Source organism: Thermoleptolyngbya sp. PKUAC-SCTB121 (assembly GCF_016919485.1).
GTDB classification, from domain to species: domain Bacteria; phylum Cyanobacteriota; class Cyanobacteriia; order Elainellales; family Elainellaceae; genus Thermoleptolyngbya; species Thermoleptolyngbya sichuanensis.
Genome location: NZ_CP070366.1, coordinates 2,780,858 through 2,838,528 on the forward strand (window position 1 = coordinate 2,780,858; position 57,671 = coordinate 2,838,528).

Here is a 57,671-nt window from a genome sequence, read left to right on the forward strand (position 1 = left end):
GGGCTATGGCGTTGGAGGGAGAGGGGGAGAGGCGGAAAGAACGAAAAACGAAGAACGAAAAACGGAACTTCTTCGTTCTTCGTTCTTCTCTCTTCCCTCACGCCAACACGCTAACATGCCTTGCGAAATCTTCCTCTTTGGCGGTAGCTCTACGCGGCTCCAGGTGGGCGAGGCGTTTGGAGCATCGCAGGGGTTCAACCATCGCCAGGTTGCAGATGTGCCTGGGCTAGTGAAGTCGCTGACAAACGGCTGGGGCGCGGATGTCGTCATCGAAGCGACGGGAGTACCCAGCGTGTGGGAACAGGCGATCGCCTGTGTGCGTCCGGGGGGAACCGTAAATCTGTTTGGCGGCTGCCCACGGGACACCACGATTACCCTCAGCACCGAGCAACTGCACTACAGCGAACTGACGCTGAAGGGAGTCTTTCACAGCACGCCGCGCCATGTCCGCGATGCGCTGGCGATGCTGGCGGCGGGCGATCGCCCCTTTGAAAAGCTGATCAGCGACGAGCGGCCGCTCAAGGACTTGCAACAGACTTTTTACGATATGCGCGATCGCACTGTGATCAAAGTCGCCATGCGCCCCTAACGCCTGGGAAATCGCGTGAAAATGCGGACGGATCTCTCCTTCACCCGGCATACCCTAATGCTTAGAGAGCGCAACCAGGAACCCCAGGGATGAGGAGCGGGAGGCGGCTCTATCGGTTCTCGATTTTGGATTTGCGATTTTGGGTTGCTCGTCAAGCGTCTGCAAGGCTTCCAGCAATCTCATTCGCAGCTCCGCTTAAGAGAATTGATGTTTCGCCACTTCAGCCTAATCCAGGCTAAATCCAAAATCCAAAGCCCAAAATTCCAAACCCCTCCGGAACATAGCCCTACAGGACTGAAGCATCAATCAGAACTAGCCTGTCTGACCTGCGAAACTTTACCCACTTGTACCAGGTATAAACCTCCCCCTCAGCGCTACACTTAGCAATGAGATTCACCAGAGCTAGCTTTCAATTCGCTTCACTCTGTCTAGGAACTTAACTGACCTCAACCGAGACGGCTTTATTCATCCCCCCGTCTCCAGGAGATAAGCCAATGAGCGATTTTGTCCTCGATGCACCCGCCGCAAACCGCAACACCTACTTTGTGGCATACTACGGCAGTCAATACCAAAAGCAGACTGCGGTTCTCCATGTTCAGCACAACTTTGATGACTCGATTCAAAAGCTGCACCTGCTGATTCGCACGCGAATTAATGAGGTTCTCGGAGAAGAGACCCCCGCTTGCTATCACATCCTGGCGCTGGCAGCTCCCGAAACGATTCCTGTTTAGTGCTTCTGTCTAATCCAGAAGGTTGATCCAGAAGGTTGATCCCGAAGCGGCTGACCATGAGCAGTGTGGAGTTCATCCATCATTGCCATTATTCATTGCCATCATTGTTGGATACAGATCGTAGATCTAAATCCAATGGATATAGATCTAAAAACAAAAAGACTAGGTTGGGGATTCCCTCGCCTAGTCTTTTTGAGTTTGGGACTTACGAAGCTGGACAGTTTCTCGCGGGCTGTGCCTGCGAGAAATTGTCCAAAATCCAGAAAGTCTATCGCAGGTGCGTAAGTCCTGGAGTTTTTAGCCTGGATTTTTAAGGAGCTAGGGCGTTGCCGCGCAGGAGACTGCCGATGGTTTTGGCAGTAATCTTAAGCTGCGTCAGTGGGTTGGCAGGCACGACTGTCTTGTACAGGTAGCTGTCGAAGGTGAGCTTTTGCACGTCGATATCGGCGCACATTTCCACAAACGCCTCGCGGGTCGCATCGGAGCGATAGAACACGCGCTGAAGCAGATCCAGCACCAAGTACGTTGCGCCGTAGGCTTTGTCCCAGCGCTTGATGTAGACCTTGAGGTCGTCTTCGGTGGGGATGCGTTGCCCTTTGTTGGACAGTTCCACAATCGTTTCGGCGCACATGCGACCCGACTTGGCGGCAAAGTAGATGCCTTCGCCAGAAGACTTGGTGACATAGCCAGCGGCATCGCCCACCAGCGCCACACGGCCCACCACCCGACGGGGGCGGGGATGTTCGGGAATGGGGTGCGCTTCGACTTTGATGATTTCGCCGCCTTCTAGCTTGGCTGCGGCGCGTTGGCGAATGCCCGCTTGCAAATCTTTGATGCGGGACTTGTTTACCTTCATCGTGCCCGTGCCAACGGCAACGTGGTCGTATTTCGGGAAGACCCAGGCGTAAAAGTCGGGCGACACGTCATCGCCGACATACATTTCAGCTAGCTCGTGGTAGTACGCCATTTTGTCTTGGGGCAGGCGAATGCGCTCTTGGAAGGCGATCGCATAGTTATAGTCCCCCGCATCAATGGCTTTGGCAACGCGAGAGTTTGCGCCGTCTGCACCAATCACCAGGTCAACTTGCAGGGTTTGGGCAGTGCCCTCCACGCTGCCGTTGGAGTGGTCGGCATAGTGGAGGGTGTAGGGGTCGCTGCTGGTTTTTGGCAGATCCAACCCATAGACCGTGCCATTGATCAGCTTTGCGCCCAGTTTGGCAGCGCGATCGCGCAAAAAGCCGTCCAGCACTTCGCGGCGACACATGCCGATATATTCGTCATCCTTGAGCGTGCTGCCGATGTTGACCTCGATATTGGAGGGTGAGATCATCTTCATCTTGCGGACGCGGCGATCGATAATTTCTGGCGGCAGGTCAAATTCGCCCACCATGCAGAGTGGAATCGCCCCACCGCAGGGTTTTGCGTTGTCTAACTTGCGTTCAATGAGATAAGTTTCGATACCTGCTTTTGCCAGGGTCTCGGCAGCGGAAGAACCTGCCGGCCCGGAACCAACGACAGCAACCCGTAGAGCCAAAGGTCGTCTCCCAAATTTTCATGTAAAGCGTACGAGTGGCATCGTAGCATGAGCGGGGAGCCTGATTCAGCAAGGGTTTTGGGGATATGGCGAAATTGAAACAGACTGTAACTTCTCGTAACGAGAATTGAGGCAGATCCTCTCTGTCTAGCATCCCATATCCCTTGTTTTGCAAGCGTTTCAGACCTTATGGGTGGGCCCACTGAAGATCGTCAATGGCAATCCCAGGCTTTCCTCAGGTTTCCTGAAGGCGAAAGTTTCCTGGAGGCGAAAGTTTTCTGGAGGCAAAAGTTTTCTAGAGGCGAGGGGACGGGCTAGCAGCCAGCCTGCATCCCTTGAGCCGAGCAATGAGCAATGGTCTGGGCCGAACCATCGTTGGCCTTGCTGCAAGACTGGCTAGCTGGGCGATCGCAGTTTTAGGTGCTTGGGCTTTAGGTTCTGTGGCGGGTTCTTTGGCGGGTTCTGTGGCGGGTTCTGTGGCGAGTCCTTGGGCAAGTCCTTAGGTAAGGGGTCTGCCTGGAGCAATTCTGACGGAACTTGCTTCGTCAACCACACTAGAAAGTTGCCCAGCGTTCCCTCTAGCAGTTCCTCCAAATCCCCTTCTAGAAACACCTCGAAGGTCTGCTGGACATCTTCATAGAAGGATAGTTCCCAGTCAAACCAGCACACCTGCGTCCAGTGCAAATCCGCTTCTAGGCGATCGCCCGGCAGCAGTTTCCCAAAGGGTAATCCCGAATATTGCTCCAACTGATGAGCCGCAAAGTTGACGACCGCTTCTGCGATACCCAGCGATTTGCCGTAGGTGTGAAACCATTCCTGGGGGCTAAGGCTCGTCCGCCGCTGGAGCGATCGCACCACCCGCCGCCGCATTGCCAGATCAGGACGCAGGGCCGTGTAGCTACGCAAGCTATAGAACCAGTTTCGGAGCCGATGCCACATAGACGCAGGAGATGGGTAAAAACCCAGAGGGCGCTTTCCCCAAAGTATTCCCATTTGACGGGGAATCTCTCAGAAGGGGCCTGCGCCCCAAGACAGAGATTCCCACACCAGCGTCCCCAGCCTAAACCTCACCTTGCATCGCTACTCTGTTGCGTTCAGGTCAAAAATCACGTCCTGTTCCAGGTCAAAAATGTGGTCGTAGTCAAAAATGAGTGAATTCGGGTGGCGCATCAGCGAAAAGCCAAAGTTTGAAACGACATCCGTAGTAAACGTCGCCATCACCAGTTCAATCAGCCGCTTTTCGGGAATTTCTGGCTCCTGCACAAAATAGTTTCGCCGCGCAAAAAACACGCCTTCATCCTTGGGCACGACAATGCTGTTGACCCGATGAGCATATTGGATCGGCTTAATATAGGTGGCAATAAAGTCATCCTGGTTGCGCTGTAGGCGGTACAGCTTTTCATGCTGATACCAACTCATGCGAAACATCATTTTCAGCAGCTCAAAGCCCAGCACATAGCTAAATACGTTGTTGCGCTCCTCCGTGCTGAACACCAGCCGCAGCGCCGATTCCAGGTATAAATCTGGCTGCCGTCGTGCATCCTGAGCAGAATGCACATAAAACTGGCGGATATAGCGTCGCAGCACGCCTGCGTCCAGCTCGGTGGCAATGCGAAATTCTTTGAGATAGTCTCGTACCCGCTGCTCGGTTTCTTTGTCCTCTAGCTTGCGCGACACCAGCCCATCGGCCGTGTAGTTGTCCAGAAACTCCGCCTGCACCTCTGGCGATGCTGCACACATCAGGTGACACAGCGACAGTACGTAACGCCGCTGGTGCCAGGGCAGGCTTTCTACCCAAATCTTTGCCTCTGGCGGCAGCTTGTTGAGAATGCTCCCAACTGTGTCGTCTCGATAAAAACCGTTGCGTCGGGGAGGTCGGGGTTTTGCCATAGAGGGGCAAACGGTCTAGCGCCAATAAAGAGCCGTCGAGGATTTATGAACTGCGATATTTCTATAATTTAACGTTTAACCATCTGATGCCTACCCAGTTTAATGGCTACCCAGTTGGCCTGCAATGACCCGGTTAAAAGGGCGATCGCCCTTCATCCAACTGTTTTATCCAACCCCCACTCGCGTTCCAATTAGCCCACCCGCTCCAGGTATTTACGGATATTCAACAAAAAACATGAACTTTTATCCCGATTCACCCGTCACTCCTGTAAAGCCACTTCATCTTTTCCATTTGTTTAGATAAGTAAAGAAATCTACATAAACCTTGTATAAAGCAACCGGGTCAGTTCTGTAAAAATACGATGAAATCGATACTCGCTCAGTAACTTCTACCAGTCCATCACGTCAGGATAAACACGGAGGCGTGAATAGCGCGACTCCAACTAGCCGTGTCTACCAAGCTCCACTTCGTGATGCATTTTTGCGATGCATCTCTTAGACCGTCTACCAGGGGTTTGTTCATACCCAGGCTGTCCCAGCCAGTAAAACGTTTGGGAAATAGGCCTGCCATTCTTGCTCTGTCCGGGGTGCGCTACCCAGGCTACCGGACGACATTACCGCCCTCCTCAAAGCTTTCCTGCCCCCTTGGTTCAAGGCAGCCCTTTGAAGAGTTATAAAGTAAAATCCCACGTCTTGCCGGGTCTTCTACCAGAAGACCGGTAGCCTACCGAAGTTTGCAAACACGGTTCACGTTCAACAAACGTGCATAAAGGTAGGTTTTAACTATGAACTTAAGAAATTTTGGATTGAAGGCAGTTGCCCTCGCCGCAGTCGTTGCGGCGGGTGCATTATCTGCTGCTCCCTCTACACAGGCTGCTGCTATTAGGCCTGGAGACACGATTGACATTTCCAATGAACCCGGCTTCGGGGTACTAGTTATTGGATCTGGATTCGACGGGCTTTCCCCAGTAGTGGACAAGCTGGATTTTGCAGCTAGTTCTGGTACAGGACAAATTAAAGTCACGGGTGGCACAGGGGGCTTTGTGCCCTACATAGGGAAGGTCGGAACCATCCAGGATTTGACATTCATGGGAGGCGTTTCTGTCCCTGTGAATGCCTTCTTAGACATCGCTCCAGATTTATTGTTTGACCTTTCGAGTGCCACAGTGTTGGTCGGCAGTAAGAATGGAAACTTTCGTCCAGTTGATGTTGAGCTGTTTGGTAACTTTAGGAATGCTGAAGGGAGCATCCTAGGTCAAGGTTTACTAACTGCTCAGTTGCGCTGGACTAATCCTGGGGAGCGGCGGTCATATTCTATTTCCGCAGAAGCTGTTCCCACTCCAGCGCTGTTGCCGGGGCTGATGGCGATGGGGGCGGCGGCGCTGCGGAAGCGGAGGGAAGCGGAAGAAGAAACCCTGGATGCTGAGGTTTGAGCCGCAATTGATGTCGGGTGACATCGCCGTTTTGTAAGTCGCTAGGCATGTTTTGACGAAGCCACAGCACGGGTGTGCTGTGGCTCTTTTTTGTAGGACTTACGCGATTGGACGATTTTTCGCGGGCGCAGCCCGCGAAAAATCGTCAAAACCTAGAAAACTTATTGCGATTGCGTAAGTCCTGTTTTGGTTTGGTTTGTAGTGAGAGGGGATTGGCGGGCCGCTCATGCACGTCTGCTCCGCTGCGTCTTGTCAACCGGATCTCAGGTAAAAACCCCTAACGTCTGTGCCTTACCTGAGAAAGCTAGGCAACCCGGCTGCTACAACGCTTTACCAAATTAGGACTTATGCAGTTGGACAATTTCTCACGGACGCATCCTACAGGAGATTGTCTAAAATTCGGAGGGCTTATCGCAAGTGCGTAAGTCCTGAAAATATAAGGTTCTACAAATCCACAGACTTGACCACAGGCAGCATCACCCGCGAAGGCGTGTCCGTCGTGCCAGAATACACCGACACCGTGATTACCCGTGCCTCCATCAGTTGGCTATCAGCAGGGAGCGTGCCGCCGCCTGCATTTACCGGATAGGCGGGCGAACTGGCTCCGCTGAGGCTGAGACGCAGGGCGCTGCCCTTGGGAAGCTGGATGCAGGTGGGCTGGAGGGCGATTGTGTAGCGCGGCGCGGGCTGGGCGGGGTAGTGTGTGCCAATTCGCAGATAGCCCTGGGTGAATTGCAGCACCGTGCCGTTGGGTTTCACTTCCGACAGCGCCGCGCCCAGGTCAAAGCTAAAGGTGTCTGCGTTGCAGCACACATCTACCAAAATTTCTCCAGCGATCAGCAGGTCATCGGCGAGCGGTTCGCTGGTGTAGGTAACGACATCCGTGCGGCTATCCAGCGCAGACCGATCGACCGGGCCCGGCGGCACAGTTGCATGTCCGCCCAGCGCGGGCACAGGCCGCCACGGGTCGTGGACAAAGCTGTCGGGGATTGCTGCGCCTCGATCCGTATCCGTCCCTGCTGCGCCTCCCTGAGGGGTTAGCGCACCGTGTTCGTCGCCCATGGCCGCCAGGCCGTTGCCTGCTAGCCAGAGCGGGGTCTTGGGCGGATTGGGAAACGCACCGAGCGATCGCCACTGGTGAGTTCCCAAATCAAACAAATGCACCGGCGACTCGTGCATTAGCTCGGAGTCGATGCCCTTCAAAAACTGGTCAAACCAGCGGATCTGCACCTGGTCGATGGGCGAACTGGCCGCCGGGCCGTAGTCTACGCTGCCCACGCGCCGCCCCCAAGGCAAGTGCGCCCAGGGCCCCACCCAGAGGTGCTGGAGATAGCTGCTGCGGGCCGCCATCGAGCGATAGAGCCGCAGCGTGCCCCGCAGGTGTGTGTCAAACCAGCCGCCAATATGCAGCATGGGCAAATCGACCTCGCCCCAATAGGTCTTGGGGGAAAGCCGTCGCCAATAGTCTGCCGTGGGGTCGGGGTTGCTCAGCCAGTCGTGATAAAAGGAGTCGGGCGCGAGGCGTTCCAGCAGTTCCGAGCGGGGACAGACCGGATCGACCTTAAACGGCGCATGGGCCACGGCATACAGCGCTTCGTAGGCTTCTGGGTCACCTTGGCGGCGGGCGGTTTCGCTGGCCAGTTGCAGCGCCCAACTGAGATTGTTCTGATAGCAAAAGGCTCCGCCTTCGTAGGCCCAATCGGCATAGAGGTCAAAGGCGACCATGCTGGGACAGATGGTGCGGAGGGCAGAGGGCTGGGCGATCGCCGCGTAGAGCTGGGTCATGCCCTGGTAAGAAAAGCCGTACATCCCCACCTGCCCATCGCTGCCGGGAAGCTGGGAGGCCCATTCCACCGTGTCGGCTCCGTCCTCGATTTCGTGGGCAAATAGGTGGAACTCGCCCTCCGATGTCCCGCGCCCGCGCACGTCCTGAATGACCACGATGTAGCCGTGGGCAGCATACCAGGCGGGATGAGCATAGACCACCGTAGAGGCGATCGCCCGTCCGTAGGGCTGCCGCATCAGCAGCACCGGAAACGGCCCCTCTGCATCGGGATAGTAGACATCCGCATCCAGGCGCACTCGGTCGCGGGTGTACATGGACGCAGTTTTCTTGGGCAATACAGGCAGCATAGCGGAATCGCAGGGAGAAGGGGGCACTATAAGCAGGGAGTGATCGGAAGGCGACATCAGGAACCCCTCAGTGACGTTGATTGGTGACGTTAACTTGGTGACGTTAACTTGGTAAGGCTGACTTGAAGACTTTAACTCGACTTCAAGCTAGCTTCATGGCTGGGTCAACTGGGGGAAAATACCGAGTTCCTTACAAAAAATTTCCAGAATTGTAAGGAAATTTCAGACCTGAATGTGAATCCTGTCACTATCATGGGCGCTGTTGAAACCACTCTGAGTGTCCACTCTCCCGCGAATCAAGACTATATAAATTACTACTGGCTAAATAAATCACCACTGGCTAAACCAATCACGACTGGCTAAGGCCGCGTTAGGTCGCGTTAGCGTAAGCACGTTTGAGTCACGATTTTGGTCAGGATCACCTTGCTCTTCTTCTGATCAAAGATTTCGAGACTGTATCCTGTCTATTCGCAATTCATTCGCATTCTCTCTCGGTTATTCCCAGATTATTCCCAGGTTAGCGATAAGGACGTTTCTATGAAAAGTCAACGGTTTCAATATAAGCGGCTGGGGCTGCTGCTGGCACTCTCCACCGGGCTAAGTTGCGTATCGCTGGGGCTACCCCTTCAGCGGGCCCTGGCCAACGGCTGGATTCTCTACCAGGAAGGAAACCTGCAACCTCTGGTGGGGACGCACACCTTCGCGGGGACAGCAGGGCAGACCGTGGCGATCGCCCTCCGCACGGACGGCTTTTCGGGTGCGGTGGTGCTGATTGCGCCCAACGGCGATGAAGTCGCCAGAAATGAATACTACGGCCGCACGAGTGGCCCAATGATCGTCACGACGCTACCGACCAGCGGCGCGTACAAAATCCTCGCACAGTCGCCCTACGGTCAGGCAGGAACCTACACCGTGAACGTGCGGATTGCGACAGCCTATGACTTGGCCTTTTCGCGCGGCGTTCAGTTGAACCAGGAGGGCGACTATGCTGGGGCGATCGCCGCCTTCAATGAAGCCATTCGTGCCGACCCGCAAAGCCCCGAAGCCTACGTGGAACTTGGCAATCTGCTCTATGACGATGCCAGACGGCTGAAGCCAGAAGAAGCTCGCAGCATCGTTTCTGCCTATGAGCGAGCCGCCGCCGCCTACGAACGGCAGGGCAACCAGGAGATGGCGCAGATGTTGCGCGACCTGATCGTCGTGGTTCAAGCGGAGGTCAGCCCTATTCCTTCTGGGGCTTTTCCTGGAGGAGGCGTTCGGTAATCGAACTAAACCCCTTGGAGGCTTGCCGTCTCCCCTAAACAAGCATTTTTCATCTACATTAGACCTCTTGCATAAATGCTTTTCTGAGAGCGTGAATCGTTGAGCGGCGGTGCTGCTCAACGATTCACACAAGAGGTTTATTCCAGCAGCGGCCGCCCCTAGGCGGTCTTTTTTGTGGTCATATCCTTTTCACACCCCACCTTCACCGCCCCCGGTTGGGGTGTATCCAGCAGAACTTACCGTTTCCGATACTTTCTGAGAGTATCTTTAGCAGCTTGGCACCGGGCTGGTGTCCAAGCGCAAAGGGCTTGCCTGTTCACAGGTTATTGCTTAAACGACTGCTTTAACTGCTTTAGCGAGGTGTGCAACTTTGCCGATCCCTCTCACCCGTCTCTGGTATGCCGAAGGCTCTAAGCCCAGAGCAGGAGAGGGATTCAAGCCACTCTGGCTCTCCTACTCGCCATGTAGGCTGTTGTGTACACACCAGTCTTCTAGGCTTGAGCGGCGATGCTTTGATCCCCCCTAGCCCCCCTTAGCAAGGGGGGAACTGATCCCCCCTAGCCCCCCTTAAGCAAGGGGGAAATGATCCCCTCTAGCCCCCCTTAAACGGAGAGATGATCCCCCCTAGCCCCCCTTAGCAAGAGGGGAAATGATCCCTTCTAACCCCCCTTAAATATGAGGGGAACTGGATCGGAAGTCCCCCTTAGTAAGGGGGATTTAAGGGGGATCTTTCAAAGCCTGATGCAAACAATCGAGATGGGTGTACCCAGTGACACCCTGTCGGGGAAGGGTTGGGGAATGAGGGAAGGCGGAAAGTTGCAAGTTGCATATTGTGTCTGCTTTAATAACTCGCTTTTAAGGAGCCTAAGGAGCCTGCTTTTCAGAGCGTCTATTTTCTGTATTTAGAAAGGCAGCTTAGTGTTTGTCCGTAGTGCCAATCCTATCGGTGACCTTCGATGATGCGACCCCAGCGATTTTTCCCAACGTTTTGCCTTGCGCTCTGCTCCACAGCGGCATCAGTTCTGCTGTTTGGCCCGGCGGCGATTTCCGCAGAGATCGCTCCGCGAATCGCCCAAACTGCTCCGTTCCAGCCTGTCCCACTGTTCGCTGAAGTTGCGCTGAGTCCGGCGGCCCCCAACACGGTGGCGGACGTTTTGGCAGAGGATCTGAATGTGCGGATCGACGGTTCGCCCACGATGCTGCCTATCAACCGGGCACTCAAGAAATATTACGAGCAGGAAGTCGCAGGCAGCGAAGTCACCATCGACGCAAGCGGCACCGAGGCAGCAATTGAGAAACTGCTGGAGGGCGACATTGACCTAGCGGCGATCGCCCGTCCCCTCACCCGCACCGAAAAGCTCAAGGGCCTGAAGGAAATTCCCATCAGCCTGGAAAAAATTGCCATTATCGTTGGCAAAAACAATCCCTTTGACGGCGTGCTGACCGTTGAGCAGTTTGCCCAAATCTTCCGGGGCGAAATCACCGACTGGTCAGAGGTTGGCGGCGAACCGGGGCCGATCCGCTTCATCGATCGCCCGCTGGACAGCGACACCCGCCTGGCCTTGGGCAAATACGGCATTTTGCAGAATACCGAGGTGGCGCTGGGCGACAACGTGGTGCGCCTAGACAAAGACGACACCGCCGAAGTGATTCGCCTGCTGGGGAAAGATGGCATTAGCTATGCGATCGCCAGCCAGCTCACCAACCAGACCAAAGCCCGCCCCGTAAAAATCGGCGTGCTGCAAGAAACCCTGCCCGAAGACACGATTTATCCCTACACCGTGCCCCGTGGCTATGCCTATCGCGACGGCAGCACGGCGATCGCCTCGTTTCTGGGACTGGCTCAGGGCGAGACGGGTCAGTCGGCGATCGCCGCCGCCAAGCTAGAAGAGGCCAAGGCGATTGCCACCGGCCGCGGGGTCAAGAAAGTTGCGGAACCCGTGGTCGAAACCGTGGCCCAGACCGCCGATGATGCTGTAGTGGCAGAGCGACGTGGACTTCCCGGCTGGCTGTGGCTGCTGCTGCCTCTGGCGCTGCTGGCGCTGGCGGCCCGCTGGCTGGGTGGCTGGCTGGCCAAGCGCGGCCCGGCGGCCAAGGATGTACAGCAGTCGTCAATGGTTCCGCCACCTGCACCCAAAGCAGAAACCCAGGTGGAGCCTGTGGTTACGGAAATGGCGGAGCCTGTGGTTGCGGAAACGGTCACCGCAGAACCCGTCGTTGCGCCGCAGCCCGTGATGGAACCCGTCGTTCCTGCGGAGCCTGTGGTCGCTCCTCGCGTGGTGGACGTGCCTGCGCTGTTTATCCAGGCCTCCAAGCTGGTGGAAGGTGGCCGCTATGCCGAAGCGCTGCCCTACCTGGATGAAGTCGTCGAGGCAGAATCCAACGACGCGCTGATCTGGCTGAATCGGGGGCTGGCCCTGGCCGGGCTGGGCCGCCATGAACCTGCCATCGAAAGCTTTGACCGGGCGATCGCCCTCCAGCCCGACCTCACCGAAGCCTGGATTGGCAAAGGCGAAACCCTAGTGCTGCTGGGTCGCGAGGACGATGCCCGGGCCGCATTTAATAAAGTCGTGGAACTGCGCCCAACCTTTGTGCGCCCTGGCTATACCCCCGTTCCCATCGTCACGCCAGAGCCGGAGGTCATCGCGCCCGCGCCCGTAGAGCCGCCTGCGGTGACGGAACCCGAAATTGTAGAACTGATCAGCACGGAAGAGGTGATTGAGCTGACGCAGCAGCCCGTTCCCGAAGCGCCCGTGGCCGACTCCTTTGAAGCGCTGAAGGAATCGGTTGAAGAAGCCGTTGCGCCAATCGTGGAATCGGTAGCGGAACCTGTGGCGGAAACAGTCGAGGAGGTAATTGACACAGTAACGGAAACGGTCATCGAAACAGTGATCGAACCCGTGATGGAACCGATTATGGAACCCGTGATGGAATCCGTTGCAGAACCCGTCACGGAAACCATTAAGCCTGCGATCGCCCTCTCGAATGAACCAGTCACGGAACCCGCTGCGGAACCCATTGTGGAACCCGTTCCAGAAATGCTCGTAGAACCCACCGATGGAACGCTGAAGCAAGCCTTTTTGGACGCGCTGATGCATCGTTGCGGCAAGACGCTGGACACGGCAGAACCCTGGGACAAGTACATGGCGCTGTCCTACGTGGTGCGCGATCGCCTGTTTGCCCTGAGAACGCCAGAGACGGATTGGGCCACCCTGGGCGATCGCTTGGTGATTGAGCTTTCGGCAGAATATCTGCCCGGGCCCCACCTAGCCAATAATCTGTTCGCAATGGGTCTGTCGCCCGAAGCGCAGACTTCGCTAGCCGAACTGGGCATTACCCTGGAGAACCTGATCGCGCTGGAAGAAGAACCCGGTCTGGGCCGCGGCGGGCTGGGTCGGCTGATGATTTGCTACCTCGACTCGCTGGCGACGGCCACCATTCCGGCGATCGGCTACGGCATCCGCTACGAGTTCGGCATTTTCGACCAAGACTTCAGCGACGGCTGGCAGGTCGAAGTCGTGGACGAATGGCTGAAAAACGGCAACCCCTGGGAAATTGAGCGCCCGGAAGCAGCGGTGAACGTGCTGTTTGGCGGCCGCAGCGAAGCCTACATGGATGTCGATGGCCGCTACCGGATGCGCTGGGTTCCCGACGAAGCCATTCGCGCCATCCCCTACGACACCCTGATTCCAGGCTATCGCTCTGGCGCGGCCAGCCTGCTGCGCCTGTGGAAGGCAGAAACCGATGCCAACCTATCCAAGGTGCTGTATCCCAGCGACATGGAGGAATACGGCCGGGAAGTGCGCCTGCGGCAGCAGTTCTTCTTTGTGTCTGCCTCGCTGCAAGATGCAATTCGCCGACACCTAGAGGCAGGCGGCAGCATCCACACCCTGCCAGAACGAGTGACGATCCAAATCAACGACACTGACCCAATCATTGCCATTCCCGAACTGATGCGCCTGCTGATGGACGGGCACGGGCTGGAGTGGGATCAGGCCTGGGACATCACCTGCAAAACGTTTGCCTACACCAACCACAGCCTGCTGCCGGAGGCGTTGGACTCCAACCACTACTCGCTGCCGACGGTGCAAAAGCTGTTCCCGCGCCACTTCGAGATTCTGCTAGACCTCAACAGCCGATTTTTGGGCACAGTGCGCGAGCAGTATCCCGGCGACGAGGGCAAGGTGATTCGCCTGTCGCTGGTGGATGAAGCGGGCGAAAAGCACTTCCGTCTGGTGAATCTGGCGCTGCTCAGCAGCTACGCGGTCAACGGCGTGTCGGCCCAGCATACCGAGTTGCTGAAGCAAAAGTTCGCTGATTTTGCTGAACTGATGCCGCAGAAATTTAGCAACCAGACCAACGGCGTGTCGCCGCGCCGCTTCTTGGCGCTGAGCAATCCGCCCCTATCCAACCTGATCACCCAAAAGCTGAGCAGCGGCTGGGTGACGCACCTGGAAACGCTGAAGGATCTGGAGGCCTATGCCGAAGATGCGGAGTTTCGGGCGCAGTGGCGACAGGCCAAGCTGATGGCAAAGCAGTTGCTTGTGGAACTCATCCAGCAGCAGTGGGGACTTTCGGTGGATCCGATGAGCCTGTTTGACCTACAAGCGAATGAAATCCACGAGCATAAGCGCCAGCACCTCAACCTGCTGCATGTGGTGACGCTTTACAACCGGATTAAGGCAAATCCGGGGGCTGCCTTCACGCCGCGTACCGTGCTGTTTGCGGGCAAAGCCGCGCCAGACTATGCCACAGCCAAGCTGATGATCAAGCTGATCAATGCGGTGGCGGAAACGGTGAACGCAGATGGGTACGTGGGCGATCGCCTCAAAGTGGTCTTTATCAAAGACTTCACCATCAAAAATAGCCAGGTGATTTTCCCGGCGGCCGATGTGGCGGAATTCATCGCCACGGCAGGCACAGAAGCCTCTGCCACGGGCAACCTGATCGCCGCCCTCAACGGCGGCCTGCTATTGGGCACGCTGGACGGCTCTAACCTAGAACTGGCAGATGCCGTCGGCGCAGAAAACAGTTTCCTGTTTGGGCGGACGGCGGCAGAGTCCCTGCCGCTCTACGAAGGCGACCACAACCGCTATCACCTGTACGAATCGATGCCCGAACTGAAGCAGGCCATCGACCAGATCGCGTCGGGAGCGTTCTCCTATGGCGACGGCGGCCTGTTCCGCCCGCTGCTGGATCGGCTACTCTACGGCGACCCCTACGGCGTGCTGGCAGATTATGCCGCCTATGTAGCCGCTCAAGAGCGAGTCGCAACAGCCTACGGCGATGTCGAGGGCTGGACACGCAAATCCATCCTGACGGCGGCGCGGGCGGGCTACTTTTCGAGCGATCGCGCGATTTGTGGCTACAGCCAGTCCATCTGGAAAATTGCCACCAGCCCGCTGCAATCCTCGATGTCGCTTCCCGGCTAGTCTCCTGCTAGCAGGGGTTTAGGTTTGATTGTCGGGATGTGAAACAAATGCAAGAGACGCTGCGTGAGCTAGAAGATTTTTTCCCTACTTACGCAGCGTCTATGAACTTTACACTCAGTTCATAAACCCGTATAATCCACGCTTGAAAAAGAAAAGTTATCATCTCGATTTCATTACTTTTTGATGGCTTCAGGTAAAGTTGCCAGTTGACATTTTTGAATGAGTTCAAGCTGTTTTTGTTTTAGTACAAGAGGTTAGCAATGGTGGGTACTGTCGTCGCCGAACTGGATGTTCACAGTCAGCGGAACTGCTATTTTTTCACGCCTGAGCAAATGGAGAAGCTGCAAAAGGAAGTTGCGGTTTCCACCGTTTTAGAGCCAGGTGTTTACACGCTGAAAATCAAGAGTGGAACCTTTAGCTATCGCGGACTGAGTGGACACTCTGGTGAGCCTCTGGTGCTGCTGTGGATCTATGGCGGCCCATTCACTAATCGAGACACGGGGGTTTCCGTAGGCGCGACCTGGGTTTCGCTAAACGGCTACGAAGATGCAGTGACGCTGGAGGTCAAAGGGCAGACTACAGTGTCTGCTTTCTTTTTTGACACCTATCTAGAAGACAACACGGGTGAACTTTTTTTAACCGTCGCCAAGCACTAGTTTTCTGAGCTTTCTAAGTGTTGCTGAGTTCACTGAGCAGTGTTCTGAGCGTTGATTTCGGGTTGATTCGCTGAGCAGGATTGTAGCGAAAAGTGCGACCCGTAGCCCTCGTAGGATGACACGCAGTTTCAATGGCTGTTTTCTAAACGTTTCCTGATTTCCTACCTGCATCTCCTAATAGTTTCTCAACATTATAGTTTCTCAACATTTGCCCCACTTACTTCGGTTGATTAATCATGCGCTTAAACTCTTCTGTCCTTCGACTATCGGCTACGGTGCTAACGCTAGCCGCCGCTACAGATGCGATCGCCGCATCGCTGAATCGCCGCCCCACGCTGATTTCCCAAGTCATTGCCCAAGCGCCCCAGTTCACCCTGCCCGACTCCCTGCCCGCAGATACCGTCGTGCGGGTAGATGGCTCCAGCAGTATGCGCGTCCCCAATGAGGGGCTTAAGGGTCGCTTTGAGGGCAAATACAGCGGGTCTAGAGTAGAACTGGCCGAAAGCGGCAGTATCCCAGCGCTAGAGGCACTCGACGCGGGCAACATCGACATTGCGGCCATCGGTCGCCCCCTGACCGAAGCAGACCGGGCCAAGGGCTTCCGAGAAGAAAAGCTAGAGCGCGAAAAGATTGCCGTGATTGTCGGCCCCAACAGCGCCTTTGACGGCGACCTCACCTTTGAGCAATTCGCTCGGATGTTTAAGGGCGAAATCACCAACTGGTCAGAAGTGGGTGGCCCAAACCTGCCAATTAAGTTTGTCGATCGCCCAGACTCTAGCGACACCCGCTTTGCTCTAAGTGGCTACGATGTTTTTAAGGAGGTGTTTGCAGGTGGGCCGATTGCAGTCGGAGCGAACGGTGTGCAGGTTGCAGAAGACACCACCGAAGCCGTAACAGCGGAACTGGGCGAAAACGGCATCAGCTATACGATCGCCGATCAGGCCATTGGCAACAGCGCTGTCAAGATCGTGCCCATGCACAAAACCTTGCCGGACGACCCCCGCTATCCCTACTCCCAGCCCCGCGCCTATGTTTACAAGGATTTGAACCCCGGCAGCGAAGCCCTGCTTGGATTTGCCACCACCGCACCGGGTCAGGAAGTGTTTGCAGCAGCCAGCCCTGCGGCATCGCCTTCGCCCAGCCCGGTTGCTGAATCTCCCTCCCCCACACCGACCCCAACTCCCACGGAAACCGTTGCGGCTGCTCCAGCAGAAACTGCTCCAGCACGGGGCGGCTTTCCCTGGTGGCTGTTGCCGCTGCTAGCGGCCGCGGGCGGCTTGCTGTGGTGGCTGACTCGTCCCAAAGCCGCGCCTGCGCCCGTGGTGGCCGCGCCGCCCGTGCCCCTGCCGCCCCCGGTACGCCCCAGCAGCCGTGTGGTGCTAACGCCTTACAATTGTCGAGATGCCTACGCCTATTGGGAACTGACGGACGATCAGAAGGCTGACCTAAAGCGTCGGGGTGGTCGAGATCTAAAGCTGAAACTGCTGGACGTGACAGACATCGACCTGAATCGTCAGGAGCCGCACAGCGTCCAGATGTTTGACGTGGCAGAAACCGACCAGGATCGCCACCTGCCCATCGCCGTGGACGATCGCGATTATCTGGTGGAGGTGGGCTACACCACTGCCGACGGCACTTGGCTTCCGGCAGTGCGCTCTGAACATGTGCGCGTCCCCGCTTGTCCAGTGGAAGCGGCTGATATTGCGCCAGTGGTAGAAACGCCCGAAACTCGTGAGTTCGTCCAGGCGGCTCGTGTCCCCGGCGTGGCTGTGCTGGGAGGTGCGGCGGCCGCTGGGGCAGCGCTGGTGGGGCTGGCAGGCAAGGACAAGACCGGCCGCATCGTGCTAACCCCCCGCGATTCCAAAACAGCCTACGCCTATTGGGAAGTGCCCGACGAGCAAAAGGCAGACCTGAAAGCGAAAGGGGGTCGCGACTTTAAGCTGAAGCTGTATGACGTGACCAACATTGACCTGGACAAGCAATCCGCCCACGATGTCAAAACCTATGACGTGTCGGAGCTAGACCAGGATTATCATGTGCCCATTGCCACGCCCGATCGCGACTACTTGGCCGAGGTGGGCTACACCGCTGCCGATGGCACTTGGCTCCCTGCTGCACGGTCGGAGCATGTGCGCGTTCCTTCGGTGTTTGCCGATGGGATTCCGGCGGCGGGTGCAGTGCTGGGGGGCGTGGCGGCAGGTGGTGCGGCGATCGCCGGTTTGACCCAGCCGACCTATACCTCCGTCACCGACCTGAAGGTAGACAGCAAGGCAAACTGCTTCCTGCTGAGTGACCTTGAAATCAGCCGCATTCAGAACGACATCGCGGTCAAGACCGACCTGGCCCCCGGCAAATATGCTATCCGCATCGCAGAGGGAGCCTTTGACTACAAAGCCGAAGTCGGCCATCCCGGCGAACCGTGGGTCATCCTGTGGATTTACAACGGCAAGGTGATTAACCAGAAGACGGGCGTTCCTGTCGGTGCAACTTGGTCTACGCTGAACGGCTACGACGACGTGCTGCACCTGGAAGTGCTGGAACCGGCCAAGCTAGATGCCTTCTTTGTGGATACCCACCTGGAGGACAACGAAGGCGTTGTCAAAGTGGTGGTGACCAAGGAATAGCGAGGGTTCGCATTCTATTCGCCTGTTTTCAGCCAGTTTTTAGCCTGCTTTCAAAGCGCGATCATGAGTGGCATGGGACAGTCAAGCGTTTCCATGCCGCTCTTGTTTTTAACTTCTTTGCTCTGAAATAAGTAAGTAGATAGACCACATTTTGGTTCTTCTGCTGTTTCAGCGATATCGATTTTGAGGACTCCGCTCATGGCGGCTAGCTCTAGCTCCTGGGTGCATGTCACTTTTGCAGAGGCAGAACTTGAGTGATAGCGCAACAGGGTAGCTGAAAGCCCGTAGATAGAGCATTACAGCCTATGCGTATAAATACCTCCTTCCAAAGATGACATGCTCCCTAGCTCCTTCTTATATGGAGCAGATCTTTGGAGATTTGATATGAGCCGTGCTACTGCGTTTTTTATAATCTTAGGACTTACGCAGTTGGACGATCTCTCGCAGGCTGCGCCCTCCAGAAATCGTCCAAAACCCAAAGAGCATATCGCAAGTGCGTAAGTCCTGAATCTGAATTTTTTATAAAATCTGAGCAGCATTCACAGGACTCAAACTTGTCAAACAGACGTAATTGAAAAGTCTTTGAAACTGCTATTAAATTAAGTTGAAATATTGCTACAACTCATCGCTTCAAAATCTTTTATTGAGGATTTAGCTTAACTTTAAAAAAGTCATGTCACACTAAAATGAGTGCCTATTGCTACTTGGTAAGTAGGTGGACATTAATAAACATAAAACCCAAAAACCCTGCGCCGCCCGCGCAGCGGGCGGCGCTAGGGTTCAGGATCTGTTTTTAATCTAGTCTATCTACTTAGTGTCTGACTTAGTATGGTCTGGCTTGGTAGGGTCTGAACGGTGAAGGTTTGGCAAGTGTCCCTTCAGTAGGGCCTGCCGAAGCATCTTCGTACTAGATCTAGCGCAGCATCGGGTGAAACTTTTCAGATTGAACTGCTGAGTTTGAACCGTTTCGGTCAGACCTTACTTATTTGTTAAGCTTGCCCATTCGCCGATCACCATTTGTGATCACAAATGGTGATGGACTTGAGAGCAAAACATGCTCTCAAATTCGTAACATCTGCCATCATCACGCAATGCTTTTGCCTAGTTCCAATCTGGGTTAAAAGCGATTTAAATCGGATTTGAGATGGATTTTCTCAGAGTATTTGCAAGTGCATTGAATCGCTACTGGCTACGACTAAAAGCGACTACTGGAAAGCGTGTGACGACAAGTGCATCCCACTTGTGTCACCCTCACCCTAAATCCCTCTCCCGCTCTGAGAGAGGGACTTTGAATCCAGACCTCCCTTAGTGGTGCAGAAAACTCCTGGAGCCCTTATAAATCCTCATAAATCAAGGATTCTCGAAAAATGGCGGTCTTGGGATTTCTCGAAAAATCGAACAAGGGCAGTGGGTTTCAGCCACCATTTTGATCGTTCAGACTGTTCATCTTTAGTTTGGACTAATGGTGAAGAGGAAGGCAGTCAATGAGAAGCACCGACTGCCGTAAGGTCAATGAAGTACAACCAACATTGACCCCATGATTTTCAACGAACTTCAGCAATTTCGCCAAACGTTGTATGCCAGCTTGGGAAACGCCAGAGATGCCCTGTTTGATCTGATGGATGCCGTGTTAGTGAGTGCGTGCATCGTGTCGTTTGTGAGGCTATCGCAGAGTCCTGTCTTTCGTCGCCAGTGGTCGAGCACCTATGAAGCGTTGCGCGATAGCCGCCTACCCCGCTCAAAGGTGCTGAAGCTGTTGGTGCAGCAGATACCGACTCAGCAGCAACCGTTGTTGGCAGGTGATGCGAGTCGGTGGAACCGTCCTGCTGCCAGGCGTTTGAAAGACCGCACCTTATCAGGCAGAACAGGACATGCCCCGATAGCCGGACAAAACTACAGTACCTTAGCCTGGATTGCTGAAGACAGGGGCAGTTGGGCATTACCATTGCGGCATGAGCGCATCACCAGCTTTGAAACACCCGCCAGTAAAGCGGCATTCCAACTCAAACAAGTGACTCGGCAGTTAGCGGTGCGTCCGTTGGCGATCTACGACCGAGGGTACGGCAATGCCAGTTTTGTCAACCAAACGGCAGGGATTGAGGCAGACTTGCTGCTGCGGGTTACATCCAATCGATGTGTCTATGGCGCGCCCCCAGCGTATCGAGGGCGAGGCGCACCTGCCAAGCATGGACATAAGATGAAACTCAATGACCCTGACACTTGGAGTGTCCCGGTCGAAACCGTTGAAGTCGATGATCCCAACTGGGGACGAGTGCGGGTCAGTCGTTGGAGTGCATACCATTTCCGCAAATCCCCCAAACGGGCAATGGAAGTGTTGCGCGTGGAGGTGCTGGAGACACAGAGCAGCACGCGACGCTTGGCTCCTTTGTGGTTAGTTTGGCTGGGTGAGCAGATGCCTCCGTTAGAAACCCTGTGGTTGCACTACCTCCGTCGCTTTGCCATTGAACACTGGTATCGCTTTGCCAAGCAGAGGCTATATTGGACACATCCCCAGTTCAGTTCTGTATCGGCAACCGAACAGTGGAGCAGCCTGATGCCGTTGCTCAGTTGGCAGTTGTGGTTAGCGCGAAAGGACTGTACTGACCACCCCTTGCCCTGGCAGGCACCGCAAGAAACGTTGACTCCGGGTCGGGTCGCACAAGCGTTTGCAGGCATTTTGGCAGCGATTGGCACCCCTGCTCCTGCGCCTAAACCTCGTGGTAAATCGCCAGGACGAGGCAAGGGGCACAAGCCAACTCCTCGTCCCTGCTATCCGATGGTCAAAAAACGAGCCTCGAAACGCAAGACATCCGAACAATCCCTGAACAGTCCGGTTGCAACAGCAGCTTAACTGCGAGCAGGATTGTATCCAATTCCTTAAGTTCAACTGTTATGAACGGTTGAGCAGATTCTTTATGGCATCCTGTTGAGCATTATTGTGATGCCAGTTAGTCCAAACTAAAGGTTCATCGTGAGACTCAAAAAAGTTTTCTGCACCACTAAGCCAGACCTCCTTCTCCCAAAACGGGAGAAGGGGTTGGGGGATGAGGGCGAGTTTGCATAACTGGGATGCCCCCTGTGACGACTATGCCTGAGATGACCTTACTTCCTCCGAATTCAGGGGGATTTAGGGAAATCTAACCCCGAAGGTTTTGTCTTTCAGACCTGTTTCCTAACCTTGATCCATCGCTCTTAAACCCTGATTTCTCCAGAGACTATGCCCGACCTGATTGAACTTGATGGACGTACCTTTGTGCCCGCGAATCAAGCACCTGTGGCGGAGTGGGCCTGTGTGACGAGCGATCGCCCCCAGCCGACACTCACACTCAAAGACGATGACCTGTTTCTGATTATCGATACGCTGGGCAACATTTCGGGACGGCTGGACGATAGCACCGTCGCCAGCCTGGGCCTATTTTGCCGAGATACACGGTTTCTCAGCCGTCTGGAACTGCAAATCGAGGGGCGATCGCCCGTATTGCTGAGCAGCAATGCCACCAAGGGATTCGCCTTTTCTGCCCTCTGTACCAACCCGCTGATCGACGACAACCTGCCCGCCGACACTCTCGGCATTGAGCGTGAAATCGTGCTGAATGGCGGTCTGTTTGAAGAATTGACGCTGACTAACTACAGCACGAAGCCTGTGCGCTTTGAAATGAGCCTCAGCTTTGATGCCGATTTTCTGGATTTGTTTGAAATTCGCGGCTTTCAGCGGGGCGATCGCGGGCAACTGCTGCGCCGGGTGATGCCGCCGACCGGGTTTGGCGATGCCGACAGCAACGGCCAGCCCCGCTTTACCCATAGCTCCGTCCCTGACCCGACGGAACTAACGCTAGCCTATCAGGGGCGCGACGGCGTGTTGACGGAATCGCACATCCAGTTTTTGCACCAGCGCCCCAGTTTCCTTAAGGGCTACACCGCCCTCTGGTATGTAGACCTAGCCTCTCACCAGACCGTGAAAGTGGGCTATCGGCTAGAAATGCGGATGAATGGGCGCTTGGTGTCTACGGTCAGCCCGCCGACGACGCTGATGCAGGCAAAGGCCGCCGAGCAACTGGAGGAAACCGAATGGCACGCCGCCACAACGCGCATCCGCACCGACAACAAAGACATCAACCAGATTTTAGAACGGGCGGAGCAAGACATCTACCTGCTGCGGCAGACCTTCGAGCAGGGCAAGGCGCTGTCGGCGGGTGTGCCCTGGTTTTCTACGCTGTTTGGGCGTGATTCCATCATTGCGGCGATGCAAACGCTGATCCTTGACCCGGCGATCGCCCGCGAAACCCTGACCGTCTTGGCGCATTATCAGGGCAAAGCCGACGATGGCTGGCGCGACGAAGCCCCCGGCAAAATTCTCCACGAGCTGCGCTTTGGGGAACTGGCCCGTTGCCAGGAGATTCCCCACACACCCTACTACGGCACAGTAGACGCAACCCCGCTATGGCTGCTGCTCTATGCCGACTATTATGCCTGGACGCACGACCGCGACACGCTGGATCGTCTCTGGCCTAATGCCCTGGCCGCAATGGAGTGGATTGACCAGTCCTGTCGCGAAACGGGCTATCTCAGCTACAATCGGCGATCGCGCAAAGGCCTACCCAACCAAGGCTGGAAAGATTCCGACACCTGCATCGTCGATCGGCATGGTCAAATGGCGCAGGGGGCGATCGCCCTGTGCGAAGTGCAGGCCTATGTTTATGCCGCAAAGCTCCGCCTCAGCGACATTGCTCGGCTCTACAAACGGTTTGACCTGGCGGATCGCTGGCAGGCCGAAGCGCAGGATCTCAAAACCCGGTTCAACCGTGACTTTTGGGTAGACGACCTGGATTTTTGTGCGCTGGCGCTGGATGGGGATGGCAAGCCCGTGGACAGCATTACGTCTAATCCTGGTCACTGCCTGGGGCTGGGGATCTTTGACCTAGAAAAAGCCCGTAGCGTGGCGGAACGGCTGCAAGCGCCCGACCTGTTTAACGGCTGGGGCATCCGCACCCTGAGCAGCCTGTCGCCCGCCTACAACCCAATGGGCTATCATGTTGGCTCGGTCTGGCCCCACGACAACGGACTGATTGCCCTGGGACTGCGATCGCTCGGATTTACCGATGCCGCACTAGAAATTGCCCAAGGACTGCTAGACATGACGCTGCAACAGCCCTACTGTCGCCCGCCGGAACTGTTCTGTGGCTACGAGCGCACCCCCGGCACAGCCCCGGTGCAATATCCCGTCGCCTGTTCACCTCAGGCCTGGGCCACGGGCACGGTGTTTCATCTGATGCAACTGATGATCAACCCCGTGCCCAATGCCCCCGCCAACCACCTGCGAATTCTCGACCCGGTGCTGCCCGACTCGATCCGCCACCTGTCGCTGCAAAACCTGCGCGTGGGCAGCACCCTACTCGACCTGGAGTTTGAGCGCGTCGGCAATGCAACGGGATGCTGCGTCGTGAAAAAACGCGGGAATTTGCGCGTGGTGATCGAGGCGTAGGGTCTATGCCTGAACGACCGCCAAGTACACCGCTTCCAGAAACTCATCCGAGGTCAACCCGTCGGGGATGGCTTCTAGCTGAATGCGCGATCGCACTTGGCAGGCAAGCGTCAGGCTGAGGTCATGGCGGGCTTTGCGGGTCAGGTCCTTGCGGCGGTCGAGGTATTCACGAATGACTGCGAGGTCGTCGGGGTGTAGGTTCCGCAGGTTGGCCAGCGTGGGTAAATGGGCAACAAGCTGCTGAGTGCGGTCGGAAAGGGCCAGGCTGGGCTTAGCGCGACGACCCGTTTCCTGCACCACGATGGTTCCAGCGACCCAATCTCCGATACGCTTTTCTCGTTTGCCAAACAGGATGAACAGCGCCCCGATGAAGAAAAAGTCGTCGATGGGGCGCAAGAGCGATCGCAGCGCCGCTTGCGTCAATCCAATGGGGCGGCCGTCGTCGCGGATGACGCGAATTTTGGCGAAGCGCTTGCCCGGCGTTTGTCCCTGGCGATAGACCTCAAAGCCGATGAAATAGCCCGCATAGATGGCAAACGTACCCAGGATAAACACCGCCAGCAGCCAAGGCGGCACCGCGCTAAAGTCGCCCTCCCGCTGGAGCAAATAGCTCATCAACTGAGTTGACAAAAAAATCCAGAGGATTGAGAAACCCAACAGCGACAGCGCCACAACGTGATAATCAATCAGCAGCGCCAGCGCCCGATTGCCGATGCCCGCCAGAGAAAACTCTAGCTCCACGCTTTCGGGCGTATGCAGATTGATCCGGTTAAAAAAGCGCATAGAGCCTCATCGAGGGGGAGCAGAATCCCGAATATCGGCAGAGCCAAAGTCCCCATCGTCGAGTTCAGGATTGCTCAGTTGCAGCCCCAGACCCTCTCGGCGACGGCGCAAATCGTAGTAAATGGTGGCTTTGATCGACTGCCAGAGCGGTAGGGTAAAAATGCCCAGCAGTAGGCTAATCAGGAAGCTGCTGCCAAACGTGAGCAGGCCATAGAGGGGAGAATTTTCGGGATAGATGCGGACGATCGCCTCTTGGGCAATGCCTAGCAGAATCTGAATCACAAATTGCAGCGGGATTGTGGCGATCCATGTCACCAGCAAAATCAGGAAAATTCGCCCGACGTTTTTATGGGTCAATTCCCAACTGCGCCCTAGCGACTGGGTTGCCTTCAGTCCTGGCTCCACTGCCAGCGGCAGATCGGGCACCGAGAATCGGATGCTAAACCAGGTCAGCATCCAAATCAGCAGTCCGACGATTCCCAAAAAGACCAGAAACGCTAGGAGGATCAGGCCTGGGTTCACTAGCGCTGCCGACTGGGGATTTAGCAAAAAGTCTGTGCCGCCGACAAACACAAGCATAACGACGACCACTACGGCTGCCACGATGTAAAACAGTAGCGATACTGAGGCTCCCAGCAAAAACAGCAGCACATAGACCCACAAAAACTGCCACTGGCGGGCGCGGGTATAGCGACAGGCCGCTTCGATGCTCTCTGGCTGTTGGGTCAGATCGCCAAAGCCCAGACGGGCGATCGCCGCCGATAGCGAGTAGGATCGGGCTGAGCAAAACACCATCAGCACCACCCACGCCGGAATCACCAGCCCTAGCGTGGTGAAGTAGCGCTGCGTCGTGGCATAAAACAGACCCAGGGCGATCGCCAACATAATGGGCAGCAAAACCCATAGCGTAGATCGGGTGGCCAGCCACAAATAGGGCTTGAGCTTGGCTCCATACAGCCGAAAGCCAACGTTTACCGCATTGCCGACAGTGAGTGGCTGAGTCAGGTCAGGAGAGTTTGGGCCGGAGCTAGGGCTGAGGGTCATAAAAATCGAACGAGGCTGGCAAGCAGCCCACCAGAGCGCAAAGGACTGATGCTATCGTAGTCTACGCATCGGCAGAGTTTCACCCTTTTGCAATCTCCTGAAATCTGATCTGCGTCCTCCAACAGACGTTTTGCCCGCTCCGGCTCCCTCCCCTCGCTGACCCCAACATGGACATTTGCCGCTGGACTGCCCGCCGAGAATCAAGCTGGAACGACCTCGACCGTCTGCTGCAACAGGCGGAACGGCGCGGGCTAAAGTCGCTGACGGCGGCGGAAATTCATCAGCTTGCCAGCCTTTATCGAGCCGTGTCGGGCGATCTGGCCCGCGCCCAGCAGATCAGCCCGCGCCTGACCCAAGAGCTACAATCGCTGACCACACGCGGCTATGCCCAGGTTTATCAAGGGCTGCGGCGGCAGGAGTGGGAGGCGGTGCGCCAGTTTTACCAATCGGGGTTTCCGGCGGTGGTGCAGCAGTGCGTGGGGTACATCGCGCTGGCAACGGCCTTGTTTGTGCTGGCGGGCCTGGTCGCCTGGTGGTATTCCTGGCGCGATCCGAGCTTTATCGAACTGATGGTGCCCAGCTCCATTATTCGCCAGGTGCGCGATCGCCAGGAGCTTTGGATGGGGTCGATCGTCGGCGTGGAACCTTACGCCGCCAGCAACATCATGGTGAACAATCTGAAGGTCTCCTTTGCAGCGGCGGCGGGCGGCATCACGGCAGGATTGGCGACGGTCTACATTCTGCTGCTGAATGGGATCAATATCGGGGCGATCGCCGCGCTGGTGGGGCAAAACAATCTCGCCTTCCCCTTTTGGGCCTTTGTCTTTCCCCACGGAGCGCTAGAACTGCCCGCCATTTTTCTGGCAGGGGGCGCAGGGCTGCTGCTGGCTCGTGCCCTCCTCTTTCCGGGGCCGCTGCGCCGCGTCGATGCGCTCAAGCGCTACGGCACCCAGGCCGCCCAGTTGATGTACGGCGTGGTTCCGCTGCTGGTCATCGCGGGCATTAACGAAGGCTTCTTTTCTCCCAACCCCGCTGTGCCCGACCTGCTCAAGTATGTCGCTGGCATGGGGCTATTTGCCGCACTGGTTGGGTATTGCAGCCGCAAGGGCAGGCGAGCGTGATGGGGCGCGGAAGCCAGCGCTCCTAATCCTTCCAGCCTCCCACTCATGCCAGCCTGCCGCCGCGTTCCCCTCTCCTACCACGCCGCCTCGTCCAGCAGCATCTCCAGCGCCTGTTCCACGTTGCTCCAGGCATCGTCGAGCGAGTCCGACAGGTCTGGATTGAGCGATCGCAGATCATCCGCCAGTCCCAGCAGTTCTTCGCCAATTTGCGTCAAGCGACCTTCGGCGATCGCCCGGGCCTGCTGCTGGCGTTTCAGACTGCGGACGCGGCGGGCTGATTCAGGCTTCTGCGGCTGCGGAATGTACAGGCTGTCCGATAGCTCCTCCGACTCAGCAGCAATCCCTGCGGCAGACGACGGAGGTGGGGAAGACTGAGGGGCGATCGCCCCGCCAATCTCATTGGGAGGAATGCTGCTTCGATGGGTCGGTTTCATAGAGTGTGATTGTTTAAGCCAAGAGCAAATCAGTCAAAAGCAAACGGTACAAGCGCCAACCGTGAACCAGTCCAGCAGTTAGCTAATCCAGTCAGCCGCCAGACAAGAGACACGCGAGAAAAGCAAGCCTTATGGCGACAAAAAGTATTATTAGATACAGTTTAACCCGCCTAGAGTGCCCCCAGATGCTCCAGAAAACCGCCATTTGTAGCCAATTCCTAACAATTCTTAGGAATTTTGCAACAATCCAGACTGCCGAAGGAATTCCCCTGGCTGTCTATGCCTTGCGTCCATGCCATGATGGATTTGGAGCAGCCTAACTGGAGCAGCCTAACCATCGTGTTGCCAGCCATCGTGTTGCCGCTCGTCGCCTGCCCCAGCCTCAAGCCATCCCACCGCCCCAGAACGCTTAAAATGCCGCCCAAATCTCGCGAAACCCTGCCCCAGCCCATTCGCTCCTGCAACTGGGCGATCGCCCAACTCCCCGGCCTCAGCGCCGAAAACCTGGACTTGCTCCATCGGGCAGGCTTCAAAACCACCCTAGAGTTCTGGCAGCGCACCCAAACCCCCGCCCAGCGGCACAACTTGGCAGCGCACCTCCAGCTTCATCCCAAATACGTCAACAAATGGGCCGCCCTATGCGACCTGGCCCGCATTCCCGCTGTTGGCTGTACCTACTGCGGGCTGCTGCTCCACACGGGAATCATTTCCGTTCAGCAGCTAGCAGACACCCCGCTCCCCAAGCTTCACCGCCAGCTCATGCGATTGCAAATTGCCACAATGCAGCGCCAAGATCTCTGCCCGCCACTGGGCGACGTATCGCTCTGGGTAGAGCAGGCGCGTCAGCTTGGCCCAACCCGCCGCTAGAGTTGCGCCCGCTTCTTAAAGCCATTCAAAGCCCTTCCTACAGCGCCAACAGCGCTAATCTTCCCGTATCTCCTCTCAAGACTTATCGAGACTTAATCGGGATACCAGAACATTCCCTTAATCCCCTCCGGATCAGACATAAAGCCCAGATGCCGATAAAACTCCACGACATGCGGATCAGCGAACAGGGTGATATTGCTAATGTCTTCGCTGCGGAGCTTCTTGATCACCTGCTTCATCAGCGCCTTACCCAGCCCCTTACCCTGAAAATCAGGATGCACCACCACATCCCAGATCGTGGCATTAAAGGCATGGTCGGACGTAGCGCGAGAAAAGCCAATCAGCCTTCGCTGAGCGCCTCGCTGCTCCCACATCGACACCACCAAAAAGCTGTGCTGAATCGCCTTTTTGACCTTGCGGAGCGGTCGCCGCGACCAGCCCACCGCATCGCACAACTCCTCTAGCTCGTAGAGGTCAATCTCACGATCGGTGCTAAAAAAAATCCGAGACCCGCTGGTGGTCGTCATTACAGGTGCCACCTGTCCCTCAGGTTGGGCCGGTCTGGACGCAGCGGCAGCATCAGAAGCAGTGAATAAGCTTTTCCAGAAGCCCATGCGAGTGCGTAGCCTAGACAAAGATTGGGACAGCAGTATTAGCATAGTATAGCGTTCCTCTCTTGTTCCCAAAAAGGCTGCTGCATTTCAACCACAAATTTCAACCCCACGTTTCGACCACAAATTTCGACCACAAATTTCGACCCCACGTTTCGACCCCACGTTTCGACCCCACGTTTCGACCACAAATTTCGATGTCCCCGGTCGCAAATTCACCGAATGTAGGGGTGCAATTTGTGAGAGATTGACCTACAGTTAGGGTTTTCTAAGATAGAAGCGCATTACTGCGTCGCCTACTGGCGAAATTGCGATCATCCTGACCCTCAGACAGCTGAATGCCCCGTCAGCAGTTCTGCCGAGCCTCAGGAATCGACTCAAAATCCATCATGTGGGCACACAAGGGCTTTCCCCAAATATGGCTCCGGGCTTAAAACCAACGACGCTGGAACTTTTGAAACGCTTTAACCGGGCGTTTCCACAGTTTTATGAGCAATTTGTCAGCAGCGAGATTCAGCTTCAAAACCTGCGCCTGGCCTATCAGCTCTACAAAAGTCGCCAGGCGGTTATTGAAATCAAGCCAGAGGGCAATAAGAGCGCCTTGCACTTTGCCTACCGCAACCAGTCGTTTTTGCTCAGTGACATTTTCGGTGTGCTGGCAGCCTACGGGCTGACGATTCACGGTCTGAGTCTCTACGGTCAGATCTATCCGCCGATGCTGGTGTTTATCAAGCTGGTGGTGGCGCGGAGCGGCAAGGCGCTGAGCGAAAAGACGGCAGAGAATGTTTGTCGTGCCATTCGAGAGGCGCTGGGCGGCCGCTTTGAAGTAGAAGAGATGCTGGCGGTCGAGTTTAACCTGGATGCTGGTCTGGAACAGGTGGAAACCGAGTTTTATGTGGACCCAGTGTTTCACCTGCCTGCGCTGCTGATTGAGGCAGACAACCAGCCGGGGCTGTTCTATAAGGTGATGTACGCGATCTGGCAGGAAGACTTGCTGGTGGTTAACGCAAACCTGCTGGTGTGGCGCGGACGGACGCGGCTCATCCTGTATCTGCTGGGGCCCAATGAGAACCTGATTCCAGAGTATCTGGGGCAGAAAATTGCGGACGGCGTGCGACAGCGGCTTTTGGGACGAAGGTTCTAGAGTGGATTTTGGATTGGGGATTGGGGATTTTGGGTTGCCACTCTTGCAGTCTTGTACGGATTCCTGAACGTGTAATGCTCCAGGAGTCACGTCTGGGAAAGCCTGGATTACGAACCGTCTGATCCATCCGGCAGGGTTGCGCCTTTGAGAATTGCACCCGCCAGATCGGTGCTGCTGAGTTCTGCCCGCACCAGGTTTGCATTGCTGAGATTGGCATTGACTAGGCTGGCTCTGGCCAGGTAGGCATCGGTGAGTTGGGCATACTGCAAGTCTGCCCCCTGGAGGTTGGCGCGGCTGAGGTCAGCACGGCTGAGTTGGGCAAAGGCGAGAATTGTATCCTGTAGCTCGGCGCGGGTCATTTGGGCATCGGGCAGGATGGCGCTTCGCAAGACCGCATTCTGGAGGTCGGCTTCGGTGAGGATGGCACGTTCTAGCTTGGCATGGGTCAGGTTGGCAGAGCGCAGGTAGGCCTGGGACAGATCCGCTTCGGTGAGGAAGGCTCCGCGCAGGTTCGCGCCGCTGAGGTCGGCCCTGCTGAGGGTGGCGCTGCGGAGGGTGGCTTCGCTGAGGTCGGCTTCGCGCAGGTCTACCCGTGCCAGGTCTGCACCCGTCAGGTTTGCGCCGCGTAGGTCGGCTTTGCGGAGTGTTGCGCCGCGGAGGTTGGCGGTGTAGCGACGGTTTTCTTCGCGCAGGTTAGCCCCACGCAGGCAAGCGCCCGTTAGATTTGCGCCACTCAGGTCGGTATTCCGCAAATCTGCATCGCTAAGGTTGGCATCGAGCAAATCTGCTAAGGTCAGGGCTGCGCTGCGGAGGTCGGCCCCGGTCAGGATTGCGCCGTGCAGGTCAGCATCATTGAGGCTGGCCCCGGTGAGCGTGGCTTGACTGAGGTTGATGCCACTGAGAGTTGCGTGATCGAGCGTGGCCTTGCTGAGGTTTGCCCGATTGAGATAGGCAAGGGCAAGATTGGCGTGGCGCAAATCAGCGCGGCTGAGGTCGATGCCAATCAGATCTGCATGGCTTAGATAGGCTCCGGCTAGGTTTTCGCCGCTGAAGTGGGTTTCGCGTTGAGCGTAGCGCTGGAGCAGTTCTTGCGGCGTCATGGAGAGAACAGGAATGGGGATTGAAATTTGGGAGTTAGACCTTCATGATGGGCTAATTTGCGGAACGGGGCGTTTTTAGTTTGGTTCGGGATGGCTGACGATGCCAGTGGGATCATCGCCAGTTGGGGTAGAAGCGGGGGGAGCGCAGGAGTTGGGGCGATCGCCCGCTCCATTCTCCGGGAAGGCGGCTGGTAAATCGGTTTGGGTGCAATCTGAACTGGGATAAAACGGCTGAAACGCCCGCAGCAGGGCACTGGCAACGGGCTGGTAGGGGTTGGCACGGGACTCGGCAGGGCGATCGCCCGTGGATTCCAGATCGGCCAATAAATCAGCGGCTTTTCCCAACTCAGCACTAAGCACGTTGAACGAGGAATACTGCTGCCATACCTGCTTGAGCAGCGTGTCCAGATCGTAGCCTTTCAAGTGCGTCCAGGCTGGCAGACCCGGCGGCAGGGGTTCGTATAGCACCGTGTATAGCAGCAGCTTTGCCCGTAGTGGGTTGCTGAATTTCATTAGCGTTAGCCGCAAATCAACCCACAAGGCCGGGTCGTCTAGTTTAAGCAGCGATTCACAAGAAGCCGATGTAGCGGAGCAGGCTCTAGATTGCGGAAATGGGAAATCTGTGGCAAGAGCTTCTGTAGGCTCTCTAGCAGGAGATGCTTCAACAGTAGAGCGGATAGAGGGCGGCGCAACCGAGTTGTGAATGCGCGTTTCGTCGGCAAGCGAGGAGGGAGGGACTGCCAGATTGGCCTGGGTAACCTCTAGTATGTCCCCATAGAGCGGCGTAAAGGCGTGGATAATCGTCTGGGCGACGCGAGTGTATTCGGCTTGGCGATTGAGCGTGCGGACGATGCTGGAGAGGATGGCATCGAGGGTTTGAGGCGTGGCGGTCAACCGATGGAGCCGCTGCACCAATTCAACTAGGGAATGCTGGCTCAGCACCTGGGGGTCATTTTCCCAGGTCTGGGTGCAGGCGGCGAAGAGCAGCTTTTTGATGCGGGAACTGTTGGTATTTTGCTGAAACTGGGCAGCAACCTGCTGATAGTCTTGGGGACTGGCGGCGATCGCCAAAGACTCGTTTGCCGGATAGAGCGGCTCTAGATAGCTCAGCGCAGCATTGGCTACCAGGGTATACTCTGTCACTTTGCTGAGCGTGTTGACGAGAGCCGTCAGGTGCGCTTCCAGAATTTGGCGCGTGGGATACTGGGCCCGCAGGTCTTGCACCAGCGGATACAGGTCTACCTGCTGGATTTTGATTGGATCTCGCTCCCAAGTTTGCTGGCTGGCGTAAATCAGCAACTTCTTGATGCGAAGCAGATTGGGATCTTGCGAGAGGTTTTGTACTACCTCGTCCAAGGGCGATCGCACCGTTTATCATCCTCATGCGCGGCTTATTTCTTATTAAATAACGACTTTGCAAAACTGTCACAGTCAACCTGCACAGTAAGCCAGGCAATGCCCAAATTTCAATTTCACATAGCGCTAGCCACGGCATTTTCTTGCGATGTGAGACATTTGCTCACTAGGAAAGGCGATAGCTCTTGACCCATCTCGTACCTCACTAGTTTCAAACTGGTCAGGACTTACGCACTTGCGATAGGCTCTTTGGGTTTTGGACGATTTCTCGCGGGCTGCGCCCGCGAGAAATCGTCCAACTGCGTAAGTCCTACTGGTTTCAAAAACGCTGTAGGTTGCCTACGCCAGTGTAGGTTGCCTACACCAGCCCCAACTGCCCGGCCAAGCTAATCACGCCAAACCGACCTAGCACCGAGGCTTGCTGCTGCTCAACCATATCCACCGCAATACCAATTAAAGCGGGAGGGTCAGGTCACACAGCTTGTTCATCAGCGAATGACTTTGCGAAATTTCCACATCCCTCGACCGGATATGGTTTGTGTAGTTTTGTTTACGAGAGCGATTGGGAACTCTATGAGAGAAGTTGCTCTACAGCACTCCCCTGCAAGGCGAGGCATATGCTAGCTATGCGACGGCTTTTGTCCCATCTATACCTCACTAGCTTCAAAAACGCTGTAGTCGCTCCGTAACATTCGCTCTGTATCAGATGAATATTCGCTCTGCATTAAACGACCATATTCGGATTCAATCAACGGTGAAAATCATAGCAGTGGGCTACACGTCGGTTTCATGTCTATCTGTAGCGTTCTTGACACTAGTGAGTTACTCCAACGGGTGCGCCATCTCTATCTTTAACTTATCAAAGCAGCCTTTTCAGGGCAGTGCGACTTCATCCCACCCAACAACGCTGTAGCGTTCACCGAGTCAGCTTATTAAACCATCATCAAACCTATGTCTCCAGACGAGGCTCTTTCTTCCCAATTGCTGTCTGATCCATCGTTCGCTAAACCATCATCTCAATCCTCGTTGTCTGAACGACCCTCCACGGGCGATCGCCCCGTTGACACGGCTGGCTCGATCGACCCGCTCACTGTGGCGGCAGCCTCGGGCAGCGCCCAGGGATTTTTGAGCGCGGTGCTGGAGGGCATCACCGACCCCATTTTTGTCAAAGACGATCAGTATCGCTACTTATACTTCAACGACGCTTTTTGCCAGCTCACGGGGCTGACGCGAGAGCAGATTCTGGGCAAATCCGATCAAGACCTATTCCTGCCCCATGAGGCAGCAGAGTTCCAAGCGGCGGATCGTCTGGTGCTGCAAAGCGGAGAAGCCCAAGTCCATGAAGAGTCGATGACCGATGCCTCCGGCGTGACCCGAATCGTGCTGGTCAAGAAAACGCGAATTCAAGACGCACTGGGCAATTGCTATCTGGTTTGCACGATTCAAGACATGACTGCGCTGAAGTGGCGGGAGGCAGAGCTAGAGGTGGCGATCGCCCGCTTTGATCTGGCCAATCAGGCCACCAACGAGGGGCTTTGGGAAATTGGGCTGATCAACGGCGACTTGAACCATCCCGATAATCCCGTCTGGTGGTCGCCCAAGTTTCGCGAACTGTTGGGCTTTCAGACAGTGGATGAGTTTCCTAACCGAGTAGATGCTTGGCGCGATCGCATCCATCCCGACGATGTCGAGTGGGTCACCGCCGCCCTACTAGCCCACATCCAAGACCCCACAGGGCAAACCCCCTACGACGTGGAATACCGCATGTTTACCCGCACGGGCGAATGCCGCTGGTATCGCGATATTGGCGTTACCATCCACGACGAAAACGGTATCCCGCTCAAAGCCGTCGGCACATTTCGCGATGTCACCGATCGCAGGCAGGCCGAGGAAGAACTGCGCCGCCAAAAACACCTGTTCAAATCCGTACTGGACAACATTCCTCATCGCATCTGGCTAAAGGATTGTCAGGGACAACATGTGGTGGTAAACCAATCTTTTGCCGAGTCGGTAGGGACTGCTCCGGCAGCCCTGATTGGCAAAACCGATTTTGATCTCTGGCCGACCGACAAGGCGCAAATGTTCCAGGATGAAGACCAGGCCGTGATGAACACGGGTCAGATCTTCTCGCTAGAAGAGCAGCTTCCCATGCCAGACGGCACCATACGCTGGTTTAGCACAACCAAAACGCCGATGTATGACGAGGCAGGGCAGGTTATCGGCACGACGGGCATCTCGATGGAGGTGAGCGATCGCCGCCACGCCGAAGAAGCCCTGCGCCAGGCCAAGGAAGAGTTGGAGTTTCGCGTGGAGGAGCGCACCGCCGAACTCCAGGAAACCGTCGATGAACTGCAAAAGGCTGTCTCTATCCGCGAACGGGCTGAGCATTCCCTGCTGAAAACGCTGAAGGAACTCCAGTTCCGCCAGTTCGCAATGGATCAGGCTGCCATTCTTGCAGTGACCGATCCCCACGGCATAATCACCTATGTCAATGATAAGTTTTGCGAGCTTTCAGGCTATAGCGAGGCAGAACTAATTGGCAAAACCCACCGGATTGTTAACTCTGGCTATCATCCACCGGAGTTTTTCCGGGACATGTGGGCGACGATTCGCAGCGGCAAGGTGTGGCGCGGCGAGGTGAAAAATCGCGCCAAAGCAGGTCATTTTTACTGGGTATCTACCACCATCGTGCCCGCGCTCGACCAGGATGGGCGCGTGCAAAAGTATCTGGCTATTCGCTTTGACATCAGCGATCGCAAATTTGCCGAAGAAGCCCTCCAGCAGTCGGAAGCCCAACTGCGCCAACAAACTGACGAATTGCAAAACACACTTTGGGAACTCCAGCGCACCCAATCGCAACTGATTCAAAGCGAAAAAATGTCATCACTGGGGCAACTGGTGGCAGGCGTGGCTCACGAAATCAACAACCCGGTGAACTTCATCTACGGCAATCTCAACTATGCAAACGAATACACCGAAGACCTGCTGCAAGTGGTACGCCTCTATCAACAGCACTATCCTGACCCTGTGCCTGCCATTCAAGACTTGCTGGGCAACACCGACCTGGACTTCTTGCTAGAAGATATGCCCAAGCTGCTAAAGTCTATGCGGGTTGGGGCAGAGCGCATTCAGAAAATCGTCATGTCGCTCCGCAACTTCTCGCGCATGGATGAGGCGGAATTCAAAGCCGTCGATTTGCATGAGGGCATCGACAACACGCTGATGATTTTGCAGAATCGGCTTAAGGGAAAGCCGGGCCAGCCCGCCATCGAGGTGGTGCGGGAATATGACTCGCTGCCCAAGGTGGAGTGCTACGCTAGCTCGCTGAATCAGGTGTTTATGAACATCCTCAGCAACGCCATCGACGCGCTTGACGAGGCGCTGGAAAAAGGAGACTGGGGCAATTCGCAAAGCAATCCCGGCAGGAATGGCTCCGATTCCCCCCGCATCACCATCCGCACGGAATACATCGTGCCCGATCGCGTTGCTATCTACTTGATCGACAACGGCCCTGGCATCCCCGAATCGGTTCAGAAGCGCCTGTTCGACCCCCTCTTTACCACCAAGCCCGTCGGCAAAGGCACGGGACTTGGCATGTCCATCAGCTACCAGATCGTCACGGAACGACATGGGGGCATTCTGGAGTGCATTTCCGAACCGGGCCAGGGGGCGATGTTTCGGATTGAAATTCCGATTCGGCAGGGAGGAGGGGGAGATTGAGGGGGAAGGGGGAAGGGGGAAAAGAACGAAGAGGGAAGAGGGAAGAGGGAAGAGGGAAGAACGAAGAACGAAGAACGAAGAGGGAAGAGGTAATAGATTGGTGGGCACAGTGTCCTTTGAGCGTCATCAGTAGAAATCCTGAATTTTGAGAAAAGCGGGCCGGATTCTGGGATTTTGAGCTATAAGTTTCGTGAAAAGATTGCGCTCTCAGCATCTCCAGGGTTTTGTTATGCGATCGGCCTCCTCTCGCTCTGCTGGTAAACGTCCGCCCGCCCGCTCCGGAAAGTCGCTCGTTCCCAAACCGCCTCAGCCGTCTCACCCATCGCCGGGTCGTCGTCCTGCCCCCCGCCCAGTGGCGAGTTCCCCTCCAAAGCGGTTACCATCGCTCAAGACTCCGCTAAACAAGACGGTGCGGAGACAACTCCCTGCCCACTCCCCTAGAGCGATTCTCCGCAAGATGAAACGGAAGCGAACTGCAAATGCCCTATGGCTATCCATCGGCACGGGATTGACTGTGCTGCTGCTAGGTGCCGCCGCGACGCGACTTTGGCCCCAGGCATCCTCCAATTCAGCCCAGAACCCGACTGGAGAAGAAACGCTGGCGATTCCCGAAACGCCGCAATCGGCCGTGTTTTCCCTAGCGACGCAGCCCCCCCAGCAGCGAGCCGCCCAACTGCAACTGCTGGCCCAGGGCAAACGATCCGACGATCAAAAGCGGGCGCGATTTCTGCTGGCCAGCGACCTGATTCAGCAGGGACAGGCCGCCGCAGCGGTTCCCTTTTTGGAAAAGCTGGATAAGGATTACTCGACGCTTGCGGCCTATGCGCTGAAGCGACGGGCCCAGGCCCATGCTGCCACAGGGGAAACCGAACAGGAAACGGAAGCCTGGAAAGAACTCGCAAATCGCTTTGCAAAGAAGCCCGCCTCGGTGGAAGCGCTGTATGAGCTGGGCAAAGCAGACCCCAGCTATTGGCAAACGGCGATCGCCCGCTTTCCGGCACATCCGCGATCGCTCGAAATTGCCCAAACGCTGCTCAAGCAAGACCCCAAGCAGCCCGAACTGCTGCTACAAATTGCCCGCTATGGGCACTATCTGCCAGAAGTGGGCGCATATCTCGACCGTCTGACCAAAGACTACGCCGACACGCTAGAGCCAGAAGACTGGGAGGCGATCGCCTTTCTGAACTGGGAAAAGCAGCGCTATGGCGAAGCGGGCAAGGCCTATGCCAAAGCCCCCCGCACGCCGCTCAACGCCTACCGAGAAGGACGGGGCGCACAGCTTGCGGGCCGCCGCGACACCGCAGTCACCGCCTACAACAAAGTCGTTGCCGAGTTTCCCGACTCGCCCGAAGCCCCCACCTCGCTGCTGCGCATGGCCCAGTTGGGGCGCGATCGCGCAGCAAAGCTCACCTATCTCGACCAAGTGATCAGCCAGTATCCCGACCGGGCAGGCGACGCGCTGCTAGAGAAATACAAACTGGTCAAGCCCGACGCGGCCCAGGCAACGCTGACGGCCCAGGTTGCCCAAATGCTCCTAGAAAGCCACAGCAAGACCGATGCCGCCGCCGAACTGCGCTGGATGCTGGCCGAAGAGAAGGCCGCCCAAGGTGATATCCAGGGCGCGTGGACTCTGGCGCGACAGGTGGCCCAGGAAAATCCCGACAGCCCCCTCGCCGCCGAGGCCGCCTTCTGGGTGGGCAAGTGGGCGCAACGGCTAGGACAGGCCCAAGAAGCCTCCCAGGCCTACGAATATGTCCTCAGCCGCTATCCAGAGTCTTACTACGCCTGGCGATCGGCGACGATGCTGGGCTGGGACGTGGGCGACTTTACCACCGTGCGACAAAAGCTGCCGCCTATCGCACTGCCCGCCATGCACCCGATGCCGCTGGCTGGCTCCGACACGCTGAAGGAACTCTATCAACTGGGCCAGTATCAGGATGCGTGGGCGCTGTGGCAGACGGAATTTACCAATCGCCAGTCGCCAACGGTGGAGGAGCAATTTACCGACGGGCTGATCCGGCTGGGCGTGGGCGACAACCTGGAGGGCATTTTTCAGATCTCTAGCCTAGTGCGCCGCACCGAGCCTACAGAACAGGCACAGGTGCAAGCACTCCGACAGCAGGGTGACTATTGGCGATCGCTCTTTCCGCTTCAGTTTGCCGAGCCGATTCAGCAGTGGTCACAAACCATGCGGCTAAATCCGCTCTTGGTGACGGCGCTGATCCGCCAAGAGTCGCGCTTTGAGCGCAAGATCGTGTCCTCCGCCGGAGCCAAGGGGCTGATGCAGCTGATGCCAGGAACCGCAAGCTGGGTGGCCAGCAAGCTGAACCAGCCGCAGTATGACCTGGAAAACCCCGACGACAATATCAAACTGGGCACCTGGTATCTCAACTACACCCATGAAACCTACAGCGACAACTCGCTGTTTGCCGTAGCCAGCTACAACGCCGGCCCAGGGGCGATCGCCCAGTGGATCGAGCGCTTTGGCTACAGCGATCCCGATCTGTTTGTTGAGCAAATTCCCTACCCCGAAACCAAGGGCTACGTTGAAGCCGTCTTCTCCAACTACTGGAACTATCTACGGCTGTATAACCCCGACGTATCCGCCAAGCTGGCCCAGCTTTCCGCCAGCCACCGCGCCATTGCCGAGTCGCTGCCCTAAGCCCCCATTTCTAAGCCCCATTTCTAAGCCCCACTTTCAGCGAACCGCCCCCTCACTCTAAATCCCAAACTCCCCAAATGCCCCTCGTGATTTTACCGTCGCAGGGGCATTCCGCATTTTGGCGGATGTTGTTTCGGGCGATCGCCGATGGAAATACAGCCAAGTTTATGCATTAGGGCGAAAATGAGAGCAATCGAATCAGACGTTAGAGATGTTCTCAAGCCTTTACGCCCTGTCCAGTGTATTTAAAATTCCTTTACCTGTTTTAGCGTTTGTGCCCCATGGCCACTGCTATCTATGGGACCCTCGACTAGTGTGGCTACATGGACTGTCGAATGGGCTGACTGCAATTTCCTACTTCGCCATTCCCGCAGCGCTGCTCTACTTTGTGCAGCAGCGGCAAGATCTGCCCTATCGCTGGTTATTTAAGATCTTTAGCGCCTTTGTTGGCGTGTGTGGGCTGAGCCATGTGATGGAAATCTGGACGCTGTGGCATCCCGACTATTGGGTATCGGGCGGCATCAAGGCGTTTAATGCAATCTTGGCGCTAACCACTGCTACCAAGCTGATTCCGCTAATTCCTGAAGCCTTGGCTCTGCCTAGCCCCGCCCAGCTAGAAATCGCCAAAGCCAATCTGGAAGACCTAGTGCGCGATCGCACGCAATCACTAAAACTCAGTGAAGAACGCTGGCAGCTTGCCTTGCAGGGCACCAACGACGGCATTTGGGATTGGAACTTTCAAACGGGTGAGGTCTTTTTTTCTGACCGCTGCAAAGAAATGCTGGGCTTTGATGCAGACCAGTTTATGGATAGCCCAAAAGTCTGGGAGAGCCTGATTCACCCGGATGATTTGCCTGCGGTCACGGCTGCATTCTACGAACACCTAGAGGGCAAGGCTCTTTTTTATACCCTAGAGCATCGATTGCAGTGCAAAGACGGCACTTATAAATGGGTGCTGTCGCGAGGGCAAGCGCTGCGAAATGAGGCAGGAACCGTGACCCGCATGGCAGGTTCCATCAACGACATCACCGAACGCAAGCACGCCGAAGCCGCCCTGAACGAATCCCGCCGACAGTTTCGCAACCTGGTCGAAAATTCACCCGACATTATCGAGCGGTTTGACCTAAACCTGCGGCATCTCTACGTCAGCCCTTCTTTAACCCGCATCACAGGCCTTTCTACCGAGGTGTTTCTGGGCAAAAGCTGCCGCGAGATGGGGCTGGATGAAACAATGGTGAACACCTGGGAAGCCGCTGTAAATCGCCTGCTGGCGACAGGAGAAAAGCAGGTCATCGAGTTCTCGACTCCAACGCTAGAAGGAGTCCGAGCCTTTGAAATGGTCATTGCGCCGGAATGGGACGAGCCGCAGGCCGGAGAATCGGCGGCGAAGATTACCTCTCTCCTCTGCATTTCCAGAGACATCACCGAGCGCAAGCAAGCGGAAGAAGCCCTCGCCGCCAGCGAACGGCAGCTTTCGACGCTGATCAGCAACTTGCCAGGCTATGTCTACCGCGTGCAAAATGACCCCAACTTTACGCCCATCTTCATCAGCGCAGGCGTAGAAGCCGTGACGGGCTATCGTCAGGAGGAGTATCTGGTTGAGCGCTCGATTTCCTGTGGTCAGGAAATTCATCCCGATGACGCAGAGTGGGTTTGGGAACGGGTGCAACAAGCCGTGGGCGATCGCACGCCCTACGAATGCGAATATCGTATTCGGACAAAGACCGGCGAGGAACGCTGGGTCTGGGAGCGCGGTCGGGGGATTTACGATGAAACCGGAAACCTGCAATGGCTGGAAGGATTTGTAACCGATATCAGCGATCGCAAGCTTGCCGAAGCCGAACTGCTGGCCCAGAAAGAACTGTTGCAAATTACCCTCGACCATCTCCCGGTCATGATTAGCGTGCATTCAGAAACGGGCAACATTTTGCTGGTCAACCAGACTATTGAGCAGACCGTCGGCTGGACTCAGGCAGAACACCTGACCCGCGACGTGCTGCGAGAGTGTTACCCCGATCCGGCTGACTACGACCGGGTGACTCGCCACATCGCAGCCGCCGACTCCACCTGGCAAGAGTTCCGCCTCCGAACCCGCGACGGCCGCCTGATCGACACCGCCTGGACTCAAATTTCCCTGCCGGACGGTCGCAGCATCGGCATCGGGCAAGACATCACCGAACGCAAGCAAGCCGAAGCAGCCCGACTACAAGCCGAACGACTTCAGCAAGAGCTAAAGCTACTAGAAACCATCCTCGACTCGGTGCTGGCGGGCTATTGGGATTGTAATCTCCGTGAGGGCACAAACTACTGGAGTCCGGGCTTAAAGCGAATGTTGGGCTATGCAGACGACGAAATCCCCAACACGCTCGACAACTGGGAGCAGTTCATTCTGCCCGAAGACTTGCCCAAGACGAAGGCTTGCCTGGAGCGCCATGTCCAGAGTCGTGGGGTAGAGCCATATTACAACGAAGTTCGCTATCGCCATAAGGATGGGTCAATCGTCTGGGTGATTTGCACCGGGCAGGCAATTGAGTGGGGCGAGTCGGGCGAGATGCTGCGGATGGTGGGCTGTCATGTAGACATTACGCCGCTCAAAACAATCGAGGCACAACTGCAAACCAGCAAGGCCCACCTGAAAGAAGCCCAACGCATCGGCAACATTGGCAGTTGGGAGTTTGACATTCAAACAGAACGGATTACTTGGTCAGATCAGGTCTTTCGCATTTTTCACCGCGATCCGGCTCTGGGAGCGCCAAAGAACTTTGCAGAGCTTCAGCAGTTGATTCATCCGGGCGATCGCGAGTTGCACGCCCAGGCAGTCTACACATTAGTAGATACCCATCAGGCTTATGACGTTGAATTTCGGATTTGTCGGGGCGATGGATCAACTGGACATTTACAGGCCAAAGGCGAAGTTGTGCTGGATGCAACGGGACGCTTGATTCAGTTGAGAGGCATCGTCCTCGACATCACCGAACGCAAACAGATTGAAGCACAAAACCGCCTACTGGCCGATCGCCTGACGCTGGCGCTGAACGCTGGGGAAATTGGCACTTGGGATTGGAACATGGTTGATGAGGTTAGCTGGGATCAGCGCATGTATGAGATCTACGGGCTACAACAAATGTGGGAGTCTGGTCAGACAGCAACCTATCAAGTTTGGCGCGATCGCCTACATCTTGATGATTTAGCTCCTACTGAGGCTGCCCTGCAAGCGGCTATTCGCGGTGAAGGAGACTATGATGTGGAGTTTCGCATCTGGCGCACCGATGGTCAACTGCGATGGATTAAGGCTAATGCGGTGGTGCAGCGCGATGCGGAGGGCAAGCCATTTCGCATGACAGGCATCAACTACGACATTACTATCCGCAAGCAAACCGAAGCAGCACTGTTGCGAAAGTCGGCCCAGCTCGAAGCCTCCAACCAGGAGCTAGAAGCTTTTGCCTATTCGGTGTCGCATGATCTGCGATCGCCCCTCCGCGCGATTGACGGCTTTAGCAGGGCGCTGCTGGAGGATTATGGTCATCAGTTTGACGACGAGGGCAGGGATTATTTCAATCGGATTCGGCACAATGTGCAGCGCATGGGAATGCTAATCGACGACCTGCTCAGCCTGTCTCGCGTTTCGCGGCTGGAGATGCGATATGCCACTGTTGACCTGAGTGCGATCGCCCACGAGCTTCTGCAAGAGCTACGAGCCGCCGAACCCGAACGTCAGGTCGAGTGCATCATTACGCCCGATGTCATCGTCTGGGCCGATTCCTGCCTGATGCGCGTCGTCCTCAGCAACTTGCTGCAAAATGCCTGGAAATTTACCAGCCACCACAACACTGCCCGCATCGAGTTTGGCATCCTCCAGCAGCCCGAACAGACGGTCTACTTTGTTCGAGACGATGGGGCCGGCTTTGATATGGCCTACTCCGCCATGCTGTTTGGTGTCTTCCAGCGTCTTCACAACATGACTGAATTTCCCGGCACGGGCATTGGGCTGGCGACTGTCCAGCGCATTATCCATCGCCACGGTGGACAGGTCTGGGCAGAGGCGGCAATCGAGCAAGGAGCCACGATCTATTTCACGCTTCCAATTCCCGTGCTTGAGGCAAGACTTGAGGCAAGATCTGATTTATGAGTTCCTTGCGCCCTATCCTCCTTGTCGAAGACAATCCGGATGACGAACGCCTGACGCTCCGAGCGCTCCGACGGGGCAATCTAGGCAATGAGATCCTGATTGCTCGGAACGGGGAAGAAGCCTTGAACCTGCTATTTGGACTAGAGTTGCTGCCCTGTGTGGTGCTGCTCGATCTGAAACTGCCCAAAATTGACGGCTTGGACGTATTGCGTCGAATTCGGGCCCATGAGCGCACCCGCCTGCTGCCCGTGGTGATCTTGACCTCTTCTAGCGAAGATCGCGACATGATTGAAAGCTATAGCCTAGGAGCAAATAGCTACGTGCGAAAGCCGGTTGAGTTTGAGCAATTTACAGAAGCAGTCCGCCAATTGGGGCTATATTGGGCGCTAATTAATGAGCCACCCCCGGAAAGCTTGCCTGGGAGTTCGCTGGCATGAGTGAGCCACTGATTGTGCTTATGGTCGAAGATTCTGAAGACGATGCGCTGTTGGTGCTGCGGACTTTGCAGCAAGACGGCTTTCATGTGGTCTGGGAGCGCGTGCAAACGGCCGATCAGTTGCGGGCAGCGCTAGTATCGCGCACTTGGGATGTGGTGATTTCAGACTATCGGCTGCCGGGATTCGATGCACCTGCGGCCCTCAGCATCCTCCAGCAAAGTGGAGTCGATCTGCCCTTTATCGTCGTGTCGGGCACAATTGGCGAGATCGCGGCGGTGGCCATGATGAAGGCCGGGGCGCACGATTATCTGATGAAGGAAAACCTGACCCGATTGCCAGAAGCCGTGCGCCGCGAGGTTCGAGAAGCGCAGGTTCGAGCGGAACGGCGACAGGCAGAAATTCAACTGCGACAAACGGCAGAGCGCGAACAACTGATGCGGACGGTGACGGAGCGCATTCGGCGATCGCTCGATTTGGACGAAATTTTGTCCGCAACCGTGACCGAGGTGCGCCAACTCTTGCAAGCCGATCGCGTGATCCTATTTCGGGTCAGTCTCCAAAGTCAGGGCTATGTGGTTCAAGAATCGGTAGGCGATGGCTGGCAACCCTTGCTAGGGCAGGACTTCTACGACCCCTGCTTTCAAGAAAACTACATCGAGCAGTATTTTCACGGTCACACTTGGGCGATCGCCGATATTGAGGACGGCAGCATCCAGCCCTGCCATGCAGAGTTTCTGCGACAGCTTCAGGTACGGGCCAGTCTGATCGTGCCGATTATCCAGCCTAACTATCTCTGGGGATTGCTGATTGCTCACCACTGTAGCCAAACACGACAGTGGCACTCGGAGGAAATTCAGCTTTTGCAGCACCTGGCAGACCAAGTGGCGATCGCCCTCCAGCAGGCTGACCTCTATCGCCAGACCCAGCTAGAACTCTCAGAACGGCAGCGAGCCGAAGCCGCCCTGCAACAGTTGAATCAGGAGCTAGAACAGCGCGTTCAGGAGCGCACGCTGGCATTGCAGCAGCAGGCAGAACAAGAGCGGTTGCTGCGGCTGATTGTGCAAAATATCCACCGATCGCTCGATCTAGACGAAATTCTGGCAACCGTGCTGGACGCAACGCGACAAACGCTCCAGGTCGATCGAGTAACGGTTTACCAGTTTGCGCCCGACTGGAGCGGTCGGTTTGTGGCAGAGTCGGTGGGGGAGGAATGGTCACCCCTGGTTGCAGAGGGCGTGCAGACTGTTTGGCAAGATACCTACTTGAAGGAAACCAAAGACGAGCACTATCGCAACGGCGAAACCTTTGCCGTCAGCGATATTTATCAGGCCAGGCACACGGATTGTCATGTTGAAATCCTGGCTAAGTTTCAGGTGCGGGCTTATGCGATCGCTCCTATTTTCCTAGACGAACAGCTTTGGGGACTGCTGACTGTTTATCAAAACACAGGCCCCCGCGACTGGCGAGCCTGGGAACTGCAACTGCTACAACAGATCAGCTTGCAAATGGCGATCGCCCTGCGTCAATCCAACCTGTACCAAACCGCCCAAGCCCAGGTCGCTGAGCTCGAAAAGCTACATCAAATCAAAGACGACTTTCTCAGCACCGTGTCTCATGAACTGCGATCGCCCATAACCAATATCAAAATGGCAATCCAAATGGTCGAAGTGCTGTTAGAACAACACCAAATTCAGGACGAACGCCTCACGCGCTATGTGCAAATCCTAGAAGATGAATGCTCACAGGAACTAAACCTGATCAACGATTTACTCGATTTGCAGCGTCTAGAAGCAGGCGTGCAATCCATCGAACTGGAAAACGTCGATCTCAACTATTGGCTTCCGTCGATCATTGAACCCTTCGAGGCCCGCATTCAGGAACAGCACCAGCGCTTGAAGGTCAACTTACCACAAAACCTACCGTCCATCACCACCGACCTGAACGGCTTCAAACGCATCTTAATGGAACTGCTGCACAACGCCTGCAAGTACACTCCACCCCATGAACTAATCACGCTAACGGCCCACGTTGCGGATGGAATGCTGAACGTTCAGGTGAGCAATTCAGGAGTAGAACTGCCCGCCGAAGAACTGCCGCGCCTGTTTGAAAAGTTTTACCGGGTGGTCAGTGTAGATCGGTGGAATCGTGGCGGTACTGGGCTAGGACTGGCACTGGTCAAGCGGCTGGTAGAGCATCTGCATGGTTCGATTTGGGTAGAAAGCGCCAACGCCCTCACTAGCTTCACGATTCGGTTACCGATTCAGCCTAAGCCTGCAAGCGCTAATTCTGCAAGCGCTAATTCTGCAAACGCTTGACTAGCAATCCAAAATCCAAAATCGCAAATCCAAAATCGATATCACAATCAACATCACAACAGATGCAAGATATAGGCTTGTCGCAGCCGCCGCACGATTTCTCGCCGCACTTCATTCGTCACCCGGTTGCCGCGAAACCAGTGTTCTAGCTTGATATTATCCACGTAAAAGCGAATGGTAAACTGCATCGCATTGCCCTGAATATCCGTCATGCGAACCTGGGGTTCTTTCCAGATGGTTTGCGATTCCTTAAAGTTGTCTCGTAGCCAGGTCAAAAAGCTATAGGTATAGTCATCTAATCGAGTTTCGTCCTGACCAGAAGCTGACTGCCTGACACATCTTTTTATGCGGACTGCCCGGGTGTCGGCTGGCAGCACAAGGATTGAATTCTAGAAAACCAAATGCGGTCATAATAGTGGGCTTCAGCTTTTTTAGAGGCAAAACAGGGTTCAGGGTCAACGGTAAATAGGGCAATCAGCTGAAGCAGTGTTCGCCCTTTATTGACGGCACCCTTGAGCCAGCGCAAACCTATGTTGAGATAGCTAATCCCTCGCCTCCAGTGCGGGTCAACCTGGCAGCGTAGCCCATCGAGTTGCACCGCCATGCCCTGGGTCGTGCCATCAAGGATAGCGATCGCCGCGACCAGATAGAGGCGTTCGAGAGCCGGAGCGGAGCGGATGCCGGAAGCTTCTAACTCAAAGACACCAGATTTAGAATCGAGGAAAAGCTCCTCGACTCGAAAGCGGAGAGCATATTGCCACAGGGTATTGAGGGAGGGAGACTCATCAGTGATGACCGCCCAGGGTTCCTCGACGCCTTTGACATGAGCCAGCACCAAATTGCAGCGCCAGCGCCCCTCGCTCCAGATTCCCACCCCTTCATAGAGTCGAGCTTCACCTTTGGGAGTACACAGATAGCCTACCTTAACAGGATGACGGCGCGGACCCTGCACCACTACGTCACTGGGCAAGCGTAAACAATAGTGCCAGCGACTTTGGCTTAGCCACTCCAGCAGGTCATGGTTAGCAAACCCGCGGTCGGCTAACACCATCACATCGGGGTACGACTGCAACAGCCGATGGGCTAACCGCAGCATGGGGAGGTATCGCTTCGTGCTGACGGTGGCACTGGGATGCTCCAAAACCCGCCACAGCAGCGGCACCGCTCGTCCGCAACAGGTAACCGTCAGGTGAATCCTGCAGTAGCGATTCCACAACACCGTCGTATCGAGCGCCAGGTAAAGCCGCCGACCTTGCCAGCGATGGATGGCGGCTAGCACCAGCGGCACGTACAGACTTTTGACCCGCACCCGGCGATTGCCTAGGAAGCGCTGCCACCGGCGTTCGGTGCTTTGCGCCTGACGGGCCCGACTGGGCACATAGGCTTCCCACTGCGGCAGGCTCAACCGACCGCTGCACACCAGGGCCGTCACCATCCACGCCAGCGCTTTGAGGTGGCGCAGGTCGCGGGCATTACTGGATTGACGCAATAACGACAGCACTTGATCATAGAGGCAGGTGGTGGCTGGCATGATACAGACCCTGAGATGACGCAAATTTCAGCGTCTCATGTCAGCTCACCTTTTCCCTCTGTTGACGAGGTCTCAACTCTTTCAACCACTTGTGTCAGGCAGTCAGGATGCTAGCTGCAATATTCTCACAAAAGTTTATATCAAGTGGCTAGATTAGCCTTAGCGATCGCTCCTTACACCACTCAAAAACTCACTGAGCTTGGATTCGAGCCACAGATGATTGGAGACCCGGGGCATCCCTCTATCAGAGGTTGATAGATATCAAAAATTTCCTAGCTCAACTGCACGACGGCTTGATTTTCGGTGAGGGTGCGGTTGGTGAGCAGGTCATCGACGGTGATGCGGAGGAAGCGATCGCCATCCACCCAAAATTGCACCTTGATGCGATCGCTCCCTGGCGCACCGGGCGGGTCTAGGCGGGCGATGCTGCGGGCGCGGTCGGTGTCGTTTAGCGGCTTCACCTGGGCCGTGCCGCCCGTGACGCGGGTAACGAGGCGATCGCCCTCAAAGAACACTTCCGTCGTGGTGGTGTCTGCGCCCAGTTCCCCAATGATTAGCTCAATGCTGGGCTGGTTGTCCATCGACGCGCCGAGGGTTAGCTCGACGGGCTTTTCCATTGGGTAAGGCTGTCCCTCGCGGATAATGGGATGCCAGCCGTGGCGACGGTTGCGCCGATCCCAATAGCGCACGCCATAGCTGTGATAGAGATAATCCTTGACCTCCACGCCCTGGGCAATTTGCAAGGCTCCGTGGGCGATCGCCTCGAAGGGCTTCTCAGAGCGGATCTTGTCGGCGGGGAAATATTGCCGCACCCAGGCCTGCACGGCGGGAATCTGGGCCGTGCCACCCACCAGCAGCACTGCATCGATGTCGCCGCTTTCCAGTCCCTCGCGTCGTGCCTGCTGAAGCACCTGACTCATCGCGTCGTCCAGTCGGTCAAAAAAGCCGTTGGCTTGCAAGATCTCCTGGAGGCGATCGCGGCTCAGGTGTAGCTCCACGCTCTCCAGCGTTTCGTCGTTGAAATAGGCCTCCGTCGCCTCTGGTTGTTCCGAAAGCTGAATCTTTAGCCGTTCTGCCAGCCGCAGCGTCAGCGAAGAAACGGGCAACCCCTGCTCAGTCGCAAAGTGATCCGCCAGCCAGTTGTCAATATCTGCACCGCCCAAGTTTTGTCCCGCCTTGGCCAACACGCGAGCCGTTTTGGACTTTTGCCCCGATTCCGTCAGCGTCTTTTGTCCCCACTTCAGCAGCACGCCCAGGGGTTTCGCGCCGCTCAGCGACTTCTCCAGCCGCACCAGCGACAGATCCAGCGTGCCGCCGCCAAAGTCTACCACCAGCAGCGTGCTGCCACCCGCCAGCCCATAGCCCAGCGCCGCCGCCGTCGGCTCATCCAGCATCCGTACCTGCTGCACGTTCAGCGATTCACAGGCCTGCGCCAGCCACAGCCGATAGGCCTCAAAGCTATCCACGGGTACGGTGAAGACCAGCGTCTCTAGGTCAGGGTCAGTGTGCTGAAGCTGCCCAATCACCTGCGCCAAAAACCACTCGCCCACTTGCTCAAAGCTGACGCTGCGCCCGTCCAGATCCGGCAAAAAGCCCTGAATCTCTGCGCCCACGCCCCGCTTGAAGTTGCGAAAAAAGCGCGGGTCGCGAGACAGATCCAAGCCGCGATCGCGCACCGTTTGTCCTGCAAGCGTCTTGCCCGTCGCCGCATCTTCTATGTACAGCAAGCTGGGCACCAGCGGCGGATTGCCCCCCAGTTGCAGAGAAAGGCGGTCTAGAACAACGGTTTCGGGCTGCTGCGTGGCGGCGTTCCAGCGGGCAATGACGGTGTTGCTGGTGCCAAAGTCGATTGCGTAAGGCATTGAGCGAGGGTCAGGAGTTGGGGGTTTGGGATAATGACTCCAAAATTGAGACTACCAATTAAAGAGAGCGAGTGCCAGGACTTGTGTTGTCTAGCGCAAGCCGTCCTTACAAACCATCTGCAAAACCTGCAATTTTTCCTAGCATGGGGCGATCGCACTCACGAATTCCTTAGACCTCCTGCATGGATGGGAAAGAATGTGCCAGTTAGGAATACCCGATTATGTAACGGCTCTGTCAAGCTGCCAGAGCTTTGCTTGCAGAGTGCGAAAACTTGCCTCTTGGAAATTGCCCAAAAATCGCCCTAAAAATCGCCCCAAAAATCGCCCCAAAAATCGCCCACATGGTGGTATTGGCAATGTAGCACCTGGCTCTAGCATGGGCAGAAGCTTTGCCTTTAAGCACTACCACTCCAAAGCCTTGCCTTTGAATTTCGTGAATCCAAAACCATCTCTCGGCTCCGTTTCATTTAGGCGAGAATCGGGGCTAATCTATGCTTTGCTGGCCTATACCGCGTGGGGATTGCTGCCTATTTACTGGAAAGCGTTTGGTTCTGTTTCTTCAATAGAAGTGTTGAGCCACCGCTTTTTCTGGTCGGCGGTGTTTTTGATCAGCGTGCTAGTCGCGCAAGATCGGCGGGCAGAGTTGCAGGCTATCGGGCGATCGCCCCGCACGCTGGGCATTTTGCTGATCACGGCGCTGCTGCTGGCGTTTAACTGGGGGCTATATATCTATGGCGTGAATAGCGATCGCGTCGTAGAAACCAGCCTCGGCTATTTTATTAACCCCCTGGTCAGCGTGCTGCTGGGCTTTGTGGTGCTAAAGGAGCGGTTGCACTGGGGACAGCAATTGGCCGTGGCATTAGCGACGCTGGGAGTGATTTATTTTATCTGGCAGCTTGGTACAGTGCCCTGGATTGCTCTGTTCCTGGCGTTTTCCTTTGCGCTGTATGGACTTGTGCGAAAGATCGTCCCCGTTTCGCCCGTGGTTGGGCTGACGATAGAAGCGTTGTGGGTCGCTCCGGCGGCTATCTTATTCATCAGCTTTGGCGACGTAACGGGCACAGGGCATTTTTCTGATAGCCTGGGGCTGATGCTGCTGTTTATGGGCTGCGGCATTGTCACGTCGTTTCCGCTGCTGTGGTTCAACAATGCGGCCAAGCGGCTGCAACTTTCAACGCTGGGGTTCATGCAATACCTTGCGCCCAGCTTACAGCTTCTCCTAGGCGTGTTTCTCTATCGCGAACCCTTTACGCCTGCCCATGCGGTCACGTTTGGCTGCATCTGGCTGGCCTTGCTGATTTATTCCACGACCTCCTGGCTGCGAACTCGAACACAGAGGATATGAGTAATCCTGACCTCCGCATCTGCTTTGTGGGCGACTCGTTTGTGAATGGCACGGGCGACTCGACGCTGCTGGGCTGGACGGGGCGAGTCTGCCAGTTTGCCAGCCAGCGGGGTGTGCCGTTGACCTATTACAACCTCGGCGTGCGGCGAGAAACCAGCGCTGATATCGGCGTGCGCTGGCAGTTTGAGGTGATGGCGCGGCTGCCGGAGGGCTGCGACGGGCGGGTGGTATTTTCCTTTGGGGCAAACGATATGACTTGGGAGCAGGGCGGGATGCGGGTGAAAACGTCGGACTCGCTGCGGCACACGGGCATGATCTTGCTGGTGGCCAAGCGCCAATATCCAGTGCTGATGGTCAGCCCTCCGGCGATCGCCGATGAAGCACAGAATGAACGCATTGCCGAACTGGTGAGCTATCAGCGGCAAATCTGCGAGGGCTTTGAGATTCCCTATCTGGACGTGTTTACGCCCCTGCGGCGATCGCCCGTCTGGATGACGGAAGTGCGATCGGGCGATGGCGCGCATCCCAATGCAGCGGGCTATGCGGAGCTGGCGCAACTGGTGCTGAGCTGGCCAGCCTGGTGGAAGCTAGACGGCTCAAACCGGCTTTAGACCCAAAAGCCCTTCTTCCTTCAGCTTGGGGTCAAACCGAATGGGTGTCGTCACGCCGCGATCGCCCAGCGCTTGCAGCACCTCTGCCTCGACCCGTCGCGCCACCTGTTTCAGCGCTTTGATTTTGCCCTGGTCGTCAGCATTGGCATAGGCCGCCTGCTCCTGGCTCGTCATATGGACTTTGGCATCAATGGGCTGATTCCAGAGGGCTTCGTCGTCGCCGTTGCCGGGGGGTGTTGCGCCGCTTTCAGCAATCCAGTCGGTGCGGATGGTTTCCAGCAGGGTGCGGCTGGGGCGATCGCACGTCCACACCTTCACCCAATGGCAGCCCTGCGGCACGCGCACTAAGTGTTGCAGCAGGCTGGCGGTGATGTCACGGGAATAGCCGATGTATTGCAAAGTCTGGTCAGCCGCAAAGATGGCGTAGGCTCCTACCTTGCCGTCGAATTCGTGGATAATCTCGCCCTGGTCGTCCAGATAGGGCAAAAAGGGCAGTTCGGCGAGGGTGGGCATAGGCAGTGGGGTGGGTGAATCGCTGGGGCTTTGGAGATCCCCCCTAGCCCCCCTTAGTAAGGGGGGAACCGGATTCGGGTGTCCCCCTTACTAAAGGGAAGAACCGGATTCGGAAGTCCCCCTTATTAAGGGGGATTTAGGGGGATCTCATATCGACATCAAACGAGGAACCGCATCGGAAGTCCCCCTTATTAAGGGGGATTTAGGGGGATCTCATATCGACATCAAACGAGGAACCGCATCGGAAGTCCCCCTTATTAAGGGGGATTTAGGGGGATCTCATATCGGCATCAAACTACGACATTTGCTGGAGATACGCCTGATATCCTACCGCATCGAGCTTCGACTGCTTTTCTAGCACCCTATCGCGCAGGCTTTGGCGATAGCGCTGTACCTGGGCCAGCAGGTCGGGCTGTTGGCAGGCGAGGATCTGCACGGCGAGGAGGCCGGCGTTTTGAGCGTTGCCGATCGCCACCGTGGCCACCGGGATTCCGGCGGGCATTTGCACAATGGAATAGAGCGAGTCCAGTCCTTGCAGATGGCGGCTGGGCACGGGAACGCCAATCACAGGCAATGGCGTGAGGGCGGCCACCATTCCCGGCAAATGTGCCGCACCGCCTGCACCCGCGATGATGACCTTTAGCCCGCGCTCGTGGGCGGTCTGGGCATAGTCCACCATGCGCTCTGGGGTGCGGTGGGCGGAGACGATCGCTACTTCGCAGGCAACCTGGAACTGTTCGCAAATGGCGATCGCCCCCTGCATGGTGGGCAGGTCAGAGTCGCTGCCCATAATAATGCCCACCACAGGCGAGGCGGCGGGCGATGGTGTGGATGGTTGTGTCATGTCAAGCAGGAAATGGATTCAACGAGAAACGCAGAGCGCCTTACTCATCGTCCATTAGACCAAAGATCACGGCGCAAAAGGCGAACGCCGCCACTAGTGGCATCGGCGACTGGAAGTATACGCCCAGACCTGCCGAAATCACGGCTCCCGCCCAGGCCGCACTCAGCCACAGCCGCTCTTGGGGGCTAAAGCCCTTTTCCGCCTTAATAGACAGCAGCGCTTCTGTGGGAATGGGCAGGGGCATCACGGCGTGGGGCGGAAACGCCCAATATTCCCGACGCTCCTGAAACAGATCCGTCCAACCGTTTTGGAGGCACCATTCTTGAATCCATTCAGTACAGTACTTATTCATAGCCACGGTGGATCGATCGACAAAAGAGGTTAAAAAAGTAAAGATTCCGAAGAATGCTCAGTAGCATCAATCGTTCGGAACCCAAAGCAGCACTGAAACCTAGAGGAAACCTAGAAAAAGCTTGATGGCAAAGCCTGACTGCTTGCTATGTTTGTAGACTAGCAGAGCGGAGTAAATGCCCGATTGACAAGACATCAAATGTTACTTAACAACCAGTTAGAATAGAAGGCTGCTGGGTCGCAAACAGCGCTAACTCAAGCGGTTCAACGGATTTTCACCGGGTTGCAATATGGGTAGTACCTTTGGGCATTTGTTTAGAATTACAACATTTGGCGAGTCGCATGGCGGCGGCGTGGGCGTGGTGATTGACGGCTGCCCACCCCGTGTAGAGATTTCTGAAGCCGACATTCAAACAGAGCTAGACCGCCGCCGCCCCGGACAGAGCCACATCGTCACGCCGCGCAAGGAAGAAGACCGCTGCGAGATTCTATCGGGTGTGATGGACGGCAAGACGCTGGGCACGCCGATCGCCCTCTTGGTGAGAAACAAGGACGCGCGATCGCAGGACTATGACGAAATGGCGGTGAAATATCGCCCGTCCCACGCCGACGCGACCTATGACGCGAAATACGGCATTCGCAACTGGCGCGGCGGCGGGCGTTCCTCTGCGCGGGAGACGATTGGGCGGGTGGCCGCAGGGGCGATCGCCAAGAAAATCCTGCACCAAGTCGCTGGTGTCGAAATCATCGGCTACGTCAAGCGCATCAAAGACCTAGAAGGCGCAGTTGATCCCAACACCGTCACGATGGAGCAGGTGGAAAGCAACATCGTTCGCTGCCCCGATCATGAATGCGCCGAGCGGATGATCGAGCTAATTGAGCAAACCGGGCGATCGGGCGACTCCATCGGCGGCGTGGTGGAATGCGTGGCCCGCGCCGTGCCCAAAGGACTCGGCGAACCCGTGTTCGACAAGCTCGAAGCCGACCTCGCCAAAGCCGTCATGTCTCTGCCCGCCAGCAAAGGCTTTGAAATCGGCTCTGGCTTCGCGGGAACGCTGCTAACTGGCCTTCAGCACAACGACGAATTCTACATCGACGACCAGGGCGAAATTCGCACCGTCACCAACCGCTCCGGCGGCATCCAGGGCGGCATCTCCAACGGCGAAAACATCATCCTGCGCGTCGCATTCAAACCCACCGCCACTATCCGCAAAGAGCAGCGCACCGTGACCACCGACGGCGAAGAAACCGTCCTCGCTGCCAAAGGTCGCCATGATCCCTGTGTGCTGCCCCGCGCCGTGCCAATGGTCGAGGCGATGGTCGCCCTTGTCCTCTGCGATCACCTGCTGCGCCATCATGGGCAGTGCGAATTACTCTAGGGCAGGGAGCAAGGGTGAAGAGGGAGGTTAATTGAGGATGCGCTAGTAGGCAGAAGGCAGTTGCGGGCTGCCGCCCATGCAATGCGAAGCGACCTCTCACCACTCACCGACCCGCCCTTAGGAGGGGGTGTGGGGGACGCTTCGTCCCCTGCAAGCGGGGGTTTGGGGGAAAGTCCCCCAAGGCTGTTTGGCTCGGATTCCCACATTATCGCCCCCCACAGATCAATAGACATCCTGCATAAATATTTTTTCCAAAGCATGAACTGTTGTGTGGCAACACCGCGCCACAGTTCATTCAAGAAGTCTAATTTCTGTCACCCCCAAACTCACCATGAAACAACAAAAAATTCGAACACTGGTGCTGTGCTTATTTCGGCATCAAGACCGCATCCTCGTTTCCCGCGACTATGATTCTGTCAAGCAGTCTGATTATTATCGACCGCTGGGCGGCGGCATCGAATTTGGCGAAACCAGCCGCGACGCACTGATCCGCGAGATACGCGAAGAACTGGGCGCAGAAATTGAGCAGTTGACCTGGCTGGGCACGCTAGAGAATCTCTTCACGCTGGAGGGCGAGCCGGGCCATGAAATTGTGCTGATTTATGATGCCCAATTTTGCGATCGCACGCTCTACAACCAGCCACATCTTTCCGGTTCCGAAGGGGACAAGCCCCTGCTGGCCGAGTGGAAATCTCTATCCGAGTTCAGCAATGCAGGGCTGCGACTGGTTCCCGATGACCTGAAGGACTTTGTATGGGGACATTCGTAATCTGCAAGGATTCTGATTCTCTGAACAGGAAATAGGGATAATCCTGCTCGTTCGTAAACACATAGGCCGCGACTGCGTTTGGGTCATCAATCACGCCTGCTTCCAGCTTTGAGGCGGCGTAAATGTTGGCATAGTGAAGCGCCTGTTTTATAACCTGGTGTCGCCGGACTCGGACTTTTTCCTGCTGGGCTTTTTTATTGCCGCCACAACCTGTCCGATTTAGGCACTTGACCTCTACCACCGCAAATCGCCCTGCCCCATCGGTAAACACCAAATCGCCCCGCCCCTTATGCCCTCGACCGGGTTCGACTTCCCACTCGTTTTCCACAACGTAGGGATAGTCAGGCAGGAGGCGATCGCTATTTAAAACCAGCGTTCGTTTTAGCTCATACTCTCCATTTTGATCCCAATCGCACCCTTCAAAATAGCTGCGAAGAACGCGATCGCGGTGTTCGATTTCTTGCTGATTCATACTCTCGCTCAGTGCTTTGAACTCACTTGCCAAAAGCTTCATGATTGCTCAAGGCAACTTCGCCAGCATCGAGGTGCGGAAGCTACCCCATTTTGAGGGGGATGAGCGAACTTGCAAAATCGGCAGCGGGCAGAAAATGGAGACGCTACGCCACATGAGCACCATTTCCCGACTCATCAGGCATCGGCAGTGGACAACCCCAACCTAAGCCAAGATCATCATGCCTGCGGGCGGCAAGCTGACATGAACCACCCGTCGGTCTTGATAATGCTCCACGGTGACGGTTTCATCCGTCGGCGGGTTCTGGAGTTGCTCGTCGCTCCAATCGCTGTTGTACAGCACCGTCATGGTTGAGCCATTGGGATGCAGCGAGCGATCAATCGTTACATACGCGCCTCGCCCTTCTGTGCCATGGGTGTTCAGCACCATCAGCACTTCTGCATTGAACTGAATTTGTGACCAGGCGGCCAGTTCTCCCGCACCGGGATAGGAAAAGGGACGATCCATAAACGAGGTTTCGCGGGGATAGTGTTGCCCTCGGCGCAGGGCGCGGCCGATGCGATCGGGACGCTGGCGCACACGAGCGATCGCCGCAATTCGCAAATAAGTCGGATGCTGCGGGTTAAAAAAGTGGCATCCCTCCGTGCCAAACGCGCCAAACTTGCCGCCAAACATACACTCGCGGATATAGCGGTCGATATAGGCGTGCTGCGGCTCGATGCCATAGTCGTGGTAACTTTCGGAGCCATCGAGCGCCTGCTCTGTGCCGTAGTAAATCGACGGCACTCCCGGCATGGTCAGCATCACCCCAACCGCATGGGCCGCCTGGTGATAGCGGGTGGGGAGGTCGCTACCTGCCGCAAACCGCTGCTTTGTTGGCCGCGAACACATATCGTGGTCGTCCAGCACCGAGACGTGATACGTCCCCAACTGGCGGATGCTGCCCGAAAGCTGCGCTTCGTCATATAGCCCGAAATAGGCTCCAGGATGGCCCAGCCCCTTCACCAGTGCCATCAGGTTATTTGGCGCGGCGGCAATGTCCAGCACCGAGTCCAGATTGCGCCCAAAGATGTCGCGATAGCCCTGCACCAGGTTTTCATCCGTCAGTTCCCCTGCCAGCAAGAAGTTTTCCTTGCCAATGGCCTGGGCATAGCCGTGGATCTCGCTGCAAAATCGGCGCGAGGAGGCAGGCGAAACGTGCTTGACGGCATCGACTCGAAAGCCGTCGCAGTCCGTCAGCGCAATCCAGTATTGATAGACCTTGGCCAGCGCCGACAGCGTTTCCTTGTTTTCCAAGTTGAAATCGCGCAGTTCAAAAAAGTCGCCCTGACGAAACTCCACGTAGGGATTGAGCGGGTCTTCCCACGGCGACACTTCCCACTGGCTAATCATGCCTGCCCGGTTGTACCAGTCTGGGTTTTGAAATTCTTCGGGAAACACCCCATCCTCCAGGGTGATGGGCTGGGGAATGCTGCGGCTCTCGTGCGATCGCCAGCCGTGAATCTCGTAGGGCGGCGAAAAGCGGTAGGGCATGGTTTCTGCTGGAGAACCCTCCGGGCCGCGATAGTACCAATTGCTGCCGCTGTGATTATAGATAATGTCCAGAACCACGTACATGCCGCGATCATGCGCCGCATCGACCAGATCCCGCAGGTCTTGTCGCGTGCCAAAGCGCGGATCGACCTCCAAGAAATTCTGAATCCCGTAGCCGTGATAGGTTTCGCTATCGATCCGCTGCTTCCAGGGGGGATTGAGCCAGAGCGTAGTCACCCCCAGAGTCTGCAAATAGTCCAGCTTGCTGAGAATGCCCTTCAGCGTGCCGCCATTAAACCGATTGCCTGCAGCCATCCAGGCGGCCTTGCTCTCGGCGCGAAACTGCTCTGGCCGGTGGCGATCGAACATCGGCCGCTCTCCCTCGCGACCGTCACTGAAGCGGTCTGGCAACAGCTGGTAGAGAAACTGATCGCGCCAGGATAGAGGACTGGGAAATACGCGGCCGCGAGGATTCAAATCTGCATCTGCCAGCCGCCGGGGAGCCTGCGGTTCAATAACAGTCAGCATTATTTTTAGATTTCTAACGTTGATGAGGAACGATGTGCCCAGATCATAGTTGGCGCGATTGAAAACCCTTGGTCAAGGGGAATACGTCAGGGGGCGATCGCCCTTCTCGCCGTCCCGATTCCTTACACGCCATTCCTGACATGCTATTCCTTTTGATTTATTTCTAAGGTTCTATTTCTAACGCCCTATTTCTAATGCCCTATTTCTAATGCCAGATGTGCCCAATCTTGGCATCGCCAATAATGAAATCGCTAGTTCAAGCTTTCCCGACGAAAAAACTATGGCAAGTCCTATTGAATTCAGTTTGTTTGCGCCCTACAACGAAGCCGCATCGCTCATTGGTTCCTTTTCAGACTGGGAAGAAATCCCCATGAAAAAGGGAAAAGACGGCTTCTTTCGGGCTAGCGTAGATTTGGAAGATGGTGTTTATAATTATAAGTTTC

Annotated in this window: 41 protein-coding genes (2 of these 41 running past the window's edge); 22 read left to right on the plus strand and 19 right to left on the minus strand. The window is 56.1% G+C overall.

Going from position 1 to position 57,671, the window contains the following annotated elements:
* A protein-coding gene (locus tag JTM80_RS22725) for a zinc-binding dehydrogenase (protein ID WP_172357982.1) crosses the window boundary here: on the plus strand, window positions 1–589 show its 3' portion. The gene continues 551 nt to the left of window position 1, outside the view; only the last 589 of its 1,140 coding nucleotides appear in the window; its start codon lies beyond the left edge, outside the window; it ends in the stop codon at window positions 587–589.
* Between the two features lie 494 nt (window positions 590–1,083).
* A complete protein-coding gene (locus JTM80_RS11485; protein WP_172357981.1) occupies window positions 1,084–1,320 on the plus strand; it encodes a hypothetical protein in 237 nt (78 codons plus the stop codon).
* Window positions 1,321–1,630: 310 nt separating this feature from the next.
* Here JTM80_RS11485 and chlP read toward each other — a convergent pair whose 3' ends face one another.
* From chlP to JTM80_RS23040, 4 genes are all read right to left on the minus strand, one after another.
* A complete protein-coding gene (chlP, locus tag JTM80_RS11490; RefSeq protein ID WP_068515126.1) occupies window positions 1,631–2,854 on the minus strand; it encodes a geranylgeranyl reductase in 1,224 nt (407 codons plus the stop codon).
* A gap of 396 nt (window positions 2,855–3,250) precedes the next feature.
* On the minus strand, window positions 3,251–3,793 hold the full coding sequence (locus JTM80_RS11495) for a hypothetical protein (protein WP_172357980.1): 543 nt from the start codon (window positions 3,791–3,793) through the stop codon (window positions 3,251–3,253).
* A gap of 141 nt (window positions 3,794–3,934) precedes the next feature.
* Window positions 3,935–4,744 carry a cobyrinic acid a,c-diamide synthase gene (locus JTM80_RS11500; protein ID WP_172357979.1) on the minus strand — a complete coding sequence of 270 codons (810 nt, stop codon included), beginning with the start codon at window positions 4,742–4,744 and terminating at the stop codon, window positions 3,935–3,937.
* Window positions 4,745–5,144: 400 nt separating this feature from the next.
* The gene (locus JTM80_RS23040; protein WP_255548755.1) at window positions 5,145–5,267 is read right to left on the minus strand and encodes a hypothetical protein; all 123 of its coding nucleotides are present in this window, start codon (window positions 5,265–5,267) and stop codon (window positions 5,145–5,147) included.
* A 262-nt stretch (window positions 5,268–5,529) separates the two neighbouring features.
* On the opposite strand from JTM80_RS23040, the gene JTM80_RS11505 reads away from it, so the two are divergent.
* Complete coding sequence (locus JTM80_RS11505; RefSeq protein ID WP_172357978.1) at window positions 5,530–6,177, plus strand: PTPA-CTERM sorting domain-containing protein; 648 nt, start codon at window positions 5,530–5,532, stop codon at window positions 6,175–6,177.
* 444 nt (window positions 6,178–6,621) lie between these two features.
* On the opposite strand, the gene JTM80_RS11510 is transcribed toward JTM80_RS11505, so the two are convergent.
* The gene (locus JTM80_RS11510; RefSeq protein WP_172357977.1) at window positions 6,622–8,310 is read right to left on the minus strand and encodes a CocE/NonD family hydrolase; all 1,689 of its coding nucleotides are present in this window, start codon (window positions 8,308–8,310) and stop codon (window positions 6,622–6,624) included.
* A gap of 537 nt (window positions 8,311–8,847) precedes the next feature.
* Here JTM80_RS11510 and JTM80_RS11515 point away from each other — a divergent pair.
* The 6 genes from JTM80_RS11515 to JTM80_RS11540 all read left to right on the plus strand — a co-directional run bounded on the left by JTM80_RS11515 (window position 8,848) and on the right by JTM80_RS11540 (window position 23,767).
* Entirely contained in the window at window positions 8,848–9,573 is a 726-nt protein-coding gene (locus JTM80_RS11515; protein WP_172357976.1) for a tetratricopeptide repeat protein, read from the plus strand.
* 956 nt (window positions 9,574–10,529) lie between these two features.
* On the plus strand, window positions 10,530–15,005 hold the full coding sequence (glgP, locus tag JTM80_RS11520; RefSeq protein ID WP_205369441.1) for a glycogen/starch/alpha-glucan family phosphorylase: 4,476 nt from the start codon (window positions 10,530–10,532) through the stop codon (window positions 15,003–15,005).
* A 260-nt stretch (window positions 15,006–15,265) separates the two neighbouring features.
* The gene (locus JTM80_RS11525; RefSeq protein WP_172357974.1) at window positions 15,266–15,661 is read left to right on the plus strand and encodes a hypothetical protein; all 396 of its coding nucleotides are present in this window, start codon (window positions 15,266–15,268) and stop codon (window positions 15,659–15,661) included.
* A 236-nt stretch (window positions 15,662–15,897) separates the two neighbouring features.
* Window positions 15,898–18,285 carry a DUF4912 domain-containing protein gene (locus tag JTM80_RS11530; protein WP_205369443.1) on the plus strand — a complete coding sequence of 796 codons (2,388 nt, stop codon included), beginning with the start codon at window positions 15,898–15,900 and terminating at the stop codon, window positions 18,283–18,285.
* Between the two features lie 1,537 nt (window positions 18,286–19,822).
* Window positions 19,823–21,136, plus strand: coding sequence for an NF041680 family putative transposase (locus JTM80_RS11535; RefSeq protein ID WP_172353244.1), 1,314 nt, complete (start codon window positions 19,823–19,825; stop codon window positions 21,134–21,136).
* 366 nt (window positions 21,137–21,502) lie between these two features.
* Window positions 21,503–23,767 (plus strand): amylo-alpha-1,6-glucosidase, encoded by a 2,265-nt coding sequence (locus JTM80_RS11540; RefSeq protein WP_172357972.1) that lies wholly within the window; start codon window positions 21,503–21,505, stop codon window positions 23,765–23,767.
* Window positions 23,768–23,770: 3 nt separating this feature from the next.
* Here JTM80_RS11540 and JTM80_RS11545 read toward each other — a convergent pair whose 3' ends face one another.
* Window positions 23,771–24,550: an RDD family protein gene (locus JTM80_RS11545; protein ID WP_172357971.1), complete on the minus strand. Its 780-nt coding sequence runs from the start codon at window positions 24,548–24,550 to the stop codon at window positions 23,771–23,773.
* A 6-nt stretch (window positions 24,551–24,556) separates the two neighbouring features.
* Window positions 24,557–25,594 (minus strand): DUF975 domain-containing protein, encoded by a 1,038-nt coding sequence (locus JTM80_RS11550; RefSeq protein ID WP_172357970.1) that lies wholly within the window; start codon window positions 25,592–25,594, stop codon window positions 24,557–24,559.
* A 167-nt stretch (window positions 25,595–25,761) separates the two neighbouring features.
* Between JTM80_RS11550 and JTM80_RS11555 the strand changes: the two genes are divergently transcribed.
* Window positions 25,762–26,715, plus strand: a complete 954-nt coding sequence (locus JTM80_RS11555; RefSeq protein ID WP_205369445.1) for a stage II sporulation protein M — start codon at window positions 25,762–25,764, stop codon at window positions 26,713–26,715.
* Window positions 26,716–26,789: 74 nt separating this feature from the next.
* On the opposite strand, the gene JTM80_RS11560 is transcribed toward JTM80_RS11555, so the two are convergent.
* Window positions 26,790–27,149, minus strand: a complete 360-nt coding sequence (locus JTM80_RS11560; RefSeq protein WP_172357968.1) for a hypothetical protein — start codon at window positions 27,147–27,149, stop codon at window positions 26,790–26,792.
* A gap of 279 nt (window positions 27,150–27,428) precedes the next feature.
* On the opposite strand from JTM80_RS11560, the gene JTM80_RS11565 reads away from it, so the two are divergent.
* On the plus strand, window positions 27,429–28,016 hold the full coding sequence (locus JTM80_RS11565) for a DUF4332 domain-containing protein (protein WP_228721652.1): 588 nt from the start codon (window positions 27,429–27,431) through the stop codon (window positions 28,014–28,016).
* A 92-nt stretch (window positions 28,017–28,108) separates the two neighbouring features.
* Here JTM80_RS11565 and JTM80_RS11570 read toward each other — a convergent pair whose 3' ends face one another.
* Window positions 28,109–28,543: a GNAT family N-acetyltransferase gene (locus tag JTM80_RS11570; protein WP_316786785.1), complete on the minus strand. Its 435-nt coding sequence runs from the start codon at window positions 28,541–28,543 to the stop codon at window positions 28,109–28,111.
* Window positions 28,544–29,045: 502 nt separating this feature from the next.
* Between JTM80_RS11570 and JTM80_RS11575 the strand changes: the two genes are divergently transcribed.
* A complete protein-coding gene (locus JTM80_RS11575; RefSeq protein WP_068513509.1) occupies window positions 29,046–29,771 on the plus strand; it encodes a hypothetical protein in 726 nt (241 codons plus the stop codon).
* Window positions 29,772–29,878: 107 nt separating this feature from the next.
* Here JTM80_RS11575 and JTM80_RS11580 read toward each other — a convergent pair whose 3' ends face one another.
* Together JTM80_RS11580 and JTM80_RS11585 are read right to left on the minus strand one after the other, a co-directional pair.
* Window positions 29,879–30,871, minus strand: a complete 993-nt coding sequence (locus JTM80_RS11580) for a pentapeptide repeat-containing protein (protein WP_172357967.1) — start codon at window positions 30,869–30,871, stop codon at window positions 29,879–29,881.
* 75 nt (window positions 30,872–30,946) lie between these two features.
* Window positions 30,947–32,227, minus strand: coding sequence for a hypothetical protein (locus tag JTM80_RS11585; protein WP_172357965.1), 1,281 nt, complete (start codon window positions 32,225–32,227; stop codon window positions 30,947–30,949).
* A 1,026-nt stretch (window positions 32,228–33,253) separates the two neighbouring features.
* Here JTM80_RS11585 and JTM80_RS11590 point away from each other — a divergent pair.
* The 5 genes from JTM80_RS11590 to JTM80_RS11610 all read left to right on the plus strand — a co-directional run bounded on the left by JTM80_RS11590 (window position 33,254) and on the right by JTM80_RS11610 (window position 45,490).
* Window positions 33,254–35,947 carry a PAS domain S-box protein gene (locus JTM80_RS11590; protein WP_205369447.1) on the plus strand — a complete coding sequence of 898 codons (2,694 nt, stop codon included), beginning with the start codon at window positions 33,254–33,256 and terminating at the stop codon, window positions 35,945–35,947.
* Between the two features lie 229 nt (window positions 35,948–36,176).
* Window positions 36,177–38,609 (plus strand): transglycosylase SLT domain-containing protein, encoded by a 2,433-nt coding sequence (locus JTM80_RS11595; protein ID WP_205369449.1) that lies wholly within the window; start codon window positions 36,177–36,179, stop codon window positions 38,607–38,609.
* 313 nt (window positions 38,610–38,922) lie between these two features.
* Window positions 38,923–42,738 carry a PAS domain-containing protein gene (locus JTM80_RS11600; RefSeq protein WP_172357961.1) on the plus strand — a complete coding sequence of 1,272 codons (3,816 nt, stop codon included), beginning with the start codon at window positions 38,923–38,925 and terminating at the stop codon, window positions 42,736–42,738.
* Window positions 42,735–43,175, plus strand: a complete 441-nt coding sequence (locus JTM80_RS11605) for a response regulator (protein WP_205369450.1) — start codon at window positions 42,735–42,737, stop codon at window positions 43,173–43,175. The genes JTM80_RS11600 and JTM80_RS11605 overlap by 4 nt, the downstream gene beginning before the upstream one ends.
* Window positions 43,172–45,490 carry a GAF domain-containing protein gene (locus JTM80_RS11610; RefSeq protein ID WP_205369452.1) on the plus strand — a complete coding sequence of 773 codons (2,319 nt, stop codon included), beginning with the start codon at window positions 43,172–43,174 and terminating at the stop codon, window positions 45,488–45,490. Before JTM80_RS11605 ends, JTM80_RS11610 begins: the two co-directional genes overlap by 4 nt.
* A gap of 53 nt (window positions 45,491–45,543) precedes the next feature.
* On the opposite strand, the gene JTM80_RS11615 is transcribed toward JTM80_RS11610, so the two are convergent.
* The 3 genes from JTM80_RS11615 to JTM80_RS11625 form a co-directional block, all read right to left on the minus strand.
* Window positions 45,544–45,765, minus strand: coding sequence for a hypothetical protein (locus tag JTM80_RS11615; protein WP_172357955.1), 222 nt, complete (start codon window positions 45,763–45,765; stop codon window positions 45,544–45,546).
* A gap of 68 nt (window positions 45,766–45,833) precedes the next feature.
* The gene (locus tag JTM80_RS11620; RefSeq protein ID WP_205369454.1) at window positions 45,834–47,021 is read right to left on the minus strand and encodes a transposase; all 1,188 of its coding nucleotides are present in this window, start codon (window positions 47,019–47,021) and stop codon (window positions 45,834–45,836) included.
* A 272-nt stretch (window positions 47,022–47,293) separates the two neighbouring features.
* Window positions 47,294–48,883 (minus strand): Hsp70 family protein, encoded by a 1,590-nt coding sequence (locus tag JTM80_RS11625; RefSeq protein WP_172357953.1) that lies wholly within the window; start codon window positions 48,881–48,883, stop codon window positions 47,294–47,296.
* 433 nt (window positions 48,884–49,316) lie between these two features.
* Between JTM80_RS11625 and rarD the strand changes: the two genes are divergently transcribed.
* Both rarD and JTM80_RS11635 read left to right on the plus strand, forming a co-directional pair.
* Window positions 49,317–50,228, plus strand: coding sequence for an EamA family transporter RarD (rarD, locus tag JTM80_RS11630; RefSeq protein ID WP_225906613.1), 912 nt, complete (start codon window positions 49,317–49,319; stop codon window positions 50,226–50,228).
* Window positions 50,225–50,839: a GDSL-type esterase/lipase family protein gene (locus JTM80_RS11635; protein ID WP_172357949.1), complete on the plus strand. Its 615-nt coding sequence runs from the start codon at window positions 50,225–50,227 to the stop codon at window positions 50,837–50,839. Before rarD ends, JTM80_RS11635 begins: the two co-directional genes overlap by 4 nt.
* Here the strand turns inward: JTM80_RS11635 and JTM80_RS11640 are convergent.
* The 3 genes from JTM80_RS11640 to JTM80_RS11650 form a co-directional block, all read right to left on the minus strand.
* The gene (locus JTM80_RS11640; RefSeq protein ID WP_172357947.1) at window positions 50,825–51,352 is read right to left on the minus strand and encodes a GIY-YIG nuclease family protein; all 528 of its coding nucleotides are present in this window, start codon (window positions 51,350–51,352) and stop codon (window positions 50,825–50,827) included. The genes JTM80_RS11635 and JTM80_RS11640 overlap by 15 nt on opposite strands.
* Window positions 51,353–51,647: 295 nt before the next feature.
* Window positions 51,648–52,196, minus strand: a complete 549-nt coding sequence (gene purE, locus JTM80_RS11645) for a 5-(carboxyamino)imidazole ribonucleotide mutase (protein ID WP_172357945.1) — start codon at window positions 52,194–52,196, stop codon at window positions 51,648–51,650.
* Between the two features lie 40 nt (window positions 52,197–52,236).
* Window positions 52,237–52,548 carry a hypothetical protein gene (locus tag JTM80_RS11650; protein ID WP_172359034.1) on the minus strand — a complete coding sequence of 104 codons (312 nt, stop codon included), beginning with the start codon at window positions 52,546–52,548 and terminating at the stop codon, window positions 52,237–52,239.
* A 289-nt stretch (window positions 52,549–52,837) separates the two neighbouring features.
* Here JTM80_RS11650 and aroC point away from each other — a divergent pair, with 289 nt between their 5' ends.
* Window positions 52,838–53,926 carry a chorismate synthase gene (aroC, locus tag JTM80_RS11655; protein WP_172357943.1) on the plus strand — a complete coding sequence of 363 codons (1,089 nt, stop codon included), beginning with the start codon at window positions 52,838–52,840 and terminating at the stop codon, window positions 53,924–53,926.
* A gap of 331 nt (window positions 53,927–54,257) precedes the next feature.
* A complete protein-coding gene (locus JTM80_RS11660; protein WP_205369456.1) occupies window positions 54,258–54,695 on the plus strand; it encodes an NUDIX hydrolase in 438 nt (145 codons plus the stop codon).
* On the opposite strand, the gene JTM80_RS11665 is transcribed toward JTM80_RS11660, so the two are convergent.
* Together JTM80_RS11665 and JTM80_RS11670 are read right to left on the minus strand one after the other, a co-directional pair.
* The gene (locus JTM80_RS11665) at window positions 54,631–55,167 is read right to left on the minus strand and encodes a hypothetical protein (RefSeq protein ID WP_205369458.1); all 537 of its coding nucleotides are present in this window, start codon (window positions 55,165–55,167) and stop codon (window positions 54,631–54,633) included. The genes JTM80_RS11660 and JTM80_RS11665 overlap by 65 nt on opposite strands.
* Window positions 55,168–55,371: 204 nt before the next feature.
* Complete coding sequence (locus JTM80_RS11670) at window positions 55,372–57,228, minus strand: alpha-amylase family glycosyl hydrolase (RefSeq protein WP_205369459.1); 1,857 nt, start codon at window positions 57,226–57,228, stop codon at window positions 55,372–55,374.
* Between the two features lie 280 nt (window positions 57,229–57,508).
* Between JTM80_RS11670 and JTM80_RS11675 the strand changes: the two genes are divergently transcribed.
* A protein-coding gene (locus JTM80_RS11675; RefSeq protein WP_205369460.1) for an alpha-amylase family glycosyl hydrolase crosses the window boundary here: on the plus strand, window positions 57,509–57,671 show its start. 1,499 nt of this gene lie beyond the right edge of the window; the window shows 163 of its 1,662 coding nt (coding positions 1–163); the start codon lies at window positions 57,509–57,511; its stop codon lies off the right edge, out of view.

What these genes read in the sequence shown, in the direction of transcription:
- JTM80_RS11485 (WP_172357981.1), top strand. Translation starts at nt 1,084, where the DNA reads ATGAGCGATTTTGTCCTCGATGCACCCGCCGCAAACCGCAACACCTAC.
- JTM80_RS11495 (WP_172357980.1), bottom strand. Translation starts at nt 3,793, where the DNA reads ATGTGGCATCGGCTCCGAAACTGGTTCTATAGCTTGCGTAGCTACACG.
- JTM80_RS11500 (WP_172357979.1), bottom strand. Translation starts at nt 4,744, where the DNA reads ATGGCAAAACCCCGACCTCCCCGACGCAACGGTTTTTATCGAGACGAC.
- JTM80_RS23040 (WP_255548755.1), bottom strand. Translation starts at nt 5,267, where the DNA reads ATGAACAAACCCCTGGTAGACGGTCTAAGAGATGCATCGCAAAAATGC.
- JTM80_RS11505 (WP_172357978.1), top strand. Translation starts at nt 5,530, where the DNA reads ATGAACTTAAGAAATTTTGGATTGAAGGCAGTTGCCCTCGCCGCAGTC.
- JTM80_RS11510 (WP_172357977.1), bottom strand. Translation starts at nt 8,310, where the DNA reads ATGCTGCCTGTATTGCCCAAGAAAACTGCGTCCATGTACACCCGCGAC.
- JTM80_RS11515 (WP_172357976.1), top strand. Translation starts at nt 8,848, where the DNA reads ATGAAAAGTCAACGGTTTCAATATAAGCGGCTGGGGCTGCTGCTGGCA.
- glgP (WP_205369441.1), top strand. Translation starts at nt 10,530, where the DNA reads ATGATGCGACCCCAGCGATTTTTCCCAACGTTTTGCCTTGCGCTCTGC.
- JTM80_RS11525 (WP_172357974.1), top strand. Translation starts at nt 15,266, where the DNA reads ATGGTGGGTACTGTCGTCGCCGAACTGGATGTTCACAGTCAGCGGAAC.
- JTM80_RS11530 (WP_205369443.1), top strand. Translation starts at nt 15,898, where the DNA reads ATGCGCTTAAACTCTTCTGTCCTTCGACTATCGGCTACGGTGCTAACG.
- JTM80_RS11535 (WP_172353244.1), top strand. Translation starts at nt 19,823, where the DNA reads ATGATTTTCAACGAACTTCAGCAATTTCGCCAAACGTTGTATGCCAGC.
- JTM80_RS11540 (WP_172357972.1), top strand. Translation starts at nt 21,503, where the DNA reads ATGCCCGACCTGATTGAACTTGATGGACGTACCTTTGTGCCCGCGAAT.
- JTM80_RS11545 (WP_172357971.1), bottom strand. Translation starts at nt 24,550, where the DNA reads ATGCGCTTTTTTAACCGGATCAATCTGCATACGCCCGAAAGCGTGGAG.
- JTM80_RS11550 (WP_172357970.1), bottom strand. Translation starts at nt 25,594, where the DNA reads ATGACCCTCAGCCCTAGCTCCGGCCCAAACTCTCCTGACCTGACTCAG.
- JTM80_RS11555 (WP_205369445.1), top strand. Translation starts at nt 25,762, where the DNA reads ATGGACATTTGCCGCTGGACTGCCCGCCGAGAATCAAGCTGGAACGAC.
- JTM80_RS11560 (WP_172357968.1), bottom strand. Translation starts at nt 27,149, where the DNA reads ATGAAACCGACCCATCGAAGCAGCATTCCTCCCAATGAGATTGGCGGG.
- JTM80_RS11565 (WP_228721652.1), top strand. Translation starts at nt 27,429, where the DNA reads ATGCCTTGCGTCCATGCCATGATGGATTTGGAGCAGCCTAACTGGAGC.
- JTM80_RS11570 (WP_316786785.1), bottom strand. Translation starts at nt 28,543, where the DNA reads ATGACGACCACCAGCGGGTCTCGGATTTTTTTTAGCACCGATCGTGAG.
- JTM80_RS11575 (WP_068513509.1), top strand. Translation starts at nt 29,046, where the DNA reads ATGGCTCCGGGCTTAAAACCAACGACGCTGGAACTTTTGAAACGCTTT.
- JTM80_RS11580 (WP_172357967.1), bottom strand. Translation starts at nt 30,871, where the DNA reads ATGACGCCGCAAGAACTGCTCCAGCGCTACGCTCAACGCGAAACCCAC.
- JTM80_RS11595 (WP_205369449.1), top strand. Translation starts at nt 36,177, where the DNA reads ATGCGATCGGCCTCCTCTCGCTCTGCTGGTAAACGTCCGCCCGCCCGC.
- JTM80_RS11605 (WP_205369450.1), top strand. Translation starts at nt 42,735, where the DNA reads ATGAGTTCCTTGCGCCCTATCCTCCTTGTCGAAGACAATCCGGATGAC.
- JTM80_RS11610 (WP_205369452.1), top strand. Translation starts at nt 43,172, where the DNA reads ATGAGTGAGCCACTGATTGTGCTTATGGTCGAAGATTCTGAAGACGAT.
- JTM80_RS11620 (WP_205369454.1), bottom strand. Translation starts at nt 47,021, where the DNA reads ATGCCAGCCACCACCTGCCTCTATGATCAAGTGCTGTCGTTATTGCGT.
- JTM80_RS11625 (WP_172357953.1), bottom strand. Translation starts at nt 48,883, where the DNA reads ATGCCTTACGCAATCGACTTTGGCACCAGCAACACCGTCATTGCCCGC.
- JTM80_RS11635 (WP_172357949.1), top strand. Translation starts at nt 50,225, where the DNA reads ATGAGTAATCCTGACCTCCGCATCTGCTTTGTGGGCGACTCGTTTGTG.
- JTM80_RS11640 (WP_172357947.1), bottom strand. Translation starts at nt 51,352, where the DNA reads ATGCCCACCCTCGCCGAACTGCCCTTTTTGCCCTATCTGGACGACCAG.
- purE (WP_172357945.1), bottom strand. Translation starts at nt 52,196, where the DNA reads ATGACACAACCATCCACACCATCGCCCGCCGCCTCGCCTGTGGTGGGC.
- JTM80_RS11650 (WP_172359034.1), bottom strand. Translation starts at nt 52,548, where the DNA reads ATGAATAAGTACTGTACTGAATGGATTCAAGAATGGTGCCTCCAAAAC.
- aroC (WP_172357943.1), top strand. Translation starts at nt 52,838, where the DNA reads ATGGGTAGTACCTTTGGGCATTTGTTTAGAATTACAACATTTGGCGAG.
- JTM80_RS11660 (WP_205369456.1), top strand. Translation starts at nt 54,258, where the DNA reads ATGAAACAACAAAAAATTCGAACACTGGTGCTGTGCTTATTTCGGCAT.
- JTM80_RS11665 (WP_205369458.1), bottom strand. Translation starts at nt 55,167, where the DNA reads ATGAATCAGCAAGAAATCGAACACCGCGATCGCGTTCTTCGCAGCTAT.
- JTM80_RS11670 (WP_205369459.1), bottom strand. Translation starts at nt 57,228, where the DNA reads ATGCTGACTGTTATTGAACCGCAGGCTCCCCGGCGGCTGGCAGATGCA.